The sequence below is a fragment of the Parasphingorhabdus sp. genome (assembly GCF_036964565.1).
In the GTDB taxonomy this organism is placed as follows: domain Bacteria; phylum Pseudomonadota; class Alphaproteobacteria; order Sphingomonadales; family Sphingomonadaceae; genus Parasphingorhabdus.
Window position 1 is genome coordinate 1 of the sequence record NZ_JBALTN010000015.1, and the last position, 53,841, is coordinate 53,841.

Sequence of the window (53,841 nt, forward strand, 5' to 3'; positions counted from 1 at the left end):
CCACGTGCGTCCATTATACTATTCCCATTCTTTTGTCGTTCGCGCCGAGCCCCTCAAAGCAGGCTGTGGCAGCCCTTCCACTGGCTCAGGGCAAACGGAGTTTCTGATTCCCGGTAAGTTTAGGGCAACTTATCACCCAATGGAAATCAATTGCGGATCCGAAACCTGACGATCCGGTCGGTCACTTTCTGCTCGGCATCCATGCCGCCCAATATGTAATAGTCCTGCCCGGCTTGTGCGAGGCCCCGGTGATCCATGCTCGGCTCGGCCAGCCGCCCCAGTTCCTGCCAGCTGTCACTTTTCAGGTCATAGGCAAAAAAGCCACCCGACGGCTTCGCCGGCACCCCGTCATAACCAATGCCATCGTAATTATAGGGATTGTCGCCGCCGCCAGCAAAGATCACCCGCTGCCCCGCTTCGTCGCCAGCCGCCGCCATCCGGTATTTCGCTGGACCCGGATGGGCGTCGACGCCGCGCCAGCTGATCTGGGTGGGATTCTGCGGATCGATATCGCCCCGCCAGCTCAGCTTCGCCGCGACGAATTTGCGCTTGCCGTCGGCAAACACGCTCGCCACGCCGTCGGTGACGATGATGCTGTTGCCGGATATGCCGCCGGCATGCCCGAACACGGGCGTGCCGGGAAATGGAGTCGCCTCGGTCCAGGCACCGGTCTGCGTGTCGAACATCTGGACGACGCTGACATTGCCTTCGTCATGCCAACCGGAAACCAGATAGATGAATCGGTTCTGGTAGGGGACCACCACCATGTCATCGACCGGGGTCGGCATATCGGCCTTTTGCTCGTAGCGTCCGGTCGCCGGATCAAACGCAAAAACCTCGGGCGTGGACAGCTCGTCGCCATTGGCAGCGACCGTATAGCCGCCAAAAATATAGATTTTTCCTGCCACGGTCACCGCTGCACTTGCCAGCCGCCCTTCCGGAACCGGGACCGAGGCGATGATCTTGCAGGATTCCGTTGCAATGACGCAGGCGAAGGCAGCGCTGCTGGTATCCTTCCAGCCCTTGCCGGCCTTCAGTCCATTGAAACTGTAAAGCGTCGGGCCTTCCGGGCCATCGGCAACCGCCACCGCATTATTGCTGATCGCCTCCGGCAGGGCGAAGCTTGCGGTTTCGGACACGGGCTCGGGTTGCGGACTGCGCTCACACCCGGTCAGGGTCACACCGGCCAGCAGCAACGCTGCCGTCATCTTGATGGACAATGTCATTGCGCCCCTTCCCGTTCTTTCTGTTGTTCTGCCAGCACAGCCCGTATCGGCCGGGAGTAATCCCACCGCTCGCTGTAGCGGCTGCGTTCATAGGGAAAGAAGGCATCGATTTTCGCCTCCACCCCCGCCGCCTGCAGCGGCACGGCAAAATTGTGTCGCACGGCCCGACGGGCGGCCTCGCGGGCGAGCCGGAGTTGCACCGGATTTTGCGCCTGACGGGCCAGCTCCTCGACACCCTTTTTGCGATTGGCCTGGTCGATAACATTTTCCGCATCGGTCAGTGCCATCAGCAACCCGCCGTCGTCATAGGTCTGTATCCGGTCGATCTGGACCTCGGGTCGTGCAATCTCGATCGCGGGGATCTCGACGTAGAGCGTGTTGTCGTCAGCATTCCAGCGCACATTGTCCGCTTCCAGCTTCGCCAGGTCCAGTTCGTAGCGCACCGACCCCGGCATGATCAGCGTCTTTCGCGCCGACAGGCCAAGCTTGGTCAGGGTGGTGGTGACCGTGGCATTATAGCTGGCGGAAAACACCGTGAGCCGGTTCTGCTCCTGCATGTTGCTCAGGCTGGCATTGGCGATCGAGACCGGATCGGGGCTGACGCTGCTTTCGACCCGGACAAACAGCATCCAAGCCAGCGCGATGGTCAGGATCAGAAAGCCGCCGATGATGGCAAAGGGCAGCCAGACGCGCCACGACAGGCGGCGATTCATGCCGCCATGCTCCACACGTCTCCCGAGCGCGCGACGATCCCGCGTTCCAGCAGATCGATCAAATGCGCCCGCACCGACTGGCCCGCCGCACCCGTCAGCCGGGGATCGAGCCCCTTGTACATTTGCGGCACCATGTCGACGATCGCCGCCGGGCCGCCATCCAGCAGCTTCAGGATCTGCCGTTCGCGCTGCTTGCGGTGACCCATCATGCCGCGAACCAGCTGTCGCGGATTGGTCACCTTCTTGCCGTGCGCCGGATAATAGACCTTGTCTTCGCGTTCGTAGAGCTTCTGCAGGCTCGCCATATAGTCGGCCATATTGCCGTCCGGCGGCACGATGACGCTGGTCGACCAGGCCATGACATGGTCGCCGGTGAACAGCGCCCCGGATTCCCAAACGGCCAGGCAGAGATGATTGGACGTATGGCCAGGCGTCGCCACCGCCTCGATCGTCCAGCCGTCGCCTGCCACCGTTTCGCCGTCGGTCAGCACCCGGTCGGGCTTGTAGTCCCTGTCGAAACTCTCGTCGGCCCGCGGCCCGTCCGCTTCGAGGACGAGCGGCGCGCAGCCGATGATCGGCGCGCCCGTGCGCGCGGCGAGCGGCGCTGCCGCCGGGCTGTGATCCCGGTGCGTATGGGTGCACATGATCGCGCGGATCCGCGCATCACCGACCGCCGCCAGTATCGCGTCGATATGCGCCTCGATCGCCGGGCCCGGATCAATCACTGCCCGGTCCAAGCCACTCCCCACGATATAGGTCTGCGTCCCGGTATAGGTATAGGGGCTGGGATTGCCCGCGAGGACGCGGGCGACCAGCGGTTCCATCTGTTCGCACAGACCGGTGGGATATTTCGAGGGGTCAAAGTCCATGGCTATGATGTGGCATATCCCGCCCATAAAACAACCATGAAAAAGGGCGCTGGGCGCAACCGGCCATCCCGCAGCCGCGGCGGGTGGCTGTTGCTGGCTTCAGGTCATCACGTGCTGCGCGCGGATATTTTCAATTTGCTGGTCCAGAATCTTCAGCTTTCTGGCGCGCTCCGACTTGCTGTCCTTGCATTTTGCCACGGCGGCCCGTTCCTTCAGCAGGCCTTCCAGCGCCACATCGAGCAGTGCCGCCTTGTCGAGCTTGACTTCGAAGCCGCCACATCCTGCAACAACGGCCCAGGCTTGTCCGGTCAGCCCATTCTTTCCGGCCATGGCGATCTGCTTGTTCATGGCGGTGCAGTCGGTGCCACTGGTCTTGTGGCTGGTGCTGAAGGAAATCGACGACAGGCGGGTGGCGAAGCTGCTGTTTCTGCTCGCCTCCCGCTGTGCCTCGCGTATGTCGCGTTGCGCCTGGCGGGCCTCGCGTTGTGCTTCGCGGGCGTCCTGCTCGGCTTCGCGCTGCGCTGCGCGGGCTTCCCGTTCAGCCTCGCGGCGTTCGTTTCGTGCTTCCTGCATCGCCTCGCGGACTTCCTGTTCGGCTTCGCGCATTTCCTGTTCGGCCTCCCGCATCTCCTGTTCGATTTCCCTTTGCGCCTGGGCCATCTCCCGATCGATTTCTGCCTTTTCCCTGCGCATCTCGGTCTGGTCCCACGCGCCCTCCCGGAGCGCCTTGTCCGCTTCCCGACGCGACTTTTCGGCTTCCGCGACGAGTTGGCGAACTTCCTTTTCGCTCAGCAGCTTGTCCGTGCGCAGGACGATGGTTCTGCCATTGTGCCGGATCGTGCGAACATGGTCGGTGGCGGGATCGTAATTTTTGCGTCCGTTGAGCATCGTGATCCGGGTGATATCGCCATCGACGGCGGGCGCTGCCGGAGCAAGAGGGGCGAGCGGTGCCATTGGTGCTTCAGGCGCCAGCGGCGCTTCGGGAACCGCAATATCACCAGGATCGACGGCTTCGGCATAAGTGACGGTCGCGGTCAGCGGAAGGGCCGCAACGGTACCGGCCGCCACCAGGCCTGCGCCCAGTCGCCGGCGGAAGGTCGATTTTTCGGACTGCCCCAGCATCCTCAGCCGCCCCTTGATCTTGTCCTTCTGGTTCAGCGGACTGGCCAGGCCCAGCCGGTGCCCGGACGCGGATTTGGCGATGGTCCGGCCATAGACGGCCCGAACGTCGCGGCCGCTCCGCGCCAGCACGCGCGCATCGCACGCCGTCTCCTGATCCTGCCGAAAGGCAACCCAGGCAAACCATGCAACCGGGTTGAACCAGTGCAGCGACAATATCGTCAGGCCGACAAAATTTGCCGCCAGATCGCCGGATTCATGGTGGGCAATTTCATGTTCCAGCGCCAGCTCCCGCTCGCGCGGCGCATAATCGCGAAAGAAATTGGTCGGGACCGCGATATATTTCTCGAACAGGCCGAACGCAAGCGGACCACCCACCGCCGCCGTTTCGAGGATCTTGATATTGCCGTGGCGACCGATCAGCTGACCGTCGGCGACGATATCTTCGCGAAACTGGAAATACGCAGCCAGCTTGCTGATAAACAGCAGGGCCGCGCCACCAAGCCACAGGATGGTGGCGATCATCATCCAGTCGAGCGAGGCCAGGGCGCCGAAGGTTGCAGCCTGCGCAGGAACGGCGGTGACCATTTCGGAGCCGGTAGCGGCCGGCGCAAAAGCCATCATCGGCTCGATCTCGGCAGGGGCCTCCAGCGTCAGCGTCGGCATGAACACGCGGGCAAGGGGCAATATCCACAAGAGATAAGCTATGCGTGCCCCGAAGAAATGACCGACCGGCTTGCGGATGGCCAGCACCAGCAGCATCAGCAGCGTCGTCGACAACATCGTATCCAATATCCATTGGTTCAGTTCGCCGCTCATTTTTTCAACTCCCTCAAAAGCTCCTCGATTTCGCGGATATCCTCGGCGCTCAGTTCATCCGCCTCGGCCAGATGAGCAACCAATGGCATGACTTTTCCCCCGAAAAGCCGGTCCACGAAATTGCGTGACACGCCGGTCAGATACGCATCGCGTTCCACCAGCGGAGAATAGAGGAAGCGACGGCCATCGCGCTCGGTGCCGATCACCGCTTTTGCCGCCAGTCGCGACAGCAGCGTCTTGACGGTCTGCAGCGACCAGTCCTTTTCGTCGGAGACTTGCTCCGCCACTTCCGTCGCGGTCAACGGGGCGCGTTTCCACAACACTTCCATGACCGCATGTTCGGCGTCGCTGATCCGTTCAGTCATGTGGCTGTACCTCCTCGAGAATCGCTGATGACTACATGTGTAGTTTATTCGACCACGGATGTAAACACGGATTTCTGACAGGGTAGGCGTTGGTGGACGGATGGCGGGTGTTGGTCGAAAACCATGCTTTGTCGAAATATCTTACAGCTTTGCAGGCGTTAAAATGGCGTCAACCATTCAAGCCGCTGTAATGACAGGCTTCTTCGAAACTGGCACGGGTGGTGCAACGCTGGCTGTGTCTACTTTTCACACCCAAAGCCTCCTTTCAGGAGGTGACCAATGAGGGGAACAATTTTTTGGTCTCTATTGTCCCCTCTCATTAAAAGTTTCTACGAAACTTACCCAAACAAAAACGGCCCGGTCCTCCTAGACCGAGCCGTTTTTTATGTTCAAAACGCTGCCCTGCCGCGGCAGGCCAAGTCAGCTCTCGGCTGGTGCGACCTTTTTCTCGGCCATCAGCTCGCCCAGCTCGCCGGCTTCGTACATTTCCATCATGATGTCGCTGCCGCCGACAAACTCGCCCTTGACGTAGAGCTGCGGGATGGTGGGCCAGTCGGAATAATCCTTGATGCCCTGGCGCACTTCCATGTCCTGCAACACATCGAATGAGCCAAAGGCAACCCCGAGATGCTCCAGAATGGCTACCGCACGGCTGGAAAAACCGCACTGCGGAAACAGCGGCGTGCCCTTCATGAACAATACCACGTCATGGCCATTGACCACGGTTTTGATTTTTTCGTTTACGTCGCTCATATTCATTCTCCTAGTCGGGAACCGCGGTGGTGAGTTGCAGCGCATGCAGTTCGCCCCCCATTTTTCCCTTTAGCGCAGCATAGACAGCCTGATGCTGCTTGACCCGGTTCATGTCCGCGAATGCGGCGGAGGTAACCTTCGCCGCATAATGATCGCCATCGCCCGCCAGATCGGTAATTTCAACCGATGCATCGGGAAAGGCCGCCAGGATCATCGCCTCGATATCTGCGCTTGCCATTGGCATGGCTTAGCTGGCTTCCTCGATGAACTGGCGCCGCGCTTCGATCATCTTTTCGGCCAGGGCGGTGCGGATCGCAGAATCGTCCATCTCGACACCGGCAGAGGTCAGGTCGCCCAGCAACTTGCGGATGACATCCTCGTCGCCGGCTTCCTCGAAGTCCGCCGCCACGACTTCCTTGGCATAGGCATCGGTTTCCTCGGATGTCAGCCCCATTTTCGCTGCCGCCCACTGCCCGAGAAGGCGGTTGCGCCGTGCGGTCAACCGGAACTCCATCTCTTCGTCGCGCGCAAACTTCGCTTCAAACGCCTGTTCGCGATCCTTAAAATTTGTCATGAACGTCCCTTGATCTTGTTTGATGTCAAAATAGGCATCGGCACCGCTTCCCGCAAGTGCCGCGAGCCAATCAGTCGGCGACTTTCACCACCAGCTTGCCGATCGCGCCGCGGTCTGCCATTTTCTGGATTGCCTTTCCGGCATCGGCGAAGGCGAAAACCTCGGAAACGCGGGGCTGGATCAGTCCCTGATCCCACAGCTTGAACAGCCGGTCGATGTGGGCGCGGTTGCCCTTCGGGTCGCGCATTGCGTAGGCACCCCAGAACACGCCGCAAACATCGCACGACTTGAGCAGGGTCAGGTTCAGCGGCAGCTTCGCGATACCCGCCGGGAATCCGACCACCAGAAAGCGGCCTTCCCAGGCAATCGAGCGCACGGCCGGTTCGCTATAATCGCCGCCGACCGCATCATAGATGACGTCCGCGCCATTCGGCCCCACGGCCGCCTTGAACTGCGCAGCCAGCGCCTTCGACTGATCCTTGTCGAACGGCGCACGGCCGTAGACCACGGTTTCGTCGGCACCCGCCTGCCTGGCGAACTCGGCCTTTTCCTCGGAGGACACTGCCGCAACCACGCGCGCGCCAAAGGCCTTGCCCAGTTCCACGGCAGCAATCCCGACGCCGCCCGAAGCACCGAGCACGAGCAGGGTCTCGCCCTCCTTGATATGGCCGCGATCGACCAGCGCATGGATCGAGGTGCCATAGGTCAGCAGCAGCGCCGACGCATCCTCGAAGCTGACGCTGTCAGGAATCTTGAACACGCTGTTCCGGTCAACCGCGACTTTCTCGACGAGGCCGCCATGGCCGGTGGTCGAAGCAACGCGGTCCCCGACCTTGAGATCGTCGACGCCTTCGCCGACCGCTGCAATCACGCCGGAAACCTCGCCACCCGGCGCAAACGGCCGCTGCGGCTTGAACTGGTACATGTCCTGGATGATCAGCACGTCGGGATAGTTGATCGAGCAGGCCTTGACGTCGATCAGCACCTGCCCCTTGCCGGCTACAGGATCGGCGACATCGAGCATCTCCAGTGTATCCGGTCCGCCCACTTTGGTTGACATCAAGGCCTTCATATCATTCCCTTCCCTGGAATTTTCTGGATTCTAGGCCGCAGCCGGCGTGAGCCAAGGCTGGGCAGAATCACGGTTCGTTTCGTGCCGCGTTATGGCATCGGCCTTGGCCAATGTCAGGTCAATTTCGTCAAGCCCCTCGATCAGGCACTGGTGCCGGAACGGATCCATTTCAAAAGGAAAGCGATCCTGAAACGGCGTGGTGACGCTCATGCTCTCCATGTCGACGGTGACCGGATCGGTCTTGGCGACCTCCATCAGCCGGTCGATTGCATCCTGAGGCAGGGCAATGGCCAGCAGGCCATTCTTGAAGGCATTGCCAGAGAAAATGTCGGAAAAGCTCGGCGCGATCACCGCCTTGATACCCATGTCATCCAGCGCCCAGGCCGCATGCTCCCGGCTGGATCCGCAGCCAAAATTGTCTCCGGCGATCAGGATCGAAGCACCGGCATATTCCGGGTCGTCGAAAATATTGCCTTCCTGCGCCCGGATCGACTCGAAGGCCCCCTCGCCCAGGCCTTCGCGCGACACGGTCTTCAGCCATTTGGCCGAAATGATGACATCGGTATCGACATTCTTCTGGCCGAACGGAATGGCACGGCCTTCAACGCGCTTGACGGGCTTCATCCTTATTCTTCCTCGCTATCGATGAAGTCGTTATCATAATCGGGTTCATTTTCATATTTCGTCACTGGCTTGTTCTTTGCCGGCTTGAAATCATCATGTTTTTTCATCTGGTGGCGTCCGGCGTAGAGCAAGGCAGCGGCCACCGCAGCCGAACCGATTGCTGCGCCGACCTTGGCACCGGTCGACCATGCGCCGGACTCGCTGCCCTTGGCCTTGTCCTTGCCCGGCTTGGGGGCGGTTGCCTTATCGTTCTTTGTGTCGTCGCTCATTTCAACCTCTCATCTTGTCAGTTCGCGCACGTCGGTCAGCCTGCCGGTCACGGCCGCTGCCGCAGCCATGGCGGGGGACATCAGGTGCGTTCTGGCACCCGGTCCCTGCCGACCAACGAAATTGCGATTGGAAGTGGATGCGCAGCGTTCGCCCGCCGGCACCTTGTCGGGATTCATGCCGAGACAGGCGGAGCAGCCCGGCTCGCGCCATTCAAATCCGGCGTCGGTAAATATCCGGTCCAGCCCTTCGGCCTCCGCCTGCGCCTTGACCAGTCCCGACCCCGGCACCACGATCGCCCATTTGACGTTGTCAGCCTTCTTTCGGCCTTCGAGTATCCCGGCCGCTGCCCGCAGGTCCTCGATCCGGCTGTTGGTGCAGCTGCCGATGAAGATATTTTCGACCATGACGTCGCGCAACGCCTGCCCTGCTTCAAGCCCCATATAGTCCAGCGACTTGCGCGCGGCGCTCTGTTTGGAGGGATCGGCAAAACTTTCCGGTGTCGGCACCATGCCGGTGACGGCAACCACATCCTCCGGACTGGTGCCCCAGCTTACCGTCGGAGAGACCTCGGCGGCGTTGATGGTGACGCTCTTGTCAAAGATCGCGCCCTCGTCGGTCGGCAGCGTCTTCCAGTAAGCCACGGCGGCATCCCAGTCCGCCCCTTTCGGTGCCATCGGACGGCCCTTCAGATAGGCATAGGTCTTCTCGTCAGGCGCGATCAGGCCGGCGCGCGCGCCTGCCTCGATCGACATGTTCGAGACGGTGAGCCGCCCCTCGATAGACATCTGGTCAAATACTTCGCCGCGATATTCGATGACGTGGCCGGTGCCGCCTGCGGTGCCGATGACGCCAATGATATGCAGGATCAGGTCCTTCGGGCTGATCCCCGGGCCGAGCAGGCCCTCGACCCGGATTTCCATCGATTTCGAGCGAGTCAGTTGCAGCGTCTGTGTCGCCAGAACATGCTCGACCTCGCTGGTGCCGATACCGAAGGCGAGAGCGCCGAGCGCCCCGTGCGCCGCGGTGTGGCTGTCGCCGCAGACCATGGTGGTGCCCGGCAGCGTGAAGCCCTGTTCCGGCCCGATGACATGGACAATGCCCTGGTTGATGTCGCTGGCACCGATATATTTGATGCCGAACGCCGGCGCATTGGCTTCCAGCGCCTCCAGCTGCGCGGCGCTGGCCGGGTCGGCGATGGGGATCTTGTTGCCCTCGGCATCCAGCCGGGCTGTGGTCGGCAGATTGTGATCCGGCACCGCCAGCGTCAGATCCGGTCGCCGCACTTTTCGGCCCGCCTTGCGCAGCCCTTCGAAGGCCTGTGGACTGGTTACTTCGTGCACCAGATGCCGGTCGATATAGATCAGCGCCGTGCCGTCATCCCGCTGGTCCACCACGTGGGCGTCCCAGATTTTCTCATAGAGGGTCTTCGGTTGGTTCATAAGCTCCTGACTTCCAATATGGGCTTTCGTTTAGACAGATCAATTGCGGGTGCAAGTCAGAACTGGCTTCTAAATCCTGTCAATAACGCCTATCTCCGCACTATGAGCATTTTCGCCATCATTGCTACCGTCCTTGCTTCCGTCATCGCGATGGAGTTTGTCGCCTGGGCGAGCCACAAATATATCATGCACGGATTCGGCTGGGGCTGGCACCGCGACCATCACGAACCGCACAATAAAGCACTCGAGAAAAACGATCTCTACGGCATCGTCGGCGCGGTGATGAGCATCTCGATGTTCGCGATCGGCAGCCCGCTGATCATGGGCGCCAGTTACTGGGAACCCGGCACATGGGTCGGTCTCGGCATCCTGTTCTACGGCATCATCTACACATTGATCCACGATGGCCTCGTGCACCAGCGCTATTTCAAATATGTGCCCAGAGGCGGCTATGCCAAGCGGCTGGTGCAGGCGCACAAGCTGCACCACGCGACCATTGGCAAGGAAGGCGGGGTCAGCTTCGGCTTCGTCTTTGCCCGCGATCCGGCAAGGCTGAAAGCGGAACTCAGGCAGCAGCGCGAAGCCGGCACCGCTGTCGTCCGCGACGCCGTCGGCTAAGCCAGCAACTTGCCAAAAATCTGCATATTGACGGCGGCCCCCGACTATTTCGAGGATCTCGGCCCCGCCCGCGCCGCCTATCAGCGGCTGCTCGGCGACGACATCGCCTTCCGTCACTGGACCGATCCCGGCGATCTTACCTCCTTCGACCTCGTCCTGCCGCTGCTGGTCTGGGGCTATCAGCGGGACTGCCCGCGCTGGTTTGCGCTGCTCGACCAGCTGGAACAACACCAGATCAATATGGCCAATCCGGTTTCGGTGCTGCGCTGGAACAGCGACAAATCCTATCTGCTGAAGCTGGAACAAGCGGGAATAGCGATTGTCCCGACCGTGATCAGCGCAGCCCTGACGCCTGATGATATCGCCCGCGCCACCGATAAATTTGGAAGCAATGAGCTGGTGGTCAAGCCACCCATTTCCGGCGGAGCGGACGGAACCTATCGGCTAAGACCCGGCGACCCTCTGCCCGACTCCATCGCCGGCAAGCAAATTCTGATCCAGCCCTTTCAGCCTGCGATCGCTCAGGAAGGCGAATATTCGCTCTTCTATTTCGCCGGCACCTTCAGCCACGCCATCCTCAAGCGCCCCGCCGACGGCGATTTCCGCGTCCAGGAATTTCTCGGTGGCTCGGAAAGCGGCACCGACTGCCCCGAAGGCGCGCAGGACCTGGCGGTGGTGGCGCGCGAGGCAGCAGAACAAATCCTCGGCACCGACACCCTGCTCTATGCCCGCATCGACATGCTCCGCGACGCCGCAGGCCGGTTCCGCCTGATGGAACTGGAACTGATCGAACCCTCGCTGTTCTTTGGTCATGCGGGAGACGGTGGCGCGCTGTTTGCACGCGGAGTTGACGCAGCTCTAACGGATTAGGCATTCGTCATTGCGAGGACCCCGCACTTGATCCGGGGGACGCGGCAATCCAGAGCGTCTGTGCGTGCAGCCCGGGATTGCCGCACTGCGCTTGCAATGACGCTAGCTTGGCTTCGCCAACAACACCGGACCGCCCAGTTCGACCGTCTTCTGATAGCCGGGCCGCGCCACCAGCGCCTCGAAATAGCGCTTGCAGTTCGGGCGGCTGTCGAGCTGCCCCAGCGCCGCGCGGCCCTCCAGCATATAATGCAGGTTGATATCCGCGCCGGTAAACTTGCCCGCGACGAGGAAATTCTTGCCCTCCAGCTCGATCTCCAGATGATCGAGCAGCTTGTCGACTTCCGCGTTCAGGAACCCGCCCATGACCTCCGGCAACCCGCCCAGCATCGGCGCGATGCCGGTGATGATGAAGCTCATCCCCATCGTGCCCTCGGCAAAATGCAGCCATTCGAGATATTTCGCCCGCTCCGGATGATCCGGCGCCACGCCGAGCGCGCCATCGCTGTGCCGCTCGATCAGATATTCGATGATCGCCCCAGATTCGACCATGGTCACGCCGTCCACATCGACCGTCGGTGCCTTGGCCAGCCGGTGCGCCTCGGCCAGCTCCGGCGGAGAGCGCCGGGTTTTGGGATCGCGGTGATAGGTGACCATCTCGTACTCGATCCCGCCCTCCTCGCACAGCCAGATGATGCGGGACGAACGGGAAAATCCGAGATGGTGCAGCTTGATCATGGGGGCTCCTTTAAACTTTGGAGCAAATGTGCGGCAAAGCCGCGGAAGCGTCAACAGGACAATGTGCTCCGCACTAGATGCGGACCTCTGGAGGCTCAAGGAGACGTTGCGACCGCAGGGCTCCGCATCAAGTGCGGAGCACAAGCCTTACACCGACAGCACCCGTGCCCTGCCGGAGGGCAGGGCCCAGAATGATCCCGCACGATCGGCTGGACTCCGGCCTGCGCCGGAGCACAGCAATGCCGCGCCCGCGTGCCCCGGCGAAGGCCGGGGCCCATCTCTGCACATTCGTCTAGAGGGCAAGAGAATATCAAGCGCTGCATCCGAGTCTGCCTGCAAACCAACCATCCCGATAGCGGCAATATCAGGAGATGGACCCCGGCCTTCGCCGGGGCACGAATCAACCCCAGCCCAAGCCTAATGCCCGACAACCCCCAGGCTCTCGAACGGCTTCTCATTCTCGCTATATTTCTCGACCAAAGTCGCGCTGGCCTGGTTGAGGCCGATGACCTCGACCGCCTTGCCCTCGTTCTTCAGCCGCTCGACGATCTTGTCGAGAATGCCGGTGGCGCTGATATCCCAGAAATGGGCGTTGTGAACGTCGATGATCACGCTGTCGATGCCGTCCTCGTTGAACTCCATCGCCTCGTAGAGCATGTCGACCGAGCCGAAGAATATCTGCCCGCCGAATATATAGCGATGCGTGGTCACCTCGACAAAATCCTGCACCGTGACCAGCTGCCGCACCTTCCAGGCAAAGAATATGCCCGACAGCAGCACCCCGGTCAGCACGCCGATCGACAGATCGTGCGTCGCCACCACCATCACCACGGTGGCGATCATCACGACATTGGACGGCCAGGGGTGATGGGCGATCTCGGTGAAGCTCTTCCAGCGGAAGGTCGAGACCGAGACGAAGATCATCACCGCGACCAGCGCCGGCATCGGGATCTGCGCGACCCACTGGCCCAGCCCGACGATCAGGATCAGCAGCATCACCCCGGCAACAAAGGTCGACAGCCGCCGCCGGCCGCCCGACTTGATGTTGATCACCGACTGCCCGATCATCGCGCAGCCGCCCATGCCGCCGATCCAGCCGGTGACGAAATTGGCAATGCCCTGGCCATAGGTTTCGCGCTTCTTGTCGCTGCGCGTCTCGGTCATGTCGTCGACGATCGACGCGGTCAGCAGCGATTCGAGCAGGCCAACCGCCGCCATCGCCAGCGAATAGGGCGCGATGATCCGCAGCGTTTCCCAGTTGATCGGCACCTGCGGAATATGCAGCCACGGCAGGCTGTCGGGCAGTTCGCCCATATCGCCCACAGTGAACACATCGGCGCGGAAATACATGCTGATCCCGGCCAGCACGATGATCGCCGCCAGCGGCGACGGCACCAGCTTGGTGATCCGCGGCAGGCCGTAGATGATCGCCAGTCCGGCCGCGATCATGACATAGGTCTGGACGGTGAAGGCCGCGCCGGTCATCTGCGGGATCTGCGCCATGAAGATCAGGATCGCCAGCGCATTGACAAAGCCGGTGATCACCGAGCGCGAGACAAAGCGCATCAGCAGGTCGAGCCGCAGCAGCGCCGCGATCCCCTGGAACACGCCCATCAATATGGTTGCGGCGAACAGATATTCGACGCCATAATCGCGCACCAGCGGTACCACCAGCACGGCCACGGCGGCCGTGGCCGCGCTGATCATGCCCGGCCGGCCGCCGACCAGCGAGATGATCACCGCGATCGAGAAACTGGCATAGAGCCCGACCCGCGGATCAACTCCGGCGATAATCGAAAAGCCGATCGCTTCCGGGATCAGCGCCAGCGCCACGACCAGCCCTGCCAGAAACTCGGTCTTGGGGTTTGACAGCCAGTCGCGCTGAAAATCGCTGTGAATGGCCATGGGCAGCCTCCTTCTGCTAAGAAATGCTGCGCCGCAACATCAGAAAGACGCGCCTTTGCCGCAAGGGCCGGTTTCAGTCAAGTTTGGCGGCCCATGCTCCGGACTTGCGCCTGTGCTCCGCACCTGATGCGGAGCCCTGGAGGCATGAGGCACCTCCCGGGGCGCAGAGCTCCGCATCAAGTGCGGAGCACGACCGTTGTTCCCTGCCGAAGGGCAGGGCCCAGAATGATCCCGAGCAATCGTCTGGACTCCGGCCTGCGCCGGAGCGCATCAACGGCCCGCCCGTCCGTGCCCCTGCGCAGGCAGGGGCCCATCTCTACTGTGGGGACTGGAAGGCAGGCAACGTTAGCGTGCCAACGCCCGCCAAACGGCAAACCACCCATTCCGAACGCGGCACCGTCCCAAGATGGTCCCTGCCTGCGCGGGGGCACTAACCCGCCCGATGATCCGCCGTCACCGTCGCCGCTTCGGCCATCTCCGCTTCATGCCCCACCTCGCGATACGGCTCGGCCAGCGCCTCCCGCTCCCATTCCAGCATCGCCGGATGGGCGAGCACGCGCTCCACCCACGCCTGCCCCGCCTCGCCGAGATCGAGACCAAAGCTGCGCACCCGAAAGGCCACCGGCGCATAAAAGGCGTCCACAATGGTGAACCGCTCACCGGCCAGCCACGGTCCGCCAAAATGCTTGATCCCCTCGGCGAACAGCTCGCCGATCCGGTCGATATTGCGCTGCAGTGGCGCCTCGATTCGGTGCAGCGTCGCCCGCACCCCCACATTCATCGGGCAGATATTGCGCAGCGGCGCAAAACCGCCGTGCATTTCCGCCGCTGCGCAGCGCGCCCAAGCCCGCGCCTCGTCCTTCTCCGGCCAGCAGCCCGGATGCCGCTCCGCCAGATACTCGCAAATCGCCAGCGAATCCCAGATCATGCGATCGCCGTCCTTCAGGCAGGGCACCTGCCCGTTCGGCGCGAATTGCCGGAACCGCTCGTAATTATCCTCTTCGAAATAGACGATCTCGTCGTCAAAGCGGATATCGAGCGCCCGCATCAGCACCCACGGGCGCAGCGACCAGCTGGAGTAGTTGCGATTGGCGGTGATCAGGGTGTAGGTCATAATTCTGTTTTCTTTCGCCGCTAGGCGCTGGGATCATTATCACCGGACCACAGACCGACAACAGGAAATTCGAACCATGACCTTGTCCCGCAGAAATTTCATGCGCTCCGCCCAGGCCGTCGGCCTGTTTTACGCCTCATTCTCCCTTGCCGGATGCGCCCGGGCGCACAGCGCCAATCCGCGCTTTGCCCTGAACCCCGACCCCGCCGGGCGACTCGATCTGCCGGAGGGCTTTTCCTACACCCTGGTCAGCGAAACCGGCGGCACCATGTCCGACGGCTTTTTCCGCCCCGGCCGTCCCGACGGCATGGCCTGTTTCGCGCATCCGGAAGACCGCAACAAATGCATATTGATGCGCAATCACGAGAACTGGCTGGACACGCCGACCGGCAGCCCGTTCGGCAAGGGCAACGAACTGCTCGGCCGGGTCTCGGACAGCCAGCTCTATGATCGCAAGGCCGATGGCTCGCCCTTTTTCGGCGGCGTCACCCGGGTCGTCTATGACCTCAAGACCAAGCGCATGGTCAGCGATCATCTTGTCCTGACCGGCACCGCCGCCAATTGCGCCGGCGGCAAAACCCCCTGGGGCAGCTGGCTGACCTGCGAGGAGGAAGTGCTCGATGCCGGCAAGGAAGCCGGCAAATATCACGGCTTCGTGTTCGAAACACCCGCCGCAGCCACCGGCCTGATCGACGCCGTGCCGCTGAAGGCGATGGGCCGCTTTGCCCATGAGGCCGCCGCCGTCGATCCGGAGACCGGCATCGTCTACATGACCGAGGATGCCCGCAGCGGGCTGTTCTATCGCTTCATCCCCAAGGTGAAAGGCCGTCTGGCAGAAGGCGGCCAGTTGCAGGCGCTGGCGATCCGCGGCTGGAAATCGGCGGTCACCAACAACTGGCCGCAGGACTGGGGCGGCGGCGGGGCGGGACGCATCAAACCGGGCCAGCAGTTTGAAATCGACTGGATCGATCTCGATGACGTCGAATCACCCGATGGCGATCTCGCCGCGCGCGGCCATGCGGCGGGCGCCGCCTATTTCTGCCGCGGCGAAGGCATGGACTATGGCCTGCGCCCGGGCAGCACCGAGGGGGAAGTTTTCTTCACCTGCACCCAGGGCGGTACCAGCCAGACCGGCCAGGTCTGGCGCTACACGCCGGGCGAAACCGGGACGCTCACCCTGCTCTATGAATCCCCAAGCGCCGACACGCTCGACCTGTGCGACAATATGACGCTGGCACCCTGGGGCGACCTGATCCTGTGCGAGGACGGACGCGGCAGCAACTATCTGCGCGGCCTGACCCCCAACGGCAAAATCTACGATTTCGCCAGAAACGCCCACAAGGATGAAGCCGAATTCTGCGGCGCCTGCTTCTCGCCCGACGGCAAGACGCTGTTCGTCAACGTCCAGGAACCGGGCTTCACCTATGCGATCACCGGGCCGTGGGAGAGCTTACGGGTCTGATATTAGCGAGAATTCTCTCAGCTTTCTTCTTGGGCTAAAACCGTGGGAAGGGGGTTGGAACGCTTTCCCCGCTTGTCCCTTTTTCTGTATTTACTCTGATATTCTCGCCGTTGTGTGGTGATCTCGTAAAGGACGATGCCCGACGATGTGCCAAGGTTGAGACTTTCGATCATGCCGAACATCGGTATCGCCACGCACATGTCACTTCTCTGGACTGCCATGTCGCTTATACCGCGTTTTTCATTCCCAAACCAGACTGCAAGCTTAGCGTGTTCGGTGAACTCTCCTTCATGCAGATAGACATTGGTCATGCCCTTCACGTGAGGAGAGGTAACGATCGAGTGAAAGTTTTTCCGCTCCAAATGGTCGAGACAGTCTTCGGTGTTGTCAAACCGCTTCACAAAGCTCCATTTCACCGCCGAAACCGACGTTTTGGACAGTGATTTTTTCTCTCGCATATCCTGCCAATCATCAGGCAACGCCTTTCGAGGATCGACGATATAGACCTTCTCGACACCGAGCGCGTTGACATTCCGAATGACAGTGCCGATGTTCTTAATATCCGAAGGATCCTCAATCACGGCAATCAAGTTCTTGCAGACAAAGGGTTTGATTGCTTTGGCACGAGCCCGAACGGTGGGTTTGGAATGGTTTTTCTTTTCGGCCTTATCTTCTCCGGGTTCGCTCATCTATCCCCCCCGATCAGTTCCCGCCCGATCAGCATCCGGCGGATCTCGTTGGTTCCCGCGCCGATATCGAGCAGCTTGCTGTCCCGCCAGTAGCGCTCGACCGGCCAGTCGGTGGTGTAACCCGCGCCGCCCAGCGCCTGGATCGATTCCTCGGCCACCCGTACGCTGTTCTCGCTCGCCAGCATCACCGCGCCGGCCGCGTCGAAGCGCGTAGTCTGGCCGGCATCGCAGGCCTTGTTGACATTATAGACATAGCTGCGCGCGCTGTTCAGCCGGACATACATGTCGGCGATCTTGCCCTGCATCAGCTGGAAGGTCCCGATCGGCTTGCCGAATTGCTTGCGCTCGCGGACATAGGGGATGACCGTGTCGAGGCAGGCCTGCATAAGCCCCAGCGGGATCGCGGCGAGCACGGCGCGCTCGTAATCCAGCCCGCTCATCAGCACGCCGACGCCGCCGTTCAGCGGCCCCATGACATTTTCCTCCGGCACTTCGCAGTCATCGAACACCAGTTCCGCAGTCGGGCTGCCCTTCATGCCGACCTTCTCGATCTTCTGGCCGATCGAAAAGCCGTTCATGCCCCTTTCGATCAGGAAGGCGGTGATGCCGCCCGAACCCGCATCCGGGCGGGTCTTGGCATAGACCACCAGCGTGTCGGCATCGGTCGAATTGGTGATCCAGAATTTGGTGCCGTTGAGCACATAGCCGCCCTGCACCGCCTCGGCCTTCAGCTTCATCGACACCACGTCGGACCCGGCACCGGCCTCCGACATTGCCAGCGCCCCGACATGTTCGCCGGAGATCAGCTTCGGCAGATATTTGGCTTTCTGCTCGTCGGAAGCCCAGCGGCGGATCTGGTTGACGCACAGGTTGCTGTGCGCGCCATAGCTCAGCCCCAGCGCGGCGCTGCCGCGGCTGACTTCCTCGACCGCAATCGCATGCTCCAGATAGCCGAGACCCAGCCCGCCATCTTCCTCGTCGACGGTGATGCCGTGCAACCCGAGATCGCCCATCTGCGTCCACAATTCGCGCGGGAACCAGTCCTCCCGGTCCATCTTCTGGGCCAGCGGCATGATCTTCTCCTCGGCAAAGCGCCGGGTGGTGTCGCGTATCTGGTCGGCCATTTCGCCGAGCTGGAAATCAAATTGGGGCGTGGCAATCATGTTCGGTCCTTTGCGTATTTGGTGACCGTGTAGCAGATAATTTTGGCGTTTCCAGTCCTTGTGCCCCTGCGTAGGCAGGGGCCCATCTCCGGCCATCGCGTCACGAGCGCAGGTCGGGAGATGGATCCCCGCCTGCGCGGGGAAACAGGGGTTTTGCATTGCTCAGCATTCCATCCAGTGCCATAGCCCCGCCATGCTGTACAATCTCGCCAAACCCTTCATCTTCCAGTTCGAGGCGGAACGCGCCCACGGCCTGACCATCGCCGGCCTGAAGACCCTGCCGATGGGTCCGGCGCCCAAAAGTGATCCGGTCCTGGCGACCTGCGTCGCCGCACTCGCCTTTCCCAACCCGGTCGGCATGGCCCCCGGCTTCGACAAGAATGGCGAGGTGCCCGACGCGCTGATCCGCATGGGATTCGGCTTTGCTGAGGTCGGCACGCTGACGCCGCTACCGCAGGCAGGCAATCCGAAGCCGCGCATCTTCCGGCTGGTCGAGGACAAGGCGGTGATCAACCGGCTCGGCTTCAACAACCGCGGCCAGCAGGAGGCACTTCCCCGTCTCAAGCGCATGCGCAGCCGCATGGGCAAGGGCGTGCTCGGCATCAATATCGGTGCCAACAAGGACAGCGACGACCGGATCGCCGACTATGTCACCGGCGCGAAAAACATGGCGCCGCTGGCCGACTATCTGACGGTCAACATCAGCTCCCCCAACACGCCCGGCCTGCGCGCGCTGCAGGACAAGGGCGCGCTGGCGGAGCTGCTCGCGGCGGTGATCGATGCCATGGGCCAGTCGAAAACCCCTGTGTTTCTGAAAGTCGCCCCCGATCTCGAGCCTGCGGATATCGACGATATTGTCGAGGTCGCGATGGACCGGAAGATCGCCGCGCTGATCATCTCCAACACCACCATCACCCGGCCTGGCCTGCGATCCGGCAACCAATCCGAAACCGGCGGCCTCTCCGGCGCGCCGCTCAAGGATCTGGCGCTGCAAAGGCTGAAGGATTTCCGCAAGGCCAGCGGCGGCCAGATTCCGCTGATCGGGGTGGGCGGCATCGCCACCGCGGAAGATGCGCTCGAACGGATCCGCGCCGGCGCCTCGCTGGTCCAGCTCTATACGGCGATGATCTACGAAGGCCCGGCGATCGCCGCCACGCTCAACTGCCGGCTGGCAAAATTGCTCAAGGCCGAGGGCTTTTCCTCGATCGGCGAGGCCGTGGGGACCGCCTAGCGCCGTCGTCCGTCTAGTCGCCGGTCCCGACCAGAACTACGCCCTCGCGCCGCGGATCGAAACCGCCATCCACGCTGCCATCGCGGATCATCACCGCATGGACGCCGCTGTCCTCGCCCTGCCCCGGCTTGAGATCCATCCCGCGCGCAGCCAGACCGGCTACGACGCCGGGAGCGAACTCGTCCACTTCCCCGCCGATCGCCGCGCCCCGCGCCACCAGATTGGGTAGCGCCAGCGCCTCCTGCATCGACAGGTTCCAGTCGATTGCCCCGACCAGCGACTTGGCAACATAGGCCAATATGCTGTTGCCGCCCGCCGATCCGATCGCGCCGGCAAATTGTCCGTCGCTGTCGAGCAATATCGTCGGCGTCATCGACGAGCGCGGTCGCTTGCCCGGTGCCACTGCATTGGCGGCAGGATGGCCTTGGGCGTCGACCGGGCTGAACGAGAAATCGGTCAGCTGGTTGTTCAGAAAGAAACCGTCGACCATCCGACCGGTGCCGAAGATCGATTCGACCGTGGTGGTGATCGACACGACATTTCCCTGCCCGTCGCGGACGATGAAATGCGAGGTGCCAGCCGGCTCCATCGTGTGGTCGGCTCCCGCGGGTGCGGCGCCCGGCGGCGTGCCGGCCTCTGGCGGAGCAGCAGCTTTATCACCGATCAGCGCCGCCCGCTTAGCGACATAGGCGGGATCCAGAAATCCCTGCACCGGCACCGGGGCAAAGGCCGGATCGGCAACATACTGGTCGCGGTCGGCGTACATCAGCCGGCTCGCCTCGGCGAACAGGAACCAGGCCTGCGGGTCACCGGGGCCGCGTTCGGCGATATCGGTCTTCTCCAGCATCGCCAGCAGCTGCAGCATCGCCACGCCGCTCGACGGCGGCGGCGGCACACAGACCTTGTAGGCGCGATAGGGATTGCACAAAGCCTCGCGCTTGATCGGCTGGTAGCCGGCGAGATCGGCCATGGTCATCCAGCCCTCGAGCGGCGCCGAGCGGGTCCGGGCGACAATCTTCGCCGCCGTCGAACCGGTATAAAGCGCCTCCGGCCCACTGGCGGCCAGCCGCCGCAGGAAGTCGGCATATTGCGGATTTTTCAACCGGTCGCCGGTGCTCAGTCGCTTGCCATCGGAGCCGCCAAAATAAGCGGCCGCATCCGGGGTCTCCAGCTGTGGAAAGCCCATCGTCAGAAAGCGCCCGAGCCGCGGGCTGATCACGAAGCCCTCTTCCGCGGTCCGCTCCGCCGCCCCGAACAGGCTGCTCCAGTCGAGCGCGCCATGTTCCTCGTGCACCAGCGCCAGCATCGCCACCGCGCCCGGCACGCCGGTCGCCCGGCCGCTGACCACCGCGTCGCGATAGCCGAGCGGCTTGCCGTCGGGCCCAAGGAACATCGTCGGACTGGCCTGCGCCGGCGCGGTCTCCCGCCCGTCATAGATGGTCAGCTTGCCGGTCTTTCCGTCATAATAGTTCAGGAACGCTCCGCCGCCGACGCCCGAGCTCTGAGGCTCTACCAGCGACAGCATCGCCTGCACCGCAATCGCCGCGTCGATCGCGCTGCCGCCGCGCGCCAGCACCTCCTGCCCCGCCCTGGCCGCGAGCGGATTGGCGGCGATCACGAACGGCTCCACCGACTGTGCGACGGGAGTCTCCGGCGCGGCAACAGGGGCCGGTTCGGGCAGGCCCGCCTGGGTACAGGAAGCGGTGAGCAGCGCTGCCGCGGCAGCGATCAGAGGGAATATCTTCATATGGGACAAGGCTATAGACCAGGTCCCACGGCGATGTCCATTGGCAGTCCCGCCGCCACCGATCCGCCGCCCGATGCCCGCTCGCCCGTCCGCAATCGCACCAAAATATTTGCCCGCTCCACCGATCCGCGCTAGTCCCTCTGCCAATGATCCAAGCCCGGCGGAAATCCGGAGCATGAGAGAGGAAGCACCGCGTGGCCCCGAAAAAGGCAAGAAACCGTTATCTCGAAATCGACCAGTATCCCAATCTGGTTTCCATGTTCTTCGACCGCGCCCGCCAGGGCGGCGACAAGCCGTTCCTGCACGCCAAGATCGATGGCGCGTGGCAGCCGACCAGCTGGGCCGAGGCGGCGCGGCAGGTCGCGGCGCTGGCCAAGTCGCTCCAGCGCATCGGGTTGAAAAAGGGCGACCGGGTGATGCTGGTGTCGGAGAATCGCCCCGAATGGTGCATCGCCGATCTCGGCATCATGGCCGCCGGCTGCATCACCGTGCCGACCTACACCACCAACACCCCGGCCGATCACCAGCATATTCTCGACAACAGCGGCGCCCATGCGGTGATCGTCTCCGACAGCAAGCTGGCCAAGAATCTGCTGCCCTCGGTGATCGGCTCGTCCGATGCCAATATCATCATCGGCATCGCCGACCTGCGCATCGGCCAGTCGGGTGATTTCGACCTCTACCGCTGGGCCGACCTGGTGCAGGGCAGCGACGCCGATGTCGCGGAGGTGACCGAACAGGTCGCCACCATCTCCCGCGACGAGACCGCCTGCATCATCTACACCAGCGGCACCGGCGGCAAGCCGCGCGGCGTCATGCAGCACCACGGCGCGATCCTGCACAATACCAAGGGGCCAGCCGAGGTGATCGAGACCGATTTCGGCTGGGACGAGGAAGTCTTCCTCTCCTTCCTGCCCTTGAGCCACGCCTACGAGCATAGCGCCGGCCAGTTCTTCCCGATCGGCCTCGGCGCGCAGATCTATTATTCCGAAGGGCTGGAAAAGCTCGCCTCAAATATCGAGGAGGTCCGCCCGACCATCATGGTCGTCGTCCCGCGCCTGTTCGAGGTGCTGCGCGCGCGCCTGATCAAGACCGTAGAAAAACAGGGCAAGATGCCCAATTATCTGCTCGGCAAGGCGCTGGCGATCGGCGAGCGCGAGGCCGAGGGCAAGGCCCGCAAGCGCGACAAGCTGATGGACCTGTTCCTCGACCGCACCCTGCGCCCCAAGGTGCAGCAGCGCTTTGGCGGCCGGATCAAGGCGATGGTCTCCGGCGGCGCCCCGCTCAATCCGGAAATCGGCACCTTCTTCCAGTCGCTCGGCCTGACCCTGCTGCAGGGCTATGGCCAGACCGAATCCGGCCCGATCATCGCCTGCAACCGCCCGCGCAGCGGCCTCAAGATGGACACGGTCGGCCCGCCGATGATCGACACCGAAGTCAAGATCGCCGAGGACGGCGAGATCCTGGTCCGCGGCGAGCTGGTCATGCACGGCTACTGGCGCAACCAGGCAGAGACCGACAAGGTGCTCAGGGACGGCTGGCTGCACACCGGCGACATCGGCCATATCGACGAGGCCGGCCGGGTCGCGATCACCGACCGCAAGAAGGACCTGATCGTCAACGACAAGGGCGACAATGTCGCGCCGCAAAAGGTCGAGGGCATGCTGACGCTGCAGCCGGAGATCCTGCAGGCGATGATCACCGGCGACCGCAAGCCCTATATGGTCGGCCTGATCGTCCCCGACCCGGAATGGGCGCTGGAATGGTCGCGCGAACAGGACATGCCGTACGACTTCATCGAACTGCAGGCCAACCCCGCCTTCCGCGCCGCCGTCCGCGAAGCCATCGACCGGGTCAACGCCGGCCTGTCGGTGATCGAGAAAGTCCGCCGCTTCGAATTCGCCGACGAGCCCTTTGCGATCGAGAATGAGGAACTGACCCCGAGCATGAAGATCAGGCGGCATGTGATCCGGGAGCGGTATCTGGAGCGGATGGATGCGTTGTATAGGAAGTAGTTGGGTGGCGGTGACGAACGAAAAAGGGGTTTGTAGATTTGGTAAACCGACATTGGAGTGGGTGCTGACAAATGTTCAGAATCATTTCAGCTTACAGACTTTTGAAGTCGCTCAAATACCTTCAAAATAATGATGTCCCACACTCTCGTCAGTATCTAGATAAAGTGCTCGGCGTTCACGACAAACATTTTGATTTTATAGTGGCCTTCGACGCAATGGTTATGAACGCTGAAGGCCGATACGAGAATTCTTTGGACCGATTCAAGCAGGCTCGCATTTTTTGGGAAGAATATTCCGATCCAGATAGCCGATACATAGTGCTTTTTTGCCAATATTACGATTGCATGTATGTCGAAGGCGGAAATTGCGAGAGGTTTAAGAACCACGCCCTTTCATTGGACACTGGAAAACGTGTCAGGATGTTTTTGAGACTGTAGCCTTCATGGCCGCTAACTAAAACTCGATGACAGTTGCACCAATCCCCTCTCCCTCAAGGGAGAGGGTTGCGCAGACTTGGCAGCTTGCTGCCTAGTCGAAGCTGGGTGAGGGTGTACCGGACCTCAGTGGCACAGCAGCCCGCCACCCGAACACCCTCATCCAACTACATCTAGCCGCCTTCGCCAAGGCTACGGCGGCAAGATTTCGTATCCTTCTCCCTCACGGGAGAAGGTACAAAATCGCTTGGCATCTTCCGCTTTGCATTTTCGTACGATTACGGTGAAAGTGGACTGATTTGTTGTCGCGTGGGACAAGGTGCACTGATAATTCCTGAGATGGCCAGGCTCAAATATTTCACCCGACCAATGCGCGAAGAGTGGCAGCCAGATTTTCAGCATTTCTTTGCAGATTGTGTTTCACTTCGGCCACGTGGAGCGCCTGCCGCGACATCGCCTGGTACGCGTTCTCGTCGTCGAAGATTCGCTCGATTTCTTCAACCAGAGCCAATAGCGCTTCGTCGGCAGGCAGACGCGTATAGGGTGGTTCGTACAAGGACTCATGCAGGCAGATTTGAGGGCCTGCACCGCTCTGGACTTCGGGAGCGCCACCCTTGTTTGTTATCATCGCCGGAATTCCATTCATCAGCGCTTCGACGATAACGCGGCCACCACTTTCCCACCACAGGCTGGGCACAAGAAGAAGGCGCGCGCGCCCATAGATGGGGCGCATGTCAGCGGAAAGGGGGGTAACTATCACGTTGCCAAGCCCCCGTCGCTCTTCGCCGTGGGACCGAAAGGCATGGTCCTTGACTTCGTCCCAGCCTCCGCGTGACTGAACCACTTCAAAGATGATGTCCGGTCGGCGCTTCTCCATGAGGATCGCCAACCGCGCCACCAAGGCGCCGCCTTTGGCATATGACGGATTAACAAAGAGGACGTGCCGTCGATCATGCTCGGATGCCACAACCATTCTCCTGTCAATGAACTTGCCCACAGGCTTGACATTGATTCCGAGCCGTCCGGCATAAAGTTCGGCGGTGGCCTGTGTGTCGGTCATGATCAGGTCTATGTCCCGATGCCAACGCGCGGCGCGATAGTTACCATTGCCCAGATAAAAAGCGACCTTGGCTCCAGCATGACGGGCCTCGTCGGCTATCAGGAAGTCGAATGGCAGACCCCCGTAATAATAAACTATGTCGGGCTTGAAGGTCCTTATCGCCTCGCGATAGGACTGATACCAGGCGAATTCTTCTCTCGCCAGCAGCTCGCCGCGCTGGGTTGAACCGGTAACCAGCAGATCATGTGTGAGCGGGCCATCTTTGATTTGAACCCGCTTGCCCTGATGCTCACGGATCTTGTCCCAAGTTCCTCCGAATATTTCCGCGCCTTCCGCAACGTCAAAGACCGTTGCGCCGAGAATGCGGATGTCAAAGCCTTGCTGAGCCAAGGCTAACGGTTGTTCCCTCACAGACATCGAGGCGCCACTACTGCGGTCAAGCAGACAATAAAGATTTGCCCAAAGAATGCGTGGTCCCATGACATTGCCTATACAAAAAACCGTCCGCCTTACTAGTGGCTTCGCTTGCTCCGCACTTGCTCACATCGACTCGTGCGATGTGATCGCAATCCCCGTAATTCTGGGCTTGAAATAAAGCGCTGCGTCACCGTAATTCCGGGTGCACTCACACCACAATCCGTGCTAGAATGATGGAAAGGCATGGCCCGTGCCTCCTCCCACTGACAGGGAAGCATCATGCGGGGTATTCTCCTTTTTCGAACCCCTTGGTTCGAGCATACGCATAAGGTGGGAATTGCGAATATTGCTCCGAAGAGGAGGTTCTCAATGAAAATATCCACGCCAGTATTCAAGCTGAAACACCAGGCGAAACTGCTTGCCCGAAAATCGAAACTGCCGCTCCACAAGGCGTTGGACATCGTGGCGCAGACCGAGGGCTTCAGGGCCTGGAGCCATTTGATGGCGGCTGGTTCCGTCTCGCCGCCCTCCAGCAGCGTTTTTGGAAAGCTGGAACCGGGCGTTTTTGTCCTGGTCGCCGCACGGCCTGGTCAGGGCAAGACGCTGCTCGGACTCGGGTGCGCCGTCGAAGCCGTGAAGGCCGGCGGATCGGCCTTCCATTTCACGCTCGAAGACAGCGAGAACGTCGTCCATTCTCGCCTGCTGTCGGTGGGCTCCGACTGGAAAGAGGTGCGCGAGCGAATGACCGTCGATACATCCGACGGCATCTGTGCCGACTATATCATCGAACAGGCTGGTGGCATGGACTTCGGCACGGTGATCGTCATCGACTATCTGCAACTATTGGATCAGCGGCGAGTCCATTCCGATCTCGCAACCCAGTTGCAAGCCCTGCGCTCGTTCGCGCTTGCGACCGGGAGCATCATAGTTGCGCTTTCGCAGGTCGATCGTTCCTTTCCGGCGTCGGGGAGACCTTTCCCGGCACTCGCAGATGTCCGACTGCCCAATCCCGTGGATCTCACGCTCTTCACCAAAGCCTGCTTCCTGCAGAATGGCGAGGCCGCCCTGCACAGCTTGGCGTGAAACCGGTACTCCGCAGAATTCGATTGGCTGGCTGTGTTGGCCGAACCACCAACCGGCTGGCTAATTAACCACGAGAACAAGGCTTCCTGTCCTTCTGCCTCACGGGAGAAGGCCGCGCCATCGTTTCGCGCCTTAGCGGCTTCGCGCGACACTCAAAGGCGCGCTCCCGCATCAACAGTAGCGCTCACCGGGAACTTTTCCCCCGCGCACCCGTTAAATCACCGAGTCCCCAAACCGGAGAGACATCCTGAACCCCGCGTCCTTACCAGCAACCAGCAATCCCATCCCCAAACCGGCTGCCCCCGAACAGCACCCCTGATGCGCCTCATCCTCTTCGTCATCGCACTGGCCCTCCTCCTGCGCGGCTATGAATGGGTCTCGCACGACTACCGCATGCCCTGGACGCCCCTGTCGCTGGCCGCGCCGATCGGGCCGTTCACCACCCGGAAGATTGATGCGCTCGCCGACGATACCCCGCGCTGCCACCGTTTGCTCGAGGAAGCAGCGATCGACTATTCGCCGTTGCCGCCCGTCGAGGCCGGTGCCAATTGCGGCTATGACAACGGCGTCAGCCTCTCCCAGGACCAGCCCCGCGACATCGCCTACAACCCCGCCGCAAAGACCACATGCCCGATGGCGGTCAGCCTGGTGCTGTGGGAAAAGCAGATCGTCCGCGCTGCGGCGCTCCGCCATTTGGACACCACGGTCGAGGCGATCACCACCTTTGGCAGCTATAGCTGTCGCCGGATCGGCGGCGGGCAGACCGGCAATTTCAGCGAACATGCGACCGCCAATGCGATCGACATCGCCGCCTTCCGGCTGGCCGACGGGCGTACCGTCTCGGTCGCCGGTCATTGGAACGCGGATGACGAGCGGTCCCGCTTCCTGAAGGAGGTGCGCGACGGTGCCTGCACGCTGTTTGCGACGACCCTGTCGCCCGACTATAACAAGGCCCACGCCGACCATCTGCATCTCGACCAGGCGCCGCGCGGCGGCTACCAATATTGCCGCTAAAATCCGGCCAGCGTTCAGCCAAGGAGGAGAAGAAACCATGTTTGTTGCAGCCTATTGGTGGAAAGTGCACCCGGGCAAGGAGGAGCAGTTCCGCACCGCCTGGCGGCGCGGCACCGAGCTGATCCGGGAGAAATATGGCAGCCTCGGATCGCGGCTGCACCGCGACCGCGACGGCCGCTTCATCGGCGTCGCCGAATGGCCGGACAAGGCGACCTGGCAAAAGGCTTTTGATGCCAAGATGGTCTATGACGAGCCGGAAACCCGCGCCGCCTTTTCCGACGCGGTCGCCGACACCGCCGACGAGCCGCTGCTGCTGATGGAAGTCACCGACGACCTGCTGGATCGGGACTAGCCGCCGCTGCCGCACGCGCGCGGATAGATATTGACAAGAGGCGGCGGGTCTGGAAAATTTTGCCGATGAGCACAGACAAGATCAAGGGCCCGGCCTCCTATTTCCCGTCCATCGAAAAGACATATGGCCGGCCGATCGCTGAATGGCAGGCCTTGGTCCGCGCCGCGCTGCCGGCGAAACATATGGAGCTGGTCGCGATGCTGAAGGAACGGCACGGGATCGGCCACGGCCACGCCAATGCGATCGTGGCCCATACGCTGGCCGGGGACAAGGCTTAGAAGCCTGCACACCCGCAGTCTGGATGACGACAATCCATCTCTTTTGGAACGGGGCCGCGCGCCGCGCGTTGACTGCACAGAGCAACAAAAAGAGGAACGCAACATGGTCGATAAAGCCCAGATCAAGGAACATATGGAAGTCATCGGCGCCGACGGCGTGCACGTCGGCACCGTGGACCATCTCGACGACAGCGGCGAGCGGATCAAGCTGACCAAGACCGACAGCCCCCAGACCAAGAGCGGCAAGGGTTCGGGCCACCATTATCTGCCGCTGGGCCTGGTCGCCGAGGTCGAGGGCGACAAGCTGCGCCTCTCGGCAACCGGCGAAAACGCCGTGAACATGTTTGAGGAAGCCGAATAAAGTCCCACGTGACGATCGACCAAGCCGGCGGCACCACCTTCCGGGACAAAAGCGCTTTCCTACAGCCCCTGTCTTGCGATAGGATGTCGCCGGCTCTTTGACATTTTTGACCGGTAAATCCGCGACTGAAATGGCGCGTGCCCCGTCGCCCCGAATTTGACAGTGGCTTTTGAAAGGTCACACTCGGCAGGGGTCCGATATCCAACAATCACCGGAATTCCGGGGGTTCGGGGCGAAAGTCACAGAAATTAAAATGCTGCGTTTGTGTAAGGCACGCCCCCGAAATGCGAACGCGTCCGGCGGTCGCAATCCGGGCCGAATTTCGGAATCGAAATGATTAGGACCTCAGCCGCCGGAACCGGCTGCCCAGGTTTAGTCCGTGTTTTTGGTATAGGGGACAAATTCACCGAACGCGCAGCTGCCCATGGTCATTCTGCTCGCGCTGTCGATCAGCTGGATAATCTCGCCCTGACACAAAGACGACGTCGGGCGGCTGTATGACAGGGTGCTGCGGTCGGCGTTGCGGCAGCCACCGTAGGGCTTGTTAACGTAAATCGTGTTGGCGTTGCGGCTCGAGCCGAAGATCAGGATATCGTCGCTGATCACGGTCATCTCGCGCTGATCGTTCATGCTGATGCAGGATTTCGCCTCGCCGGCCGTGCGGCCCGCCAGTTTCTTGTCAAGCTGGGTCTGCTGTTTTTCGGTGAGCTCCATCTTGTCTTTGCTGACGGCGGGCGCAGCAAGAAGCAGCGCTGCCGGGATGGCGAGAAGCAGTTTGTTCATAACCTGTTTCCTGTTGTTGGTTCTCTGTCGGCTATCTTGTGCACGAAGCGGGCTGAACCGGGAATGAAGCGAAGCCGCAGCGATGGCCGCGCGCTTCTCAGAAATTGTCCTTGGCCGTCCGCCTTGCCGCCAGCTCCTCGACCGAGTCCGCGCGCATGAACGGGTTGGTCGCGCGCTCCTGCCGGATCGTTGTGGGTACCGTCGCCTCGCCGCGCGCGCGCAGCGCCAGCACCTCGGTCATCCGTTCCTTCAGCGCCATATTGTCCGGCTCCGCGACCAGCGCATATTCGCCGTTGCTCTGTGTATATTCATGAGCGCAGTAGATCCTGGTGCTGTCCGGCAGCGCCTCCAGCTTGCGCATATTGTCGTACATCTGCGCCGCCGTCCCCTCGAACAGCCGGCCGCAGCCCATCGCGAACAGGGTGTCGCCAACGAACGCGACCTTTTCTGAGGGCATATGAAAGGCGATATGCCCAGCGGTATGGGCCGGCACATCGATGACCTCGGCGGTCACTTCGCCCAGCTTCACCGTGTCGCCTTCCCGCACCATCGCGTCCAGCGTCGGGATTCGTTCCCGCTCCGCTTCGGGTCCGGTGATCCGGCAGCCGGTCGCGTCCTTGATCGCGGCATTGCCGCCGGTATGGTCGGGGTGCCAGTGGGTGTTCCAGATCTGGGTGATGGTCCAGCCGCGCTTTTCCGCCTCGGCCAGCACCGGGTCGGCGACCGCGGGATCAACCACCATCGTCTCGCGGGACTCGGGTTCATGGACCAGCCAGACATAATTGTCGGACAACACGGGGATGCGGATAATCTCTAACATGATCGGCAAATTACCGCAAAATTCAAATATTGTCGATGGTTAACCCTAAAATAGGAGTTTCGCCCTATCCGCACACTCTCTGCGGAATCAAAATTTGGAAGGGGCATATTTTTGCGTTTGCTTGTCGCAATGCTGGCTTGGCTATGCCTCTGTTCCCCCGCGCTTGCGGAGGTTCCGATGTCGGACAATCTGTGCACGCAGAGCAGCGCGATGGATGTGACCGCAGCAGCATTGCTGACCTCCGGCAAGCCCTTCAATTGCACCGATAGGAAATATGCGGTCGAAGGTCCCCGGGTGTGGGTGAAGATTCCGTTTCTGGCAGATACAATTCCGGCGGGGACGGTCGAGGTGCAGGGCGACAATAACGGCCTGACGACCATGCAGGTGCATGCGGTGCTGGACGACGGCACGCTCCTGTCGTCGCTGTTCACGGAACGGGCCGTGGTGGCGAGCTGGCGGCCCAAGGGCCAGTACGGCCTGCCCATCCCGGGCACCGACAATCCGGATATCCGCAACCGGATTCGGAATGTCTACATCGCCATGGACCACCCGAAAGTGGTCAGTTCCATGTCATTGATCCAGCTGGCATCCAAAGCCAAATGGGACGAACGCAAGCTGCCGCTCTCGATCATGTTTGCCGTGCTTTGCGGCATGGCGGCCATGCCGCTGATCTACAATCTCTTCTTCTACGGTGCCCTGCGCTACAATTTCATGCTGTGGCACAGCCTCATGATCACCGCGACCGTTGGCTATACCTTCAGCTCCTCCGGCCTGATCTTCATTGCATTTCCCGGAATGGATCTCACCAGCAAGATGCTGCTCAACTACTGGATGCTGGCATTCGGCGTTGCTGCCGGCGGCATTTTCCTGCTGCGCTTCGTCGAACCGGGCAAATTGGCGCCCTGGCTGCAGGCCGCCATATTCATGACAGCAATGCTGCCGGTCCTGGTCACCGCATTGGTGCTGCGAATAGACGACAGCTACAGCATGGACGCGCGCAACTATTATCATGCGTCCTTCATCCCGTCGTTTCTGGTCGTGATCTATGCCATGGGACATGCGGTCCGCCGCGGCAGCCGGGCAATCTGGTTTCAAATCGCGGGCTGGATACCGATCATCTGCTTCAGCATGGACCGGGTTGCCCGCGGCATGGATCTCTATATCGGATGGCCGGTACTGGACTACGGTCTTTATTTCACCCTGGTGCTGGAAACGATCATTCTTGCGCTCGGAGTAGCAAATCGCATTTTCCGTCTTCGGCAGGAGCATGAAGATTCCTTGCGCCAACAGGTTGAACTGACTTTGCTGGCCGACACGGACGGCCTTACAAATCTCAACAATCGCCGCTCCTTTGAACGGGAATTCCGCCGCAACCAGCGTGAACACTGCTACAGCCACCTTGCCATTTTCGACATCGACTTTTTCAAGCGCGTCAATGATCGCTACGGCCACGAAATCGGGGACACGGTGTTGCGCGTGGTCGGCGAAAAGCTGGCGAGCATGCCACATTTCGCGGCCCGGATCGGCGGCGAGGAATTTGCCCTGCTGATCCGGAACGGCAAGCCGGAAAGGCGCAAGAACTATCCGGTCAATATCCTTGCCGAAGTATGTGAAGCCCTGATCCGGACGGTGCATGATCAGGTCCCCGAAATTCAGGAATCGGTGACATTTTCCGTCGGTCTCGCCAAGATCACCAGAAACAATTCCCTGCGCACGGTTATGGCGCTGGCCGATCGTCGCCTGTATGACGCGAAGGCCAACGGTCGCAACCAGATTGTATGGCTCGACCTGTCTCCCGCAACACCTGCAAAGCCAGCCGGGACAGCCTCGGTCTAGCGTTTTCCGGCTGTCACCACTCGCCGGTATTCTCCATGCTGGCCCAAGGCTCGGTCACCGGAAGACTTTTTCCCTTTTGCAGCAGTTCGACGGAAATATTGTCCGGCGTCCGCACAAACGCCATATGGCCATCGCGCGGCGGACGATTGATGGTGACCCCTGCATCGCTAAGCTTTTGACACAACGCATAGATGTCGTCGACGGCATAGGCGAGATGCCCAAAATTACGTCCGCCATCATATTGCTCCGGCGCGCTGCCGTCTTCGGCGGGCCAGTTATAGGTAAGCTCGACCTCCGCCACATCCATCTGCCCCGGACCGGCGAGAAAGATCAACGTAAATCGCCCCTGCTCGCTGTCATACCGGCGCACTTCCTCCAGCCCAAGAAGTCCGAAAAACGCGACGGTGGCTTCTGGATCACTCACTCGCAGCATCGTATGCAAATATTTTATGGTCACCGACCACCTCCATTCGTCGCTATTCAGAAACGGTTCATCGCATGCACTGCAAATCTGATCCGGGTATTCGGAACAGCCTAAGCGGCTTTTGAGACGAGGGAAAGAGTGATGAGCGAGAAATTTATCGAGAGCAGGAACAAAATCTGGCTGGCCAGCGCCGGCCTGTTGACCATTGGCCTGATTGTCGGAGGATATCTTCTCGGCGATGGACTGCTACGAGCAAAAATGGCGGATCGCAGCGTGACCGTAAGAGGCTTGGCCGAACGGGATGTGACCGCTGATCTCGCGACTTGGACCATTGCATACAGCGCCCAGTCCACGGACCTGCAAAGCGCCCAGACCGATATAGATCAGGACACCGATGCCATCACTGCGTTTTTCAAGGAACTCGGGTTTCAGGCAGACGCGCTCAAGCCAACGGGCGCCAACGTGAATCAATATAGCAATAACGGCATCCCCCAATATACCATCCGCCAGCGACTCAGCCTTCGCACAAATGACATCGACAAGGCCCAGGCCGCCGTCGCACGACAGTTCGATCTTGTTCGTCGTGGCGTGGTGCTGGAGGACGGATCGGGGATGAGCTACACATTTACCAAACTCGAAGACATCAAGCCCGAAATGGTCGCTGAAGCCACCAAGGATGCCCGCAAGTCTGCCGAACAATTTGCCGAAGATAGCGGCACCGATGTCGGCGGGATCAAGTCCGCGACCCAAGGATATTTCAGCATCGACAGCCGCGACGGCGACGCAGGCGGCTATGGCGTAACCGACACGCCCTACAAGAAGGTGCGGGTGGTCACGACGGTGAATTTCTATCTGGACTGATCGCCGGCATCCGCCCTATTCGGCGACGGCGCTATCCAGTTGCGCGAGATAGCGGCTGGCCGCCTTGGCGGAAGCGCTGTCCGGATCGAACTTGACCGCCTGCTCCCAGTTGGCCTTGGCATTTGCCATATCGCCCGCTTCATAGGCGATATTGCCGGCTTCCAGCGCGATCGCGGGATCGGTGGCGACCAGCTTCGCGGCCGCAGCAATGTCCGCCTTGGCTCGCTCGAGATCGCCCATCCGCCGAGCCAGCGTCGCCGACAGCAGCCAGCCAAGCGGATCTTCGGGCACCAGTTGGTGCACCGCGGCAAATTCGGCCTTGGCCTCGTCATAGCGCTCCAACGAAACAAGAGCGCGCGCCTGGTCCAGATGCACCTCGCCCTTCAGCAACCCGTCGGGACTGTCGAGCGCCAGCGCCGCGGCAAGATAGGTGAGAGCCAGATCCGCATCGCCCTTGGCCAGCGCGGCATTGCCGGCCTGCGACCAGAAATTGGCCGCGCGCTCGTCGCCGGCGGCCTGCGCCGCTTCCGCCGCCTGCACGAATTCCGGCACGGCCTTGGCCCAGTCCTCCGATTCCGCATAGGCGAAGCCGAGGCAGTTGCGCGCCAGATAGCCGCCGCCTTCCAACTGCCACCTGTTCGCTGCCAGCAAGCCGGCAGCGGGATCGTCGACCGCCTGGTCGACGCACTGGTCCCAGCGCACGTCGCTCGGCGTCTTCGCCCTGGGCGCTGGTGCCTTGGCAGCAGCCTTCGCCTCGGGCCTGGTCGCGGATGGCCGGAGCACCGGATCAATCGGGGAACCGTAAGGGGTCGCCGATTGCATCAGCAGGGGCAGAAGAAGAAGCGACGAAATCATGGGCGGGATATCCGTTGTCGGCTTGGGTTAATGAGGACCGCGCTTATCCCAGTCGCGACAGGATATCGATCAGCAGGGCAATATCCTGATCCCGGGACAGGCGGTGATCGCCGTCCTTTACCAGATGGACCTGCACATCGTCTGAACGGATTTTCTTCGCCGTCTCCAGACTATATTCCCACGGCACGTCGGCGTCCCGCTGGCCATGCAGCAGGCGAACTGCGCCGTCAAACGTGATCTCCTTGTGCAGCAGGCGGCTGCTGTCGCCCGACTGCCAGAAGGTCCGGGTCGTGACGTAGGGCTCATCGGAATATTCGCTGGCCTCTTCCAGCCTGCCGTCGCGTAGGATCGTCATCTTCTGCTCCTGGGTAAAGCCCCAGTCAGTAAAGTCCGGAGCGGCGGCGATACCGACCAGATTCTTGACCCGCATCGGCCGCGACAGCGCGACCAGCAGCATCAGCCAGCCGCCCATCGACGAGCCGATCAGGGTCACCGCCCCCGAGGTCACCTTGTCGATCAGGAACAGCGCGTCGTCGCGCCAGTTGATCAGGCTCTGCTCCTCGAACTCACCGCCGCTGGCGCCGCACCCTGCATAGTCGAACCGCAGCATCGCCCTGCCCTGTTGCTTTGCCCAGGCATCGACCGCCAGCGCCTTGCCGCCTTCCATGTCGGACATATAGCCGGGCAAAAACACCAGCGTCGTGCCCTTCACGCCCGGCTTGGGTGGAGTAAAGCAATAGGCCAGCGTGGCGCCGGCCGGCCGGTCAAGATAGAGAATCTCGTCTTCCATATAGCTCCCAATTCGTGCTCCCGCGAAGGCGGGGGTCTATCTCCAGCCCTATAACCAAAAAAAGGAGCTAGAGAAGGTGTAGTATCAAAATCCCGGAGACGGGCGCCCGACGCTTCCTTTCACGGGACAAAGTCCCAATCTTACCCGGACAGCCGCATCAGGTAGCAGCGAAGTAAACAATCGCGAGACAGAGAATGGCGATGATCAGCATGCCCGTATTCGATATTGACGGTGGTTTCCTCAGGGGAAGCAGGGCGGAAAGCTCCGGCGGAATATCGCCCTTGATCCCCAACTTCCAGCTGCTTCGCACCTTGATGCCATCCTCAAGGCCAAACACATGAGATTCTCCCTCCTTGCCGCGGTAGACCAGATCGCCGAAAAAATAGGGCTCGCTGCGCCATTGCTGTTCGTAGAGCGAAAAGGTTTTACCGATCACTTCAATCCGCACCCGGCGTTTCAGGGCGCTGTCACCGTCAATAAGCCAGGCAGTCGCAGGATGAGACATGGACAAAGCCTAAATCAACTTTCGGCCAAGTGCACCATGTTTCTGGCTGTTTTCGACTGTTCAACCCACCCATTCAATCGCTTTTTCCAGAGATTGGCGTTTTCAAACGTCCTGTGCCGGCCACAACCCCTGGTATCGCCTGCAAAGGCATTGACGCTCTGGCAGGAAAACTTCATCTGATTTGGTTGACTTGAAATCCCAAAAGACTAAGTCAAACCCAGCCTGACGATGGCCGATTTGCAAGCCTTCACAGGCACCAACCTTGACAAACTTTGAGATAACCTGAGCCCATGACCGAGATGATCAAGATCACCCTTCCCGACGGTAGCACGCGTGAAGTGGCCATGGGCACTACCCCCGCACAGATTGCCGCGGACATTGGGCCGGGCCTCGCAAAGGCTGCGCTGGCCGCGAAGATTGACGGCGAGTTGCGCGACATCATGCGCCCGCTGGAGGAAGATACCGAACTGGCTCTGGTCACCTCCCGCGACGAGGAAGACGCGCTGGAACTGGCCCGCCACGACTATGCCCATATCCTGGCCGAAGCGGTGCAGAACCTGTTTCCGGGCACCCAGATCACTTTCGGCCCCTCGACCGATGACGGCTTCTATTATGACTTCGCGCCCGCTGGTGACCCGTTCACCGACGAGGATCTGCCAAAGATCGAAGAGGAGATGAAGCGGATCATCGCCGCCGACAAGCCGCTTCGTCGCGAAGTCTGGGACCGCGACGACCTGATTGCCCGCTGGCAGCAGGACGGCGAGACGTTCAAGGCCGAATGGGCCGCCGAACTGCCGGAAGGCGACGAGATCACCGTCTATTGGTCGGGCGACGACTGGATGGACATGTGCCGCGGGCCGCATCTGGCCTCGACCGGCAAGCTCGACCCGCAGGCGTTCAAGCTAATGCGCGTGTCGGGCGCCTATTGGCGTGGTGACCAGCGCAATCCGCAGCTGTCGCGCATCTACGGCACCGGCTGGCTCAACAAGAAGCAGCTGGCTGCCCATCTGGTGCGCCTCGAGGAAGCGGCCAAGCGTGATCACCGCAAGCTCGGCCAGGAAATGGACCTCTATCATATCCAGTCGGAAGCGCAGGGCAGCATATTCTGGCACGCCAAGGGCTTCGTTATCTGGCGCGAGCTTGAGGCCTATATGCGTCGTGCAATCGATGGCGCCGGATATGACGAGATCAAGACGCCCCAGCTGATGGACGTACGCCAGTGGGAGCAATCCGGTCACTGGGGGAAATATAGCGAGAACATGTTTGCCGTCCCCGACGAGGTCCCCGATGCCGAGGGCGAAGGTCCGGTGATTACGGGGACCGAAGGCATGATGGCGATCAAGCCGATGAACTGCCCTGCCCACGTGCTGGTCTTTCGCCAGGGCATCAAAAGCTATCGCGACCTGCCCTTGCGCCTTTTTGAACATGGCTGCTGCCACCGCAACGAGCCCCATGGCGCGCTCCACGGTCTGATGCGCGTTCGCCAGTTCACGCAGGATGACGCCCATATTTTCTGCCGTGAGGACCAGATCGTCGAGGAAGTACGGGCGTTCTGCGCATTGGCCGAGCGCGTCTACAAGGAAATGGGCTTCGAGGGCTTCGCCATCAAGCTGGCGCTGCGCCCGGACAAGCGCTTTGGTTCCGATGCCGACTGGGACAAGGCCGAGTCAGAACTGCGACAAGCGGTCGTCGATGCAGGCATGGCGACCGAGGAATATGGCTGGGAAGAGCTTCCCGGCGAAGGTGCCTTTTATGCCCCCAAGCTCGAATGGCATCTGACCGACGCGATCGGTCGCACCTGGCAGGTCGGCACGATACAGTCAGACCGCGTACTGCCCGAGCGACTCGACGCCAGCTATGTCGGGGAAGATGGAGACCGCCATCGCCCGGTGATGCTGCATCGTGCGATTTTCGGAAGCTACGAACGCTTTATCGGCATATTGATCGAACATTTTGCTGGGAAGATGCCGCTCTGGCTGGCTCCGACCCAGGCCGTGGTTGCGACGATCGTGACCGATGCCAATCCATATGCCGAACAGGTGGCCGCGAGGCTGAAGGCCGTCGGCATTCGCGTCGAGGCCGATCTGCGCAACGAGAAGATCAACTACAAGGTGCGCGAACATTCGGTCGGCAAGGTTCCGAATATTCTCGTCGTCGGCATGCGCGAGGCCGAGGAAGGCAAGGTTGCCCTGCGCCGGCTGGGCCAGAAGGAACAGGAATTCCTGACCCTCGACGAAGTCGTTTTAATGCTTCAGAAAGAGGCACTGGCACCGGACTTGAAATCGGCTGCACAATAGCGATATAAGCCTCAAGCTGTTGCATTCGCACCACGGCTTACGGGGCTTATATCTCTTTCGCTATCAAGAAGGCTTTATTCCCGTAAGCTTTGCGGCTATTGAGCCAGCATAGACAACCACTCAGGAGTATTTAACATAGCTGCACCACCTCGCCGCCCTACGCCGCCCGTCAAAGGCGGCCCGCGATTCAATGATCTGATCAATTCCGACACCGTAAGGGTTATCGACGACAAGGGCGAAAACCTTGGCGTGATGAACACAAGGGAAGCGATCGAGCGAGCAGCAGAAGTTGGCCTCGACCTGGTCGAGGTCTCTCCGAACGCGCAGCCACCGGTTGCGAAATATCTCGACGTCGGCAAGTTCAAGTACGAGGCCCAGAAAAAGGCCAATGCCGCGCGCAAGACCCAGAAGGTCCAGGACGTCAAGGAAATCAAGATGCGTCCGAATATCGACGATCATGATTATGACGTGAAGATGCGCAACGTGAACAAGTTCATCGACAATGGCGACAAGGTCAAGGTCACCCTTCGCTTCCGCGGCCGTGAAATGTCGCACCAGCAGCTCGGTATGGCCCTGCTCGTCCGGGTGCAGGAAGACATGAAGGAAACCGCCAAGGTCGAAGCCTATCCGAAGCTTGAAGGCCGTCAGATGCTGATGGTGCTCAGCCCGAAATAGGGCTGGCGGCTAGCGGGCGTCGATTCGGGCGATCCACAGAAATGCGACGCCTACCACCAACGCGGTAACTGCGATCAGGATTTCGAATTCGTGGTTTACCATTTCGTCCTCTGCGATTGCCTGCTCCTATCAGAAACAGGCTAACAGCCGGTTAAACGGCCGCGGGTCTCAGGTGACCGGCGCCGCCCGATATTGGCCGGGGAAATGGCGTTTCAGATTGGCCAGCTTGGGTTTGTCCCAGCGGACAATGTAGCCATGGTTCGGGTTATCCTGCAGAAAATTCTGGTGATAGGATTCGGCGGGATAGAAGGCCTTATAAGGTTCAAGCCGGGTCACGATCGGCTGCTTCCAGTAGCGACCCTTCTCCAGTTGCGCGATATAGGCGCGAGCGGCCTTGGTCTGGGCCGGGTTCATCGGCACCAGCGCGCTGCGATACTGCTTGCCGCGGTCGGGGCCCTGGGCGTTGAGCATCGTCGGATCGGCGGTGACCGAGAAGAAAATCTGCATCAGCTTGCCATAGCTGACCTGATCGGGATCATAAACCACGCGCACCGCTTCGGCATGATCGGTAAGTCCGGCACTGACCAGCTTGTAGGAAGCGCTGCGCTTGGTGCCGCCATGATAGCCGGACGCGGCGCTGATCACCCCTTTGGTGTGTTCGAACACCGCCTCGACACCCCAGAAACAGCCGCCGGCAAAGATCGCCACCGCACGCTTCCCGGTTTCTCTGGCATCGCTGCGCGGCGGCGGGATCACGGTCGCCTTTTCCGCTGCGTGGGCCTTGCCCACCAGAACCGAGGCGTGGTCCGTCGGCAGGGTCGAATCGATCCCGGCCCATACCGCCCCGAAAGCGGCAAAAGCGAAACCAAAGGCAATGGTGCGGGAGAGCGTGGGATTCATCGGTATCTAGCTCAGCAACTGGCTTGCCGCACTGACGGTGGACGACAGATTCTGCCCCAGATCGCTGCGTTGCTCGGCTGGCTGCATGACGAGCAGCATGAGCGCGCCGGCGAGGAAGCCGCCACCGAGGCTGTAGGTCAAATCGGACTTCAGAAATTTCATCATCTTCTGTTCCTTGGGGTTCTGCTGTTGATTCGCAAATATCCGCCTGCTGGTTACAGTTACTAATATAGTTTTCCTGTCGCCGCTGTGAACCTGATCACAGGGGCATATTCAGTTTGCGGCCGAGAAGCATTTCTATCGGCCTTCCAACGCCGGAGACTATTCATGTCGCGCGGCAGTTCTCTACGCGAATGCCTCCGACGGGGCGGGCTTGCCTCGCTGCCCTCGGTCACACAACGACCGGGGGAGGGAACGCCAAACCGACACGAAGCGGAGGCAAGCGCTACCGCGCGCGCAGCGTCAGCGAGGATAACCAAGGGCGCGGATGCGCCCGCCCGGCGCTTGAAGTCTAAACTAACGCCGAGCAGGCGCGCTGGATCCGGGTGCAGGCCTCGGTCAGGATTTCTTCCGAGGTCGCGTAGCTGATCCGGAAGGCCGGCGACAAGCCGAAGGCGGCACCATGGACGGCAGCAACCTGCGCCTCTTCCAGGAAATAGGTGATCAGGTCCTCGTCGGTCTTGATCACCTGGCCCTTGGGCGTGGTCTTGCCGATCACGCCGCTGGCATCGGGATAGACATAGAAGGCGCCTTCCGGTGTCGGGCATTCGAGACCGGGCGTATCGTTCAGCATCGAGACGACCAGATCGCGGCGGCGTTCGAAGGCAGCGTTGCGCTCGATCAGAAAATCCTGCGGTCCGTTCAGCGCGGCCACGGCAGCGGCCTGCGAAATGGAGCTGGGGTTGGAAGTCGACTGCGACTGCAACTTGGCCATCGCCTTGATCAGCCAGGCCGGTCCGCCGGCATAGCCGATCCGCCAGCCGGTCATCGCATAGGCCTTGGAAACGCCGTTGACGGTCAGCGTGCGGTCATACAGGTCCGGGCAGACCTGCGCGATGGTGGCGAACGGGAAGTCCGCATACCAGATATGTTCGTACATATCGTCGGTCATCACCATCAGATTCTGGTGCGGCAGGATCACCTCCGCAAGCGCCTTTAGCTCGTCCGCGCTGTAGGCGGCACCGGTCGGGTTGGAGGGCGAGTTCAGGATCAGCCATTTGGTCTTGGGGGAGATGGCCGCTTCCAGCTGCGCCGGACTGATCTTGTAATTCTGGTCCGCGCCGGCCTCGATGATCACCGGGACACCGCCCGCATAATTGACGATGTCAGGATAGCTGACCCAATAGGGTGCCGGGATGATCACTTCATCGCCCTCGTCGAGCGTCGCCACCAGCGCGTTGAACAATGTGTGCTTGCCGCCGTTGTTGACGGTGATCTGGCTGGTTTCATAGGTCAGCCCGTTGTCGCGCTGGAACTTGCCGACGATCGCCTTCTTCAGTGCCGGCGTGCCATCGACAACGGTATAGTTGGTGTCGCCATCGCGGATCGCCTGGATCGCGGCTTCCTTGACGAAATCGGGCGTGTCGAAATCGGGTTCGCCCGCCGACAGGCCAATGACATCCACGCCCTGGCCCTTGAGTTCGGAGACCTTTGCCGACATGGCGAGGGTCGCGGAGGGCTGGATACGGCCGAGAGCTTTGGAAATATTGGTCATCGAAAATCCCGTTGCAAGGAGTTGGCGCGGGTTTGCCTAATCAGAAACGTGTTGCACTGCAACAGCGCTATTGCCCGCCGCTACGTTTTTTCACGAACTCGGCCCGCAGCACCAAGCCCTTGATACCTTCGTGCCTGCAATCGATCTCCTGCGCGTCGCCGGTCAGCCGGATCGACTTGATCAATGTGCCGCGTTTCAGCGTCTGGCCCGCGCCCTTGACCTTGAGGTCCTTGATCAGGGTGACGGCATCGCCGTCGGCCAGGATGTTACCGACCGCGTCGACCACTTCCGGCCCACTCGTCCGCGCCGCCGCATCCTCCGGGCTCAGCCATTCGCCGCTGTCCTCGTCATAGATATATTCGCCTGCGCCTTCGCTCATCACAGCGACTCCAGCGCTTGGCGCATATCGGCGATGATATCGTCGATATGCTCGATCCCGACCGACAGCCGCACCACGTCGGGTCCGGCGCCGGCGGCGACCAGTTCCTCGGCCGACAGCTGGCTGTGGGTGGTCGAGGCGGGATGGATGATCAGCGAGCGCGTGTCGCCGATATTGGCGAGATGGCTGAACAGCTTGACCGCACTGACCAGCTTGACGCCCGCGTCATAGCCACCCTTCAGGCCGAAGGTGAACACCGCCCCGCCCTTGCCGCCGAGATATTTCTGCGCCAGCGGATGATATTTGCTGTCCGGCAGCCCGGCATAGGACACCCATTCGACCTCGTCGCGGCCCTGCAGCCATTTCGCGAGCGCCAGCGCGTTGTCGCAATGCCGCTCCATCCGCAGCGCCAGCGTTTCCATGCCGGTCAGGATCTGAAAGGCGTTGAACGGTGCCAGCGCCGGTCCGAGATCGCGCAACGACAAGGCGCGGGCCGCCAGAATGAAGGCCATTTCGCCAAAGGCCTCGGTGAAGATCTTGCCGTGATAGCTGGGATTGGGCTGGTTGAGAAATGCGAACTTGTCGCTCTGCGTCCAGTCGAACTTGCCGCTGTCGATGATCAGGCCGGCGATCGAATTGCCGTGGCCGCCGAGAAACTTGGTGCCGCTTTCCACAACGATATCCGCACCATGCTCGATCGGCCGGCAGAGCACCGGCGAGGCCATGGTATTGTCGACGACCAGCGGGATGCCGGCCGTGTGCGCGACCTCGGCAATCGCTGCGATATCCTGCACGACGCCGCCGGGATTGGCGAGGCTTTCGATGAATACGCAGCGGGTCCCGGCGGTGATCGCATCCTTGACCGCGCCGACATCATCGGCATCGACGAAGCTGACGTTCCAGCCGAATTTCTTCACGCTGTGGCCGAGCTGGTTGAGCGAGCCGCCGTAGAGCTTCTTCGCCGCAACGATATGCGCGCCGGGGTCCATCAATACATGGAACACCAGCAGCTGCGCCGCATGGCCGGAAGCCACCGCCAGCGCGCCGACGCCGCCCTCCATCGCCGCAATCTTGCCCTCGAGCGCACCGTTGGTCGGATTCATGATCCGCGTGTAGATATTGCCGAAGGCATCGAGATTGAACAGATCGGCGGCATGGGCGGCATCGTCGAACACATAGGAGGCGGTCTGATAGATTGGCGTGATCCGCGCATTGGTCGTCGGATCCGGTGCGGTCCCGGCGTGGACGGCCATCGTTTCGAGGTGGGATGTGTCGACAGGATCGGTCATTGCGGGACTCCGTTGCTGATATGGGCGTGGGCTATGGGATCGATGCGCCTTTTACCAGAGACTTTGCCGGGATGGCGGAGAAAAATAATCACAGGGTCACACAGGGTCACACCCCCTAAAGCGCAACAAGATAGGGTGGCGATTGGGAACTAGAGGTTCAGAAAAACGCTCCTGTTGCTGACAAACTTGACACAAATGACAGGAAAGAGGGCAGAAATTCGGTCGAGTGGTGCGCCTGGAGCGATGGACCGACAGGCTTTGCGACGGCTGATACGGGGGAGATGTGGCGCGTTCATAAGGACAGTTTACCGTATTGCGGGGGGTGTAGGAAAGCGGTTTCTGGACAAACCGTCATCCCGCTTTGAGCACATTTTCGTCGACGAACCGGATAGCACACGGCCTGCGCCGCGGGTAAAAAACACCGAATGGCCGTTTTCCAATGCGCACCATATTGTGCAACAAATCTGCACCCTGCGCGTTTTCCCCCAATGGCAGATTTCTTCACCGGACCGGACAGCATATCCTGGGCCGAGGCGCTGTGGCGGCTCGGCGCAGCGACGCTGCTGCCGTTCCTGATCGGGCTGGAGCGATTTCTGAGGACCAAGCCGATCGACTTTCGGCCGTTTGTGATTATCTCGGTCGCCGCCTGCGCGCTCGCGATCGGGGCGATGGAATTGCTGGAGACGGTCGCCTATCCGGAGAGCCAGATCGATCCAAGCCGGATCTTCGAGGGCGTTATCACCGGCATCGGCTTTCTTGGTGCCGGCGCCATCTTCCGCGAGGGCAGCTTTGTCCAGGGCGCCGGCTCGGCCGCCGCCATTTGGGCTGCCGGCGCGATCGGCCTGCTCTGCGGTTTCGGCGAGATCTGGCTGGGTGCCGTGGTTGCCGGCATCGTGCTGACGGTGCTGATCGCCAGCGCACCCTTTACCGCGCACTGGGACCCCGCGGAACGCGAAGGCCCGCCGGTCCCGTGACCCTGTCTGCCATACCCCCCAACCAGCGAAGAGGAGTTGAACCATGCCAGCCAAATCGAACGCCCAGCAGCGCGCCGCCGGAGCGGCGCTGTCCGCCAAGCGCGGCGAGACCAAGGTCGGCGAACTGAAGGGCGCATCCAAGGACATGTATGACAGCATGACCGAGGACGAGCTGGAAGAATTTGCCAGCACCAACCGCGAGGGTCTGCCTGATAAGGTCGATGACGACGACTAGGCGCATCGTGAACGCGCAATAAAAAGCCGGGCGGAATCTGTTCCGCCCGGCGTCTTTCGCTTATTCCGCTGCTGGTGTTACCAGTAAGGGGTCACCGTCCAATATTCATAGACGCTGGCCTGGTAATCGCGATCATAGGCGCGGTTCTCGTCCTTGCTGTCAAACCGCGGCGCGTCCATCAGCTGTTCCTTGGTCACATCGATGCAATAGCCACCAAGGTCGGTGTCATAGTCGAGCTTGGACCATGGGATGCTGTGCTTCTCATCGCCGATTCCCAGAAAACCGCCTGCGGAAATAACCACGTCGGTCACATTGCCGCCGCGCTTGTCGATCAGCAGCTTGTCAACCGAACCGATCTTGCCCTTGTCGGGACCATATACGGTGGTTCCGTCAACGCGATCACTGCCGATTACGGTGCTATCTTTTTCTGCCTGCATCATCATATCTCACTCCTTCATTCATTCAGGGCATAGCCGCATGGCGACCCAGTGGATGGGGGAGGGTCGGTGCCATGTGGCTACATCAAATCAACGGGCGGGCTCGCAAATCGTTCCGGGAAATCCGCGAATTTTTTCAGAATCACGGCCGGCTTCGCAGGCGCCGCGAACCGTCTTCCGTGGCGCTCCGACGAACAGAATATGCGGCTGTCGTGCAACCTTATCGAAGCGGTGCGTTGATTGTCAGAGAGACAAAAAGGAAACAGAACCATGAGTGATGCCGATATGAACAAGACCGCAGACAGCGACAAGATCCGCAAGAAATTCTGGAAGGCCATGGCCGACAGCCCGTGCGTCATGATCGCGCTGGAAGGCGATCTGCGCCACGCCATCCCGATGCGGGCGCAACTCGATAAGGATGCCAACAGCGCGATCTGGTTCTATACGTCGGGCCACAATCGACTGGCCAAGGGCGGCGCGGCGATGATGCAATTTTCTGCCAAGGGCCATGACCTGTTTGCCTGCGTATCGGGCAACCTGACCGAAGAGACCGATGAGGCAATCATCGACAAGCACTGGAACAACGCTGCGGCTGCCTGGTACGAAGAAGGGCGGCAGGACCCGAGCCTGCTGATGCTGCGTCTCGACCTGCACGATGCCGAAATCTGGGAAGCCGATCCCGGGGTGGTCGGGCTGTTCAAGATGGTCACCGGCATCACGATGAAGGGCGATGAACTGGGCGACCACGCCAAGATCCCGCTTTAGGCAGCGGCGGGGATGGCGACGCGCCGTCCTCAGCCCTGGCCGGTGACGGCCAGCACCAGCACCACAAAGGCATAGCCAAACAGACCGTAGAACAGCGCCCGGAAAACCGGATAGGGGATGCGCGCTCGGTGCGGCATGCCTTGCGGGTGAGCGATGCCAAGCCTCTCACCGATCACCGGGGTCGGAAAGGGCGTGACCAGCCGGTCGCGCACCTCCACCGGCTGCCCCGTCTCATCGAGAAAGCGGAAGATCGGGGTGTACAGCATCGCTCCACCCTTGCGCCTGAGCTCGTGCCGCACGATCACCGCCGACGTGCGGCGGACCGGGTTGCGCAGGAACGGCAGGTCGCGGCGCAGCGCCAGCGCCAATCCGGCACCCGATGCAGCGAGGCCAATCCACAGGAGTAATGTTTCCATGGGGAGGCGTTAGCAGGGATTTTTACGAGGCGGAATGGTGAAATCCCGGGACCGGGCCGGTAATCGTGAAACCGGGATGGAAGAGGTACCGGTCAATAGAACCAGTTCAGCACGATCAGATATACCGCCGACAGCACAATCCATGTGCCGTCAAGCGTCTTCAGGCGTTTCGCCCCGAGCCACAGCGCGATTGACCGGGCCAGAAAACCGCCGAGCACGGCCCCCGGTCCGGCCAGCAACACGATCTCCCAAGCGATGGTCCCGGCCTCGATATGCCAGATGCTGCCAACCAGCGCGCTGGCCGAGGAGATAACGCACGCGGTGCCAGTGCACAGCAGCACCGGATAATGGCGGATAAAAAGGTAGAGCGCGACCAGTTCGCCGATGCCGACCGAAAACAGCGCGGTCAGCGCGCCGCCCGGAATCGCGATCAGCAGCAGGACCCCGATATCGACCTTTTCCAGCCGCGCGCGTTCCGGCCGGCTGCTGTTGATCGTCCAGGTGGTGATGATCAGCGCCAGGCCGAGAAATATCGAAAAAATCTTGTAGCCGAGCAGGATCAGATGCCCGTCGACCACGGTCAGCCGCTGCATCGCCCACATCGCCGGCAGCGCCAGCGCCAGCACCACCCCGATGACCATCGCATAATCGCGGGGCCGGACCGGCACCTGCCCGGCCGAAGCCGCCGCGACCGGCTGGTGCAGCAGCCGGTCGGTCCAGCGCAGTCCGCCGACGGTCATGCCGAAGCTCTGGATCGCCATCGACGCGCCGGTGACCTGGAGCGGACTGACGGTCATGATCCCGTGCTCGCGCAGCGCGTTGAACACCGGCACGAACACGACGCCGCCGCCGGTGCCCGAGGTGTTGGCAATCACCGCCGCCAGCAGGCCGGTCCCGGGGAGGAACCACAGCTGGGCGAGCAGCATCGGATCATAGGTCGCAAACAGCAATATGCCGCCATAGAACAGCAGAAGCACCGCGCCGCCCGCCATGACCAGGCGGCCCGGCCCCGGGCGTCGGAAGCGACCCGAAATGATCACGACCGGGCGTTGACCGGGTGTCGCAGCGGCCCCCGTGCGTGATCACGGTGATTGGCGGACAGCCGATATGTACGCACTAGGCGACGAGGCCAGCGGCCAGCAGCCCACGGACGCTGTTGCCGAGCAGGAAGCCGTCGGCAAGGTCGGCGGCGGTAAGGTCGGCCTCGATCGCCTGCCCGTTCTCGATCAACTCTGCCCGCAGCACCCCCGGCAGCACGCCGCGCGCCAGCTTCGGGGTCAGCAGCTTGCCGTCGCGCTCGACAAAGATATTCCAGATCGCGCCTTCGGTGACAAAGCCGTCGGGGTCGACAAAGACCGGGTGGACGCCGTCCGCCAGCCCACCATCTTCTTTGGCGATCTGATAGATGCGCCGGTCGCTGGTCTTGTGGTGGAGGCGGTAGTCCTGCGGATCTGCGGTCATCGGCACCAGCCGGCAGGGAACCGGCTCGGCGAGCGGCTGCGGCAGTGGACGGAGCTCGATGGCGATGGCGCCGGACCGGCCCAGCATCAGCCGGACCATGGCGGGCTTTTCCTGGTGGAAGGTGATCGCCTGGATGGTGTTGCGGGCAGCGTGGCGGTCGAACTCGAATTCCAGCGCGGCGGCGCTGGCCTTCATCCGCTCGAGATGCGCCTCGAGCCGGTTGATGCCGCTGGCCGGCTCGAACGCCATGGTCTCGATCAAATCCACGCCTGTGCCCCCGCTCAGTTTTGCAAATCGTCCCTTGGCGAGACATTCCCGCCACTCGTCATCCCCGTCAGAGTCCGCCACTATCCCAGAGCCGAGGCCGATGGAAAGACTTTCTTTGCCGGCTTCGAGAAAGAAGGTGCGGATCGCGACGCTGAACGCGGCGTCGCAGTGGCCGTCCGCTCCCGGGGCGTCGATCCGGCCGATCGAACCGCAATAGATGCCGCGCCGATCCGGCTCGAGCTCTCCGATAATCTCCATCGCGCGGATCTTCGGGGCGCCGGTGATCGAGCCACAGGGGAATATCCGGCGGATGATGTCGACCGCGTCGAGCCCTTCCCTCAGCTGCGCCGTCACCGTCGAGGTCATCTGGTGGATGGTCGGATAGCTTTCGACATGGAACAGCTGCGGCACCCCGACGCTGCCCTGCTCCGCCACCCGCGACAGGTCGTTGCGCAGCAGGTCGACGATCATCAGATTTTCGGCGCGCTGCTTGGGATCGCCCTGCAACTGCGTGCGCACGGCGCGGTCCGCCACCTCATCAGCGACCCGGGCGGCGGTGCCCTTCATCGGCCGGGCGGTGATCCGGCCGCCCTTCAGCGCGAAGAACAGCTCCGGGGAAAAGGACAGGGTCCAGTTGCGTCCGTCGAACAGGACGCCGCCGTAGCCGGCCCTCGCGCGGTCGCGGATCGCCGCATAGAGGGCGAGCGGATGGCCGGCGTAGCGGGCGATGGCGCGGAAGGTCAGGTTCGCCTGATAGATGTCGCCGGCGACGATATAGTCCTGGACCCGGCGGAAGGCGTCGTCATAGTCGGCGCGCGTGATCGCGGGTTGCAGGCCGCCAAGCCAGGCACCGTCCGCGGCCGGGAGCATCGCCGGCAGGGCGGCAGGATCGAACTCCTCATAGTCGCGGAACAGGCCGAACCAGAGCAACGGCACCGAAGACAGGGTGCCGGGGTGCCCGGCCAGGCGCGGTTCGAGAGCCAGCCCGGCTTCGTAGGACAGATAGCCCGCGGCGTGCAGCCCCTGCCCGCCCGCTGCCGACAGTTTTTCGAGACAGGCGGCCAGCTCCTCGGCGCTGTCGGCCTGCAGCACCGCGACCGGGTCGCGGTAGAGCCGCGCCGGGGCGGCATCGCTCTCGCGCGCGTCGTCGAGCAGGACAAAGGGACGGTCAGCAGAAAACATGGCCCCCTCTAATTGCTTTTGTCCCGCTTCGTCCATAAACATCGCAAAACAGAACAGACGGGACGGGTTGATGATGCGCATTTGGATGGCGGGGATACTGGCGGCGGCGATGGCGACGGGGGCCGGATCGGCGCGGGCAGAGGATAGCGCACTTAAGCCGGGCGCGCTGGTCGCGGACCAGATTCCCGCGGTACCACTCGCGATGGTCGAGCGCACCCGCCCCTATATGGAATATCGCACCGCCAGCTTCGTCGACTGGGACCCGAAGAGCCGAGCGATGCTGGTGTCGACCCGCTTCGGCGATACCAGCCAGCTGCACCGGGTCGGGACCCCGATGGGCCAGCGCGAACAGCTGACCTTTGCCAGCGAGCCGGTGATGTCGGCCCAATATGCGCCGGACGGGTCGTCCTTGCTGTTCCAGAAGGACAGCGGCGGCAACGAGGTCAACCAGATTTACGCCTTAGCAAGCGGTCGCCCGAAACTGCTGACCGACGGCAGCAGCCGGAACAATCTTGGCCCCTGGTCGAGCAGCGGCAAGCTGCTTGCCTTCGGTTCGAACAAGCGCACCGGGCTTTACAATGACATTTATCTGATGAACCCGGCGGTTCCGGACAGCGCCCGGATGCTGGTCGCCTCGACCGGTGGCGGCTGGGTGCCGATCGATTTTTCACCCGACGACAAGCAGTTGCTGGTGTTCAACTATGTTTCGGTTTCCGACAACCAGCTCTATCTGATCGACATCAAGCAGGGAACGGCGCGCAAGATCACCGACAGCAGCCGGTCGATCGGCTATGCGGGGCTGACTTTCGCGCCCGATGGCCGGCTGTGGGCGGCATCGGATGACGGCAGCGATGTCAAGCGGCTGGGCATCGTCAATCTGGAAACCGCACAGTTCGAAGTCGTCATCGACGAGAAAGTCTGGGACATCATGGCGTTCGACATCAGTCCCGACGGCCGGTGGATTGCCTTTGAAGTGAACCAGGCGGGTCGGTCCCTGCTCGAATTCCACGATACCGAAAGCGGCACCACGCACAGCGTCGACGGGCTGCCGGTCGGCGTGATCAGCGGCATGAAATTTTCGCCCTGGGGGGAATTGGGGCTGACGCTCAACAGCAACCAGACCGGCACCGATGCCTATGGCATCAATCCCGAGACGCTGGCGGTGACCCGCTGGACCCGGAGCGAAACCGGCGGCCTCGACAGCGCCGACAATGTCGCGCCGGAGCTGGTCGAGATCGAAAGCTTCGACGGCGAGAAAATGTCCGGCTATCTCTACCGGCCCGATGCCCGCCGGCACAAGGGCAAGCGGCCGCTGATCATCAATATCCACGGCGGTCCCGAGGGGCAGACGACGCCGCGCTTCATCGGCCGGGACAATTATCTGGTCAACGAGCTGGGGATCGCGCTCTTCTATCCCAATGTCCGCGGGTCGACCGGTTTTGGCAAGCGCTTCGTGGCGCTCGACAACGGCCCCTGGCTGCGCGAAAACAGCGTGCTCGATATCGGCGCGTTTCTAGACCGGCTGCGCGGTGACGGGAAGATCGACCGCAAACGCATCGCCGTCACCGGCGGCAGCTATGGCGGCTACATGACCCTGGCATCGATGCTGCGCTATGGCGACAAGCTGGAGGCGGGGCTGGAGATTGTCGGCATATCCAATTTCGTCACCTTCCTCGAAAACACGCAGGCCTATCGCCGCGATCTCAGGCGCGTGGAATATGGTGACGAGCGCGATCCCGAGCAGCGCGCCAAGCTGGAGGCAATCAGCCCGCTGATCCGGGCGAGCGAGATCGACATACCGCTGATGGTCGTCACCGGCGCCAACGACCCGCGCGTGCCGGCCAGCGAGGCGGAGCAGATCGTTGCCGCGGTCCGCGCCAATGGACGCCCTGCCTGGCATCTGCTGGCGGAGAATGAAGGCCACGGCTTCCGCAAGAAAGCCAATGCCGACTATCAGTTCTGGGCGAGCCTGCTGTTCTGGCAGAAATATCTGCTGGGCGAGGCGAACTGAGGTGGACCGTGACAAAGGATGATGCGCCCCATGGTCTTGCAGGATATATTCCCGTCGGACCGGTGATCTGGGCCCTGTTGGCGGCGCTGCGCAGCCCGAAGATCCTGGCCGCCCGTGAATCTGTCAGAGGAGAAGGACAATGAAACTTGGAGCGTTTTCGATCAGCCTGTCGGTGAAGGATATTGCCCGGTCACGGGCCTTCTACGAGACGCTGGGGTTCAGCAAATTTCATGGCGAGGAAGCGCAGAAATGGCTGATACTGAAAAATGGCGATACGGTGATCGGCCTGTTCGAGGGCATGTTTCCGAAGAACATGCTGACCTTCAACCCGGGCTGGGACCAGGATGCGCAGGCCATCGATGATTTTGACGATGTGCGCGCAATCCAGAAATCACTGCTGGCGGCCGGCGTCGGACTGGACAGCCGAGCCGAAGGGGAAGCGGGGCCGGCCAGCATCATGCTGACCGATCCAGATGGCAATCCGATCCTGATCGACCAGCACCGCTAGGCTAGTTGCGCAAATTGGGGTGGTTGCCGATGCTCGCCCGGATCGCGTCCAGCGTCGGCTTGCGCATCGCCGATTTCTGATAGGCATAGGCATGGCCCGGCAGCTTGCCGAGTTGTCCGGCGATCGCGGTCGCCCGGGCGACCACCTGGTCGGGCGCGGCCAGCGCATCGAGATAGCCAGCTTCCACTGCGCCTTCCGGATCATAGATAAACGCCTGGATCATCGCCCGCGTCTGGTGCAGCGGGCTGAGACGGTCGCGCGCCAGCTCGACCGCAAAGACCGGCAGCGTCATGCCGGTGATCGATTCATTCGCGCCCAGCTTGAAATTGCCCGCCGCACCGATCCGGGTATCGCAGGCCATCAGCAGGAACACGCCCATGGCGATGGCGTGGCCGGTGCAGGCGGCGACCACCGGCAGCGGCCCGCCATAGAGACGCAGCACCAGTTCCGAGGCGCGATCAAGCAGACGGACGGAATCCTCGCGGGTGAAGCTGCCCATCATGCCGAGGTCGAAGCCGCCGGAGAAGCGCCCGTCGCGTCCGGTCAGGACGATCGCTTTGGCGGCCGCTTCGGCCTGGTCAAGCGCCGCGTTCAGTTGCTCCATCAGGGCGAAATTGATCGCATTGGCCTTGCCATCGTCCATGGTGATCAGGGCCACGTCATTCTGGATATCGACGGAAATGCTCATGCTCGTGCTCCTCGCAGCCGGTTTAATCGTTCAGTTAAACTGATCGAGAAAATGCGGCAGGTCAATGACAAAATCGGTGGGTCAAACCGCGGGAATGCGCGTGGCAAGCATGCGGACCAAGATGCCGTAACGGCGGATCGGTCAGGCCAGCGTGCCTAATATTTTTGACAAGAGGGCGACATCTTCCCGGTCATGATAGAGCGCAAAGCCGATCCGCAGGACATCGCCGCGAACGTCGGTCATCACATTCTGATCCGCCAGCGCGGCGTGGAGGGCGGCCGCCCGGTCGCCCCTGAATGCGAGGAAGCGCGCATGAGGACCGTCGTCCAGCGGGTTGAGCAGGTCGAAGCCGGCCATCGGGCTTTGGTCGAGAAACCGGGCTTGCAGGCCGGCAACATGATCGGAAATCACCGCCGTGGTCAGCCCTTCGCTGTGCAACAGAGTTTGGACCGCATTGAACCGGTACAGGCCGGAAGGATCGAAGGTGCTGCCGAGGAAGCGACGGCCATCGGGGGCATAGCCGACATCACCGGGCGGCAGCGCCAGATCATCGAACGCGGCATACCAGCCGGTCACCACCGGCCGCTGAGCATAGCCGGGCGGCGCGTGCAGGAAGCAGGCCCCCTCCCCCGCCATCGCATATTTGTAACCACCGGAAAGATAGAATATCCGGTCGGCGATCCGCGACAGATCGGTAGCGACCGCCATGAAGCCATGATAGCCGTCGATCACCACCCATGGGCCGTCGGGGCGCGCCAGATCGGCGAGTCCGTCCAGCTCGGACAGGACGGTGCCGGAATTGAACAGCACCTGGCTGGCGAAGATCAGGTCAAACGCGCTTCTCCGGGCGGTTTCCAGAACCCGCTCCGGCGGTGCCGTTTCGAGGCGGACCTGTCCCGCCTCGACCCAGCGGGTCATCTGCCGTCGAAAGCTGTGAAACTCGCCATCGGTCGCCAGCACCCTGACCGGCCTTGCGGGGATCGCGGACAGCAGCCGGACGATAAAATCATGGGTGTTGGGCGCGAAACACAGGGTCGCCGGATCGGGAAGATTCAGTTCGTCAGCGACATGCTGCTGCGCTTGCGACCAGACGGGACCCATGATCTGGTCCCATTTGTGATCGGCCAGCGTGGCGGCAGCCTCCCAAGCGGCGAGATGGCCGGCATGGCTGGCGTCGGGCCAGAGATGGTGGCTGTGGGCGGCGAAATGCAGGCGGTCGGGATCGGCGGCAAGAGATCTGGAAAACAGCTGTTTCCAGCTCATAGCTGGGTTCGCAGCGACCAGAGTTCGGGGAAGGCGCGCTTGGCCACGGTGCTCTGCAGATAGGAGACACCGGAGGTGCCGCCGGTGCCCATCTTGCCGCCGATGATCCGCTCCACGGTCAGCACATGCTTGTGCCGCCAGGTCGCCATCGCGTCGTCGAGATCGACCAGCTTCTCGGCCAGCTGATAAAGTTCCCAATATTGGTCAGGGTTGCGGTAGACTTCGAGAAAGGCCGCCTCGACCTGTGCCGATGGCTGATGCGGCTTGGCAAAGTCCCGGTCGAGCAGCTCCGGCGCGATCGCGAAGCCGGCCCGGGCCAGCGCCGCGATCGCTTCATCCCAGATGCTTGGCTGGTCCAGTGCGGCCTGCATCGCCGCCTGCGCCTCTGGCCGGTCGTCCTGATATTTCAAAAAGGCCTTGTCCTTGAGGCCAAGCATATATTCGACGGTGCGGAACTGGTCGGACTGGAAACCGGAACTGGGGCCCAGAACGTGGCGGAAACGGGTGTAGTCGCTGGGCGTCATCGTCGACAGGACATCCCAGCTGAGCGTCATCACTGCCTGGATGCGGCTGACCCGGGCCAGCGCCTTGTAGGCGGGCACCAGCGCGTCGGCGCGAACCTGCTTCTTGGCGAAGCGCATCTCGCGGATGATCTGCTTGAGCCACAATTCCTTGGTCTGGTGGATGATGATGAACAGCATCTCGTCATCAAGGTCGGAGCGGGGATGCTGCGCGTCGAGCAGCGTGTCGAGCGCCAAGTAGCGCGCATAGGTCATGGTGCTATTATCAGTCATGCGCAAGTGTAACGCCAGCGCATGCGAATGGGAAGAGCAGCAATGCGGTCGCCACCCTCCGGCTAGCCGATGAGCAGTGGCGCCGCTTCACTTTCCCGCCGCGAGATCCGAATCCCTTCCTCTGCGGTCGTCAGGCCTTCGCGGACCAAAGCGCGGGCAGCCGACCCGAGATTGGGCTGGCGCAGGAAGGCGTGCGAGGCGATGCGCGCCTCGTCGCCGCCATCATTGATCAGCTTGCGCAGGGTGTCGTCGATGCGGATTGCCTCGAACACGCCGATCCGGCCCTGGAACCCGGTCTGGCTGCGAACATTGCAGCCAGAC

The 53,841-nt window shown here is 61.6% G+C and carries 57 protein-coding genes; 19 read left to right on the forward strand and 38 right to left on the reverse strand.

All coding sequences use genetic code 11. The annotated features are described in order from the left end of the window. Window positions 1-146: 146 nt before the first annotated feature. The 12 genes from V7650_RS16535 to leuC form a co-directional block, all read right to left on the reverse strand. Window positions 147-1,226 carry a Kelch repeat-containing protein gene (locus V7650_RS16535; protein WP_335657317.1) on the reverse strand — a complete coding sequence of 360 codons (1,080 nt, stop codon included), beginning with the start codon at window positions 1,224-1,226 and terminating at the stop codon, window positions 147-149. Beyond that, window positions 1,223-1,939 carry a DUF4230 domain-containing protein gene (locus V7650_RS16540; protein ID WP_335657318.1) on the reverse strand — a complete coding sequence of 239 codons (717 nt, stop codon included), beginning with the start codon at window positions 1,937-1,939 and terminating at the stop codon, window positions 1,223-1,225. Before V7650_RS16540 ends, V7650_RS16535 begins: the two co-directional genes overlap by 4 nt. Then, window positions 1,936-2,808, reverse strand: a complete 873-nt coding sequence (locus tag V7650_RS16545) for an MBL fold metallo-hydrolase (RefSeq protein ID WP_335657319.1) — start codon at window positions 2,806-2,808, stop codon at window positions 1,936-1,938. The genes V7650_RS16540 and V7650_RS16545 overlap by 4 nt, the downstream gene beginning before the upstream one ends. A 99-nt stretch (window positions 2,809-2,907) precedes the next feature. Further along, entirely contained in the window at window positions 2,908-4,746 is a 1,839-nt protein-coding gene (locus V7650_RS16550; protein WP_335657320.1) for a M56 family metallopeptidase, read from the reverse strand. Beyond that, window positions 4,743-5,111, reverse strand: a complete 369-nt coding sequence (locus V7650_RS16555) for a BlaI/MecI/CopY family transcriptional regulator (RefSeq protein WP_335657321.1) — start codon at window positions 5,109-5,111, stop codon at window positions 4,743-4,745. Before V7650_RS16555 ends, V7650_RS16550 begins: the two co-directional genes overlap by 4 nt. A 420-nt stretch (window positions 5,112-5,531) precedes the next feature. After that, complete coding sequence (gene grxD / locus V7650_RS16560) at window positions 5,532-5,864, reverse strand: Grx4 family monothiol glutaredoxin (protein WP_335657322.1); 333 nt, start codon at window positions 5,862-5,864, stop codon at window positions 5,532-5,534. Between the two features lie 10 nt (window positions 5,865-5,874). Next, entirely contained in the window at window positions 5,875-6,108 is a 234-nt protein-coding gene (locus V7650_RS16565) for a BolA family transcriptional regulator (protein WP_335657323.1), read from the reverse strand. Between the two features lie 3 nt (window positions 6,109-6,111). Continuing rightward, window positions 6,112-6,438 carry a DUF1476 domain-containing protein gene (locus V7650_RS16570; RefSeq protein ID WP_335657324.1) on the reverse strand — a complete coding sequence of 109 codons (327 nt, stop codon included), beginning with the start codon at window positions 6,436-6,438 and terminating at the stop codon, window positions 6,112-6,114. Window positions 6,439-6,508: 70 nt separating this feature from the next. Continuing rightward, the gene (locus V7650_RS16575; protein ID WP_335657325.1) at window positions 6,509-7,510 is read right to left on the reverse strand and encodes an NADPH:quinone oxidoreductase family protein; all 1,002 of its coding nucleotides are present in this window, start codon (window positions 7,508-7,510) and stop codon (window positions 6,509-6,511) included. 30 nt (window positions 7,511-7,540) lie between these two features. Continuing rightward, entirely contained in the window at window positions 7,541-8,134 is a 594-nt protein-coding gene (gene leuD, locus V7650_RS16580) for a 3-isopropylmalate dehydratase small subunit (protein WP_335657326.1), read from the reverse strand. Window positions 8,135-8,136: 2 nt separating this feature from the next. Next, window positions 8,137-8,403, reverse strand: a complete 267-nt coding sequence (locus V7650_RS16585; RefSeq protein ID WP_335657327.1) for a hypothetical protein — start codon at window positions 8,401-8,403, stop codon at window positions 8,137-8,139. Window positions 8,404-8,412: 9 nt separating this feature from the next. Beyond that, window positions 8,413-9,843, reverse strand: coding sequence for a 3-isopropylmalate dehydratase large subunit (leuC, locus tag V7650_RS16590; RefSeq protein WP_335657328.1), 1,431 nt, complete (start codon window positions 9,841-9,843; stop codon window positions 8,413-8,415). Between the two features lie 102 nt (window positions 9,844-9,945). Between leuC and V7650_RS16595 the strand changes: the two genes are divergently transcribed. Together V7650_RS16595 and V7650_RS16600 are read left to right on the forward strand one after the other, a co-directional pair. Continuing rightward, entirely contained in the window at window positions 9,946-10,461 is a 516-nt protein-coding gene (locus V7650_RS16595; RefSeq protein ID WP_335657329.1) for a sterol desaturase family protein, read from the forward strand. A gap of 9 nt (window positions 10,462-10,470) precedes the next feature. After that, entirely contained in the window at window positions 10,471-11,331 is an 861-nt protein-coding gene (locus V7650_RS16600; RefSeq protein ID WP_335657330.1) for an ATP-grasp domain-containing protein, read from the forward strand. Window positions 11,332-11,433: 102 nt separating this feature from the next. On the opposite strand, the gene V7650_RS16605 is transcribed toward V7650_RS16600, so the two are convergent. The 3 genes from V7650_RS16605 to V7650_RS16615 form a co-directional block, all read right to left on the reverse strand. Next, window positions 11,434-12,066, reverse strand: coding sequence for a glutathione S-transferase family protein (locus V7650_RS16605; RefSeq protein WP_335657331.1), 633 nt, complete (start codon window positions 12,064-12,066; stop codon window positions 11,434-11,436). A gap of 417 nt (window positions 12,067-12,483) precedes the next feature. After that, entirely contained in the window at window positions 12,484-13,971 is a 1,488-nt protein-coding gene (locus tag V7650_RS16610; protein WP_335657332.1) for a SulP family inorganic anion transporter, read from the reverse strand. Window positions 13,972-14,401: 430 nt separating this feature from the next. Then, complete coding sequence (locus tag V7650_RS16615) at window positions 14,402-15,085, reverse strand: glutathione S-transferase family protein (protein ID WP_335657333.1); 684 nt, start codon at window positions 15,083-15,085, stop codon at window positions 14,402-14,404. Window positions 15,086-15,161: 76 nt separating this feature from the next. On the opposite strand from V7650_RS16615, the gene V7650_RS16620 reads away from it, so the two are divergent. Then, window positions 15,162-16,547: an alkaline phosphatase PhoX gene (locus V7650_RS16620; protein ID WP_335657334.1), complete on the forward strand. Its 1,386-nt coding sequence runs from the start codon at window positions 15,162-15,164 to the stop codon at window positions 16,545-16,547. Between the two features lie 17 nt (window positions 16,548-16,564). Here the strand turns inward: V7650_RS16620 and V7650_RS16625 are convergent, their stop codons facing one another. Then, window positions 16,565-17,236, reverse strand: coding sequence for a TrmH family RNA methyltransferase (locus V7650_RS16625; RefSeq protein WP_335657335.1), 672 nt, complete (start codon window positions 17,234-17,236; stop codon window positions 16,565-16,567). Beyond that, window positions 17,233-18,399, reverse strand: a complete 1,167-nt coding sequence (locus V7650_RS16630; protein WP_335657336.1) for an isovaleryl-CoA dehydrogenase — start codon at window positions 18,397-18,399, stop codon at window positions 17,233-17,235. Before V7650_RS16630 ends, V7650_RS16625 begins: the two co-directional genes overlap by 4 nt. Window positions 18,400-18,592: 193 nt before the next feature. Here V7650_RS16630 and V7650_RS16635 point away from each other — a divergent pair, with 193 nt between their 5' ends. Next, a complete protein-coding gene (locus V7650_RS16635) occupies window positions 18,593-19,630 on the forward strand; it encodes a quinone-dependent dihydroorotate dehydrogenase (RefSeq protein ID WP_335657337.1) in 1,038 nt (345 codons plus the stop codon). 13 nt (window positions 19,631-19,643) lie between these two features. On the opposite strand, the gene V7650_RS16640 is transcribed toward V7650_RS16635, so the two are convergent. After that, window positions 19,644-21,524, reverse strand: coding sequence for a gamma-glutamyltransferase family protein (locus V7650_RS16640; RefSeq protein WP_335657338.1), 1,881 nt, complete (start codon window positions 21,522-21,524; stop codon window positions 19,644-19,646). 110 nt (window positions 21,525-21,634) lie between these two features. Here V7650_RS16640 and V7650_RS16645 point away from each other — a divergent pair, with 110 nt between their 5' ends. After that, window positions 21,635-23,392, forward strand: coding sequence for an AMP-dependent synthetase/ligase (locus V7650_RS16645; RefSeq protein WP_335657370.1), 1,758 nt, complete (start codon window positions 21,635-21,637; stop codon window positions 23,390-23,392). Window positions 23,393-24,184: 792 nt separating this feature from the next. Here V7650_RS16645 and V7650_RS16650 read toward each other — a convergent pair. Next, window positions 24,185-25,276: a glycosyltransferase gene (locus V7650_RS16650; protein ID WP_335657339.1), complete on the reverse strand. Its 1,092-nt coding sequence runs from the start codon at window positions 25,274-25,276 to the stop codon at window positions 24,185-24,187. A 306-nt stretch (window positions 25,277-25,582) separates the two neighbouring features. Here V7650_RS16650 and V7650_RS16655 point away from each other — a divergent pair, with 306 nt between their 5' ends. From V7650_RS16655 to V7650_RS16675, 5 genes are all read left to right on the forward strand, one after another. Next, a complete protein-coding gene (locus tag V7650_RS16655) occupies window positions 25,583-26,386 on the forward strand; it encodes a DNA helicase (protein ID WP_335657340.1) in 804 nt (267 codons plus the stop codon). A gap of 318 nt (window positions 26,387-26,704) precedes the next feature. Continuing rightward, on the forward strand, window positions 26,705-27,400 hold the full coding sequence (locus V7650_RS16660; protein ID WP_335657341.1) for an extensin-like domain-containing protein: 696 nt from the start codon (window positions 26,705-26,707) through the stop codon (window positions 27,398-27,400). 37 nt (window positions 27,401-27,437) lie between these two features. After that, window positions 27,438-27,752: an antibiotic biosynthesis monooxygenase family protein gene (locus V7650_RS16665; protein WP_335657342.1), complete on the forward strand. Its 315-nt coding sequence runs from the start codon at window positions 27,438-27,440 to the stop codon at window positions 27,750-27,752. 65 nt (window positions 27,753-27,817) lie between these two features. After that, window positions 27,818-28,030, forward strand: coding sequence for a DUF4287 domain-containing protein (locus V7650_RS16670; protein WP_335657343.1), 213 nt, complete (start codon window positions 27,818-27,820; stop codon window positions 28,028-28,030). Window positions 28,031-28,133: 103 nt separating this feature from the next. Next, window positions 28,134-28,391, forward strand: a complete 258-nt coding sequence (locus V7650_RS16675) for a DUF2171 domain-containing protein (protein ID WP_335657344.1) — start codon at window positions 28,134-28,136, stop codon at window positions 28,389-28,391. Window positions 28,392-28,763: 372 nt separating this feature from the next. On the opposite strand, the gene V7650_RS16680 is transcribed toward V7650_RS16675, so the two are convergent. Next, window positions 28,764-29,174 (reverse strand): hypothetical protein, encoded by a 411-nt coding sequence (locus V7650_RS16680; protein WP_335657345.1) that lies wholly within the window; start codon window positions 29,172-29,174, stop codon window positions 28,764-28,766. 97 nt (window positions 29,175-29,271) lie between these two features. Then, complete coding sequence (gene gloB / locus V7650_RS16685; protein ID WP_335657346.1) at window positions 29,272-29,994, reverse strand: hydroxyacylglutathione hydrolase; 723 nt, start codon at window positions 29,992-29,994, stop codon at window positions 29,272-29,274. Between the two features lie 177 nt (window positions 29,995-30,171). Here gloB and V7650_RS16690 point away from each other — a divergent pair, with 177 nt between their 5' ends. Further along, window positions 30,172-31,830, forward strand: a complete 1,659-nt coding sequence (locus V7650_RS16690) for a sensor domain-containing diguanylate cyclase (RefSeq protein ID WP_335657347.1) — start codon at window positions 30,172-30,174, stop codon at window positions 31,828-31,830. 13 nt (window positions 31,831-31,843) lie between these two features. Here V7650_RS16690 and V7650_RS16695 read toward each other — a convergent pair whose 3' ends face one another. Further along, window positions 31,844-32,263, reverse strand: coding sequence for a VOC family protein (locus tag V7650_RS16695; protein WP_335657371.1), 420 nt, complete (start codon window positions 32,261-32,263; stop codon window positions 31,844-31,846). A 132-nt stretch (window positions 32,264-32,395) separates the two neighbouring features. Between V7650_RS16695 and V7650_RS16700 the strand changes: the two genes are divergently transcribed. Beyond that, window positions 32,396-33,115: an SIMPL domain-containing protein gene (locus tag V7650_RS16700; RefSeq protein ID WP_335657348.1), complete on the forward strand. Its 720-nt coding sequence runs from the start codon at window positions 32,396-32,398 to the stop codon at window positions 33,113-33,115. 15 nt (window positions 33,116-33,130) lie between these two features. On the opposite strand, the gene V7650_RS16705 is transcribed toward V7650_RS16700, so the two are convergent. The 3 genes from V7650_RS16705 to V7650_RS16715 all read right to left on the reverse strand — a co-directional run bounded on the left by V7650_RS16705 (window position 33,131) and on the right by V7650_RS16715 (window position 35,265). Further along, on the reverse strand, window positions 33,131-33,970 hold the full coding sequence (locus V7650_RS16705) for a tetratricopeptide repeat protein (RefSeq protein WP_335657349.1): 840 nt from the start codon (window positions 33,968-33,970) through the stop codon (window positions 33,131-33,133). A gap of 43 nt (window positions 33,971-34,013) precedes the next feature. Next, window positions 34,014-34,760, reverse strand: a complete 747-nt coding sequence (locus tag V7650_RS16710; RefSeq protein ID WP_335657350.1) for an alpha/beta hydrolase — start codon at window positions 34,758-34,760, stop codon at window positions 34,014-34,016. A gap of 157 nt (window positions 34,761-34,917) precedes the next feature. Continuing rightward, window positions 34,918-35,265 (reverse strand): hypothetical protein, encoded by a 348-nt coding sequence (locus V7650_RS16715; protein WP_335657351.1) that lies wholly within the window; start codon window positions 35,263-35,265, stop codon window positions 34,918-34,920. 290 nt (window positions 35,266-35,555) lie between these two features. Between V7650_RS16715 and thrS the strand changes: the two genes are divergently transcribed. Together thrS and infC are read left to right on the forward strand one after the other, a co-directional pair. After that, window positions 35,556-37,562, forward strand: coding sequence for a threonine--tRNA ligase (gene thrS, locus V7650_RS16720; protein WP_335657352.1), 2,007 nt, complete (start codon window positions 35,556-35,558; stop codon window positions 37,560-37,562). Window positions 37,563-37,697: 135 nt separating this feature from the next. Beyond that, window positions 37,698-38,237: a translation initiation factor IF-3 gene (infC, locus tag V7650_RS16725; protein WP_335657372.1), complete on the forward strand. Its 540-nt coding sequence runs from the start codon at window positions 37,698-37,700 to the stop codon at window positions 38,235-38,237. 168 nt (window positions 38,238-38,405) lie between these two features. On the opposite strand, the gene msrA is transcribed toward infC, so the two are convergent. From msrA to V7650_RS16750, 5 genes are all read right to left on the reverse strand, one after another. Beyond that, the gene (gene msrA / locus V7650_RS16730; protein ID WP_335657353.1) at window positions 38,406-39,137 is read right to left on the reverse strand and encodes a peptide-methionine (S)-S-oxide reductase MsrA; all 732 of its coding nucleotides are present in this window, start codon (window positions 39,135-39,137) and stop codon (window positions 38,406-38,408) included. Between the two features lie 6 nt (window positions 39,138-39,143). Then, complete coding sequence (locus V7650_RS16735; RefSeq protein WP_335657354.1) at window positions 39,144-39,302, reverse strand: hypothetical protein; 159 nt, start codon at window positions 39,300-39,302, stop codon at window positions 39,144-39,146. Between the two features lie 346 nt (window positions 39,303-39,648). Then, window positions 39,649-40,851, reverse strand: a complete 1,203-nt coding sequence (locus V7650_RS16740) for a pyridoxal phosphate-dependent aminotransferase (protein ID WP_335657355.1) — start codon at window positions 40,849-40,851, stop codon at window positions 39,649-39,651. A 67-nt stretch (window positions 40,852-40,918) separates the two neighbouring features. Continuing rightward, on the reverse strand, window positions 40,919-41,230 hold the full coding sequence (locus V7650_RS16745; protein WP_335657356.1) for an alkylphosphonate utilization protein: 312 nt from the start codon (window positions 41,228-41,230) through the stop codon (window positions 40,919-40,921). Beyond that, window positions 41,230-42,519, reverse strand: a complete 1,290-nt coding sequence (locus V7650_RS16750; RefSeq protein ID WP_335657357.1) for an O-acetylhomoserine aminocarboxypropyltransferase — start codon at window positions 42,517-42,519, stop codon at window positions 41,230-41,232. Before V7650_RS16750 ends, V7650_RS16745 begins: the two co-directional genes overlap by 1 nt. Before the next feature lie 488 nt (window positions 42,520-43,007). Here V7650_RS16750 and V7650_RS16755 point away from each other — a divergent pair, with 488 nt between their 5' ends. Together V7650_RS16755 and V7650_RS16760 are read left to right on the forward strand one after the other, a co-directional pair. Next, window positions 43,008-43,493, forward strand: a complete 486-nt coding sequence (locus tag V7650_RS16755; RefSeq protein ID WP_335657358.1) for an MgtC/SapB family protein — start codon at window positions 43,008-43,010, stop codon at window positions 43,491-43,493. Window positions 43,494-43,536: 43 nt separating this feature from the next. Beyond that, a complete protein-coding gene (locus V7650_RS16760; RefSeq protein ID WP_335657359.1) occupies window positions 43,537-43,728 on the forward strand; it encodes a DUF3008 family protein in 192 nt (63 codons plus the stop codon). A 77-nt stretch (window positions 43,729-43,805) separates the two neighbouring features. Here the strand turns inward: V7650_RS16760 and V7650_RS16765 are convergent, their stop codons facing one another. Beyond that, window positions 43,806-44,171, reverse strand: coding sequence for a PRC-barrel domain-containing protein (locus V7650_RS16765; RefSeq protein WP_335657360.1), 366 nt, complete (start codon window positions 44,169-44,171; stop codon window positions 43,806-43,808). Window positions 44,172-44,435: 264 nt separating this feature from the next. On the opposite strand from V7650_RS16765, the gene V7650_RS16770 reads away from it, so the two are divergent. Beyond that, window positions 44,436-44,930 (forward strand): pyridoxamine 5'-phosphate oxidase family protein, encoded by a 495-nt coding sequence (locus V7650_RS16770; protein ID WP_335657361.1) that lies wholly within the window; start codon window positions 44,436-44,438, stop codon window positions 44,928-44,930. 29 nt (window positions 44,931-44,959) lie between these two features. Here V7650_RS16770 and V7650_RS16775 read toward each other — a convergent pair whose 3' ends face one another. The 3 genes from V7650_RS16775 to pabB all read right to left on the reverse strand — a co-directional run bounded on the left by V7650_RS16775 (window position 44,960) and on the right by pabB (window position 48,256). Then, entirely contained in the window at window positions 44,960-45,346 is a 387-nt protein-coding gene (locus tag V7650_RS16775; protein ID WP_335657362.1) for a hypothetical protein, read from the reverse strand. A gap of 92 nt (window positions 45,347-45,438) precedes the next feature. Then, window positions 45,439-46,386: a sulfite exporter TauE/SafE family protein gene (locus V7650_RS16780; protein WP_335657363.1), complete on the reverse strand. Its 948-nt coding sequence runs from the start codon at window positions 46,384-46,386 to the stop codon at window positions 45,439-45,441. 76 nt (window positions 46,387-46,462) lie between these two features. Next, window positions 46,463-48,256 (reverse strand): aminodeoxychorismate synthase component I, encoded by a 1,794-nt coding sequence (gene pabB / locus V7650_RS16785; RefSeq protein WP_335657364.1) that lies wholly within the window; start codon window positions 48,254-48,256, stop codon window positions 46,463-46,465. Window positions 48,257-48,326: 70 nt separating this feature from the next. Between pabB and V7650_RS16790 the strand changes: the two genes are divergently transcribed. Continuing rightward, a complete protein-coding gene (locus V7650_RS16790; protein ID WP_335657365.1) occupies window positions 48,327-50,267 on the forward strand; it encodes a S9 family peptidase in 1,941 nt (646 codons plus the stop codon). 139 nt (window positions 50,268-50,406) lie between these two features. Beyond that, complete coding sequence (locus V7650_RS16795; RefSeq protein ID WP_335657366.1) at window positions 50,407-50,775, forward strand: VOC family protein; 369 nt, start codon at window positions 50,407-50,409, stop codon at window positions 50,773-50,775. 1 nt (window position 50,776) lies between these two features. Here the strand turns inward: V7650_RS16795 and V7650_RS16800 are convergent, their stop codons facing one another. The 4 genes from V7650_RS16800 to V7650_RS16815 form a co-directional block, all read right to left on the reverse strand. Then, window positions 50,777-51,463 carry a crotonase/enoyl-CoA hydratase family protein gene (locus V7650_RS16800; protein ID WP_335657367.1) on the reverse strand — a complete coding sequence of 229 codons (687 nt, stop codon included), beginning with the start codon at window positions 51,461-51,463 and terminating at the stop codon, window positions 50,777-50,779. A gap of 141 nt (window positions 51,464-51,604) precedes the next feature. Then, the gene (locus V7650_RS16805; protein WP_335657368.1) at window positions 51,605-52,726 is read right to left on the reverse strand and encodes a kynureninase/PvdN C-terminal domain-containing protein; all 1,122 of its coding nucleotides are present in this window, start codon (window positions 52,724-52,726) and stop codon (window positions 51,605-51,607) included. Next, the gene (locus tag V7650_RS16810) at window positions 52,723-53,520 is read right to left on the reverse strand and encodes a tryptophan 2,3-dioxygenase (protein ID WP_335657369.1); all 798 of its coding nucleotides are present in this window, start codon (window positions 53,518-53,520) and stop codon (window positions 52,723-52,725) included. Before V7650_RS16810 ends, V7650_RS16805 begins: the two co-directional genes overlap by 4 nt. 62 nt (window positions 53,521-53,582) lie before the next feature. After that, the coding region (locus V7650_RS16815) for an ATPase, T2SS/T4P/T4SS family (protein ID WP_442955324.1) at window positions 53,583-53,841 on the reverse strand (259 nt) is incomplete at its 5' end.

Excerpts from the sequence above, each read along its gene's own strand:
- V7650_RS16535 (WP_335657317.1), bottom strand. The coding sequence starts at position 1,226 with ATGACATTGTCCATCAAGATGACGGCAGCGTTGCTGCTGGCCGGTGTG.
- V7650_RS16540 (WP_335657318.1), bottom strand. The coding sequence starts at position 1,939 with ATGAATCGCCGCCTGTCGTGGCGCGTCTGGCTGCCCTTTGCCATCATC.
- V7650_RS16545 (WP_335657319.1), bottom strand. The coding sequence starts at position 2,808 with ATGGACTTTGACCCCTCGAAATATCCCACCGGTCTGTGCGAACAGATG.
- V7650_RS16550 (WP_335657320.1), bottom strand. The coding sequence starts at position 4,746 with ATGAGCGGCGAACTGAACCAATGGATATTGGATACGATGTTGTCGACG.
- V7650_RS16555 (WP_335657321.1), bottom strand. The coding sequence starts at position 5,111 with ATGACTGAACGGATCAGCGACGCCGAACATGCGGTCATGGAAGTGTTG.
- grxD (WP_335657322.1), bottom strand. The coding sequence starts at position 5,864 with ATGAGCGACGTAAACGAAAAAATCAAAACCGTGGTCAATGGCCATGAC.
- V7650_RS16565 (WP_335657323.1), bottom strand. The coding sequence starts at position 6,108 with ATGCCAATGGCAAGCGCAGATATCGAGGCGATGATCCTGGCGGCCTTT.
- V7650_RS16570 (WP_335657324.1), bottom strand. The coding sequence starts at position 6,438 with ATGACAAATTTTAAGGATCGCGAACAGGCGTTTGAAGCGAAGTTTGCG.
- V7650_RS16575 (WP_335657325.1), bottom strand. The coding sequence starts at position 7,510 with ATGAAGGCCTTGATGTCAACCAAAGTGGGCGGACCGGATACACTGGAG.
- leuD (WP_335657326.1), bottom strand. The coding sequence starts at position 8,134 with ATGAAGCCCGTCAAGCGCGTTGAAGGCCGTGCCATTCCGTTCGGCCAG.
- V7650_RS16585 (WP_335657327.1), bottom strand. The coding sequence starts at position 8,403 with ATGAGCGACGACACAAAGAACGATAAGGCAACCGCCCCCAAGCCGGGC.
- leuC (WP_335657328.1), bottom strand. The coding sequence starts at position 9,843 with ATGAACCAACCGAAGACCCTCTATGAGAAAATCTGGGACGCCCACGTG.
- V7650_RS16595 (WP_335657329.1), top strand. The coding sequence starts at position 9,946 with ATGAGCATTTTCGCCATCATTGCTACCGTCCTTGCTTCCGTCATCGCG.
- V7650_RS16605 (WP_335657331.1), bottom strand. The coding sequence starts at position 12,066 with ATGATCAAGCTGCACCATCTCGGATTTTCCCGTTCGTCCCGCATCATC.
- V7650_RS16610 (WP_335657332.1), bottom strand. The coding sequence starts at position 13,971 with ATGGCCATTCACAGCGATTTTCAGCGCGACTGGCTGTCAAACCCCAAG.
- V7650_RS16615 (WP_335657333.1), bottom strand. The coding sequence starts at position 15,085 with ATGACCTACACCCTGATCACCGCCAATCGCAACTACTCCAGCTGGTCG.
- V7650_RS16620 (WP_335657334.1), top strand. The coding sequence starts at position 15,162 with ATGACCTTGTCCCGCAGAAATTTCATGCGCTCCGCCCAGGCCGTCGGC.
- V7650_RS16625 (WP_335657335.1), bottom strand. The coding sequence starts at position 17,236 with ATGAGCGAACCCGGAGAAGATAAGGCCGAAAAGAAAAACCATTCCAAA.
- V7650_RS16630 (WP_335657336.1), bottom strand. The coding sequence starts at position 18,399 with ATGATTGCCACGCCCCAATTTGATTTCCAGCTCGGCGAAATGGCCGAC.
- V7650_RS16635 (WP_335657337.1), top strand. The coding sequence starts at position 18,593 with ATGCTGTACAATCTCGCCAAACCCTTCATCTTCCAGTTCGAGGCGGAA.
- V7650_RS16645 (WP_335657370.1), top strand. The coding sequence starts at position 21,635 with ATGTTCTTCGACCGCGCCCGCCAGGGCGGCGACAAGCCGTTCCTGCAC.
- V7650_RS16655 (WP_335657340.1), top strand. The coding sequence starts at position 25,583 with ATGCGGGGTATTCTCCTTTTTCGAACCCCTTGGTTCGAGCATACGCAT.
- V7650_RS16660 (WP_335657341.1), top strand. The coding sequence starts at position 26,705 with ATGCGCCTCATCCTCTTCGTCATCGCACTGGCCCTCCTCCTGCGCGGC.
- V7650_RS16665 (WP_335657342.1), top strand. The coding sequence starts at position 27,438 with ATGTTTGTTGCAGCCTATTGGTGGAAAGTGCACCCGGGCAAGGAGGAG.
- V7650_RS16670 (WP_335657343.1), top strand. The coding sequence starts at position 27,818 with ATGAGCACAGACAAGATCAAGGGCCCGGCCTCCTATTTCCCGTCCATC.
- V7650_RS16675 (WP_335657344.1), top strand. The coding sequence starts at position 28,134 with ATGGTCGATAAAGCCCAGATCAAGGAACATATGGAAGTCATCGGCGCC.
- V7650_RS16680 (WP_335657345.1), bottom strand. The coding sequence starts at position 29,174 with ATGAACAAACTGCTTCTCGCCATCCCGGCAGCGCTGCTTCTTGCTGCG.
- gloB (WP_335657346.1), bottom strand. The coding sequence starts at position 29,994 with ATGTTAGAGATTATCCGCATCCCCGTGTTGTCCGACAATTATGTCTGG.
- V7650_RS16690 (WP_335657347.1), top strand. The coding sequence starts at position 30,172 with ATGTCGGACAATCTGTGCACGCAGAGCAGCGCGATGGATGTGACCGCA.
- V7650_RS16695 (WP_335657371.1), bottom strand. The coding sequence starts at position 32,263 with ATGCTGCGAGTGAGTGATCCAGAAGCCACCGTCGCGTTTTTCGGACTT.
- V7650_RS16700 (WP_335657348.1), top strand. The coding sequence starts at position 32,396 with ATGAGCGAGAAATTTATCGAGAGCAGGAACAAAATCTGGCTGGCCAGC.
- V7650_RS16705 (WP_335657349.1), bottom strand. The coding sequence starts at position 33,970 with ATGATTTCGTCGCTTCTTCTTCTGCCCCTGCTGATGCAATCGGCGACC.
- V7650_RS16710 (WP_335657350.1), bottom strand. The coding sequence starts at position 34,760 with ATGGAAGACGAGATTCTCTATCTTGACCGGCCGGCCGGCGCCACGCTG.
- V7650_RS16715 (WP_335657351.1), bottom strand. The coding sequence starts at position 35,265 with ATGTCTCATCCTGCGACTGCCTGGCTTATTGACGGTGACAGCGCCCTG.
- thrS (WP_335657352.1), top strand. The coding sequence starts at position 35,556 with ATGACCGAGATGATCAAGATCACCCTTCCCGACGGTAGCACGCGTGAA.
- msrA (WP_335657353.1), bottom strand. The coding sequence starts at position 39,137 with ATGAATCCCACGCTCTCCCGCACCATTGCCTTTGGTTTCGCTTTTGCC.
- V7650_RS16735 (WP_335657354.1), bottom strand. The coding sequence starts at position 39,302 with ATGATGAAATTTCTGAAGTCCGATTTGACCTACAGCCTCGGTGGCGGC.
- V7650_RS16740 (WP_335657355.1), bottom strand. The coding sequence starts at position 40,851 with ATGACCAATATTTCCAAAGCTCTCGGCCGTATCCAGCCCTCCGCGACC.
- V7650_RS16745 (WP_335657356.1), bottom strand. The coding sequence starts at position 41,230 with ATGAGCGAAGGCGCAGGCGAATATATCTATGACGAGGACAGCGGCGAA.
- V7650_RS16750 (WP_335657357.1), bottom strand. The coding sequence starts at position 42,519 with ATGACCGATCCTGTCGACACATCCCACCTCGAAACGATGGCCGTCCAC.
- V7650_RS16755 (WP_335657358.1), top strand. The coding sequence starts at position 43,008 with ATGGCAGATTTCTTCACCGGACCGGACAGCATATCCTGGGCCGAGGCG.
- V7650_RS16760 (WP_335657359.1), top strand. The coding sequence starts at position 43,537 with ATGCCAGCCAAATCGAACGCCCAGCAGCGCGCCGCCGGAGCGGCGCTG.
- V7650_RS16765 (WP_335657360.1), bottom strand. The coding sequence starts at position 44,171 with ATGATGATGCAGGCAGAAAAAGATAGCACCGTAATCGGCAGTGATCGC.
- V7650_RS16770 (WP_335657361.1), top strand. The coding sequence starts at position 44,436 with ATGAGTGATGCCGATATGAACAAGACCGCAGACAGCGACAAGATCCGC.
- V7650_RS16775 (WP_335657362.1), bottom strand. The coding sequence starts at position 45,346 with ATGGAAACATTACTCCTGTGGATTGGCCTCGCTGCATCGGGTGCCGGA.
- pabB (WP_335657364.1), bottom strand. The coding sequence starts at position 48,256 with ATGTTTTCTGCTGACCGTCCCTTTGTCCTGCTCGACGACGCGCGCGAG.
- V7650_RS16790 (WP_335657365.1), top strand. The coding sequence starts at position 48,327 with ATGATGCGCATTTGGATGGCGGGGATACTGGCGGCGGCGATGGCGACG.
- V7650_RS16795 (WP_335657366.1), top strand. The coding sequence starts at position 50,407 with ATGAAACTTGGAGCGTTTTCGATCAGCCTGTCGGTGAAGGATATTGCC.
- V7650_RS16800 (WP_335657367.1), bottom strand. The coding sequence starts at position 51,463 with ATGAGCATTTCCGTCGATATCCAGAATGACGTGGCCCTGATCACCATG.
- V7650_RS16805 (WP_335657368.1), bottom strand. The coding sequence starts at position 52,726 with ATGAGCTGGAAACAGCTGTTTTCCAGATCTCTTGCCGCCGATCCCGAC.
- V7650_RS16810 (WP_335657369.1), bottom strand. The coding sequence starts at position 53,520 with ATGACTGATAATAGCACCATGACCTATGCGCGCTACTTGGCGCTCGAC.